This window comes from Chthoniobacterales bacterium (genome assembly GCA_035274845.1).
Taxonomy (GTDB): domain Bacteria; phylum Verrucomicrobiota; class Verrucomicrobiia; order Chthoniobacterales; family UBA10450; genus AV80.
The window spans coordinates 1-56,530 of the sequence record DATENU010000009.1 but is presented as its reverse complement, the minus strand read 5'-3'; the positions used below and the strand labels follow the sequence as shown (position 1 = coordinate 56,530).

General features: G+C 58.7%; 57 protein-coding genes (1 of these 57 cut by a window edge). 22 read left to right on the top strand and 35 right to left on the bottom strand.

Annotated features, from left to right (window positions below; genetic code table 11):
• Positions 1-210: the 3' portion of a DNA polymerase/3'-5' exonuclease PolX gene (polX, locus tag VJU77_03960; protein ID HKP02497.1), read on the top strand. 1,551 nt of this gene lie to the left of the window's left edge; the window shows 210 of its 1,761 coding nt (coding positions 1,552-1,761); its start codon lies beyond the left edge, outside the window; the stop codon is at positions 208-210.
• Positions 211-254: 44 nt separating this feature from the next.
• Here polX and VJU77_03955 read toward each other — a convergent pair whose 3' ends face one another.
• Together VJU77_03955 and VJU77_03950 are read right to left on the bottom strand one after the other, a co-directional pair.
• Entirely contained in the window at positions 255-1,070 is an 816-nt protein-coding gene (locus tag VJU77_03955) for an arginine deiminase-related protein (protein ID HKP02496.1), read from the bottom strand.
• Between the two features lie 13 nt (positions 1,071-1,083).
• Positions 1,084-2,301 (bottom strand): TIGR00300 family protein, encoded by a 1,218-nt coding sequence (locus VJU77_03950; GenBank protein HKP02495.1) that lies wholly within the window; start codon positions 2,299-2,301, stop codon positions 1,084-1,086.
• A 249-nt stretch (positions 2,302-2,550) separates the two neighbouring features.
• Between VJU77_03950 and VJU77_03945 the strand changes: the two genes are divergently transcribed.
• On the top strand, positions 2,551-2,781 hold the full coding sequence (locus VJU77_03945) for a hypothetical protein (GenBank protein ID HKP02494.1): 231 nt from the start codon (positions 2,551-2,553) through the stop codon (positions 2,779-2,781).
• Between the two features lie 89 nt (positions 2,782-2,870).
• Here VJU77_03945 and VJU77_03940 read toward each other — a convergent pair whose 3' ends face one another.
• The 3 genes from VJU77_03940 to VJU77_03930 form a co-directional block, all read right to left on the bottom strand.
• Positions 2,871-3,680 (bottom strand): thiazole synthase, encoded by an 810-nt coding sequence (locus VJU77_03940; GenBank protein ID HKP02493.1) that lies wholly within the window; start codon positions 3,678-3,680, stop codon positions 2,871-2,873.
• Positions 3,681-3,792: 112 nt separating this feature from the next.
• Complete coding sequence (locus VJU77_03935; protein ID HKP02492.1) at positions 3,793-4,239, bottom strand: hypothetical protein; 447 nt, start codon at positions 4,237-4,239, stop codon at positions 3,793-3,795.
• Positions 4,240-4,376: 137 nt separating this feature from the next.
• Entirely contained in the window at positions 4,377-4,637 is a 261-nt protein-coding gene (locus VJU77_03930; protein HKP02491.1) for a hypothetical protein, read from the bottom strand.
• Between the two features lie 194 nt (positions 4,638-4,831).
• On the opposite strand from VJU77_03930, the gene VJU77_03925 reads away from it, so the two are divergent.
• Both VJU77_03925 and VJU77_03920 read left to right on the top strand, forming a co-directional pair.
• Positions 4,832-5,089: a hypothetical protein gene (locus VJU77_03925; GenBank protein HKP02490.1), complete on the top strand. Its 258-nt coding sequence runs from the start codon at positions 4,832-4,834 to the stop codon at positions 5,087-5,089.
• Between the two features lie 128 nt (positions 5,090-5,217).
• Entirely contained in the window at positions 5,218-5,967 is a 750-nt protein-coding gene (locus tag VJU77_03920) for a site-specific DNA-methyltransferase (GenBank protein ID HKP02489.1), read from the top strand.
• A gap of 77 nt (positions 5,968-6,044) precedes the next feature.
• On the opposite strand, the gene VJU77_03915 is transcribed toward VJU77_03920, so the two are convergent.
• From VJU77_03915 to VJU77_03880, 8 genes are all read right to left on the bottom strand, one after another.
• The gene (locus VJU77_03915; protein HKP02488.1) at positions 6,045-7,148 is read right to left on the bottom strand and encodes an HD domain-containing protein; all 1,104 of its coding nucleotides are present in this window, start codon (positions 7,146-7,148) and stop codon (positions 6,045-6,047) included.
• 46 nt (positions 7,149-7,194) lie between these two features.
• Positions 7,195-7,728: a superoxide dismutase family protein gene (locus VJU77_03910; protein HKP02487.1), complete on the bottom strand. Its 534-nt coding sequence runs from the start codon at positions 7,726-7,728 to the stop codon at positions 7,195-7,197.
• Between the two features lie 153 nt (positions 7,729-7,881).
• Positions 7,882-8,766: a carbon-nitrogen hydrolase gene (locus tag VJU77_03905; GenBank protein HKP02486.1), complete on the bottom strand. Its 885-nt coding sequence runs from the start codon at positions 8,764-8,766 to the stop codon at positions 7,882-7,884.
• 100 nt (positions 8,767-8,866) lie between these two features.
• Positions 8,867-9,379, bottom strand: a complete 513-nt coding sequence (locus VJU77_03900) for a peptidylprolyl isomerase (protein HKP02485.1) — start codon at positions 9,377-9,379, stop codon at positions 8,867-8,869.
• A gap of 21 nt (positions 9,380-9,400) precedes the next feature.
• On the bottom strand, positions 9,401-10,024 hold the full coding sequence (locus VJU77_03895; GenBank protein ID HKP02484.1) for a peptidylprolyl isomerase: 624 nt from the start codon (positions 10,022-10,024) through the stop codon (positions 9,401-9,403).
• A 70-nt stretch (positions 10,025-10,094) separates the two neighbouring features.
• Positions 10,095-14,015 (bottom strand): carbamoyl-phosphate synthase large subunit, encoded by a 3,921-nt coding sequence (gene carB, locus VJU77_03890; protein HKP02483.1) that lies wholly within the window; start codon positions 14,013-14,015, stop codon positions 10,095-10,097.
• Between the two features lie 248 nt (positions 14,016-14,263).
• Entirely contained in the window at positions 14,264-15,136 is an 873-nt protein-coding gene (locus VJU77_03885; GenBank protein ID HKP02482.1) for a hypothetical protein, read from the bottom strand.
• Entirely contained in the window at positions 15,133-16,476 is a 1,344-nt protein-coding gene (locus VJU77_03880) for a hypothetical protein (protein ID HKP02481.1), read from the bottom strand. The genes VJU77_03885 and VJU77_03880 overlap by 4 nt, the downstream gene beginning before the upstream one ends.
• A gap of 109 nt (positions 16,477-16,585) precedes the next feature.
• Between VJU77_03880 and VJU77_03875 the strand changes: the two genes are divergently transcribed.
• Both VJU77_03875 and VJU77_03870 read left to right on the top strand, forming a co-directional pair.
• Complete coding sequence (locus tag VJU77_03875) at positions 16,586-17,257, top strand: heavy metal response regulator transcription factor (GenBank protein HKP02480.1); 672 nt, start codon at positions 16,586-16,588, stop codon at positions 17,255-17,257.
• Positions 17,238-18,638 (top strand): heavy metal sensor histidine kinase, encoded by a 1,401-nt coding sequence (locus tag VJU77_03870; protein HKP02479.1) that lies wholly within the window; start codon positions 17,238-17,240, stop codon positions 18,636-18,638. Before VJU77_03875 ends, VJU77_03870 begins: the two co-directional genes overlap by 20 nt.
• On the opposite strand, the gene VJU77_03865 is transcribed toward VJU77_03870, so the two are convergent.
• Complete coding sequence (locus VJU77_03865; GenBank protein HKP02478.1) at positions 18,635-19,663, bottom strand: hypothetical protein; 1,029 nt, start codon at positions 19,661-19,663, stop codon at positions 18,635-18,637. The two genes, VJU77_03870 and VJU77_03865, sit on opposite strands and share 4 nt — an antisense overlap.
• A 235-nt stretch (positions 19,664-19,898) precedes the next feature.
• Between VJU77_03865 and VJU77_03860 the strand changes: the two genes are divergently transcribed.
• Complete coding sequence (locus VJU77_03860; protein ID HKP02477.1) at positions 19,899-22,220, top strand: TonB-dependent receptor plug domain-containing protein; 2,322 nt, start codon at positions 19,899-19,901, stop codon at positions 22,218-22,220.
• 97 nt (positions 22,221-22,317) lie between these two features.
• Here VJU77_03860 and VJU77_03855 read toward each other — a convergent pair whose 3' ends face one another.
• The 5 genes from VJU77_03855 to VJU77_03835 all read right to left on the bottom strand — a co-directional run bounded on the left by VJU77_03855 (position 22,318) and on the right by VJU77_03835 (position 25,099).
• Complete coding sequence (locus tag VJU77_03855) at positions 22,318-22,518, bottom strand: hypothetical protein (GenBank protein ID HKP02476.1); 201 nt, start codon at positions 22,516-22,518, stop codon at positions 22,318-22,320.
• Positions 22,519-22,532: 14 nt separating this feature from the next.
• Complete coding sequence (locus VJU77_03850) at positions 22,533-22,751, bottom strand: CDGSH iron-sulfur domain-containing protein (protein HKP02475.1); 219 nt, start codon at positions 22,749-22,751, stop codon at positions 22,533-22,535.
• Between the two features lie 61 nt (positions 22,752-22,812).
• Positions 22,813-23,730, bottom strand: coding sequence for an NADP-dependent oxidoreductase (locus tag VJU77_03845; protein HKP02474.1), 918 nt, complete (start codon positions 23,728-23,730; stop codon positions 22,813-22,815).
• A gap of 68 nt (positions 23,731-23,798) precedes the next feature.
• Positions 23,799-24,773 carry a hypothetical protein gene (locus tag VJU77_03840; protein ID HKP02473.1) on the bottom strand — a complete coding sequence of 325 codons (975 nt, stop codon included), beginning with the start codon at positions 24,771-24,773 and terminating at the stop codon, positions 23,799-23,801.
• 5 nt (positions 24,774-24,778) lie between these two features.
• The gene (locus VJU77_03835) at positions 24,779-25,099 is read right to left on the bottom strand and encodes a hypothetical protein (protein HKP02472.1); all 321 of its coding nucleotides are present in this window, start codon (positions 25,097-25,099) and stop codon (positions 24,779-24,781) included.
• A gap of 199 nt (positions 25,100-25,298) precedes the next feature.
• Between VJU77_03835 and VJU77_03830 the strand changes: the two genes are divergently transcribed.
• The 3 genes from VJU77_03830 to VJU77_03820 all read left to right on the top strand — a co-directional run bounded on the left by VJU77_03830 (position 25,299) and on the right by VJU77_03820 (position 28,369).
• The gene (locus VJU77_03830; protein ID HKP02471.1) at positions 25,299-25,727 is read left to right on the top strand and encodes a GFA family protein; all 429 of its coding nucleotides are present in this window, start codon (positions 25,299-25,301) and stop codon (positions 25,725-25,727) included.
• Positions 25,728-25,804: 77 nt separating this feature from the next.
• Positions 25,805-26,194, top strand: a complete 390-nt coding sequence (locus tag VJU77_03825; protein ID HKP02470.1) for a DUF4870 domain-containing protein — start codon at positions 25,805-25,807, stop codon at positions 26,192-26,194.
• 177 nt (positions 26,195-26,371) lie between these two features.
• Positions 26,372-28,369 (top strand): tetratricopeptide repeat protein, encoded by a 1,998-nt coding sequence (locus VJU77_03820; protein ID HKP02469.1) that lies wholly within the window; start codon positions 26,372-26,374, stop codon positions 28,367-28,369.
• A 47-nt stretch (positions 28,370-28,416) separates the two neighbouring features.
• Here VJU77_03820 and VJU77_03815 read toward each other — a convergent pair whose 3' ends face one another.
• The 8 genes from VJU77_03815 to VJU77_03780 form a co-directional block, all read right to left on the bottom strand.
• Positions 28,417-28,653, bottom strand: a complete 237-nt coding sequence (locus VJU77_03815) for a hypothetical protein (protein HKP02468.1) — start codon at positions 28,651-28,653, stop codon at positions 28,417-28,419.
• A gap of 55 nt (positions 28,654-28,708) precedes the next feature.
• Complete coding sequence (locus VJU77_03810; GenBank protein ID HKP02467.1) at positions 28,709-28,966, bottom strand: type II toxin-antitoxin system prevent-host-death family antitoxin; 258 nt, start codon at positions 28,964-28,966, stop codon at positions 28,709-28,711.
• Between the two features lie 371 nt (positions 28,967-29,337).
• Positions 29,338-29,640: a type II toxin-antitoxin system RelE/ParE family toxin gene (locus tag VJU77_03805; protein HKP02466.1), complete on the bottom strand. Its 303-nt coding sequence runs from the start codon at positions 29,638-29,640 to the stop codon at positions 29,338-29,340.
• Positions 29,625-29,810 carry a hypothetical protein gene (locus VJU77_03800; protein HKP02465.1) on the bottom strand — a complete coding sequence of 62 codons (186 nt, stop codon included), beginning with the start codon at positions 29,808-29,810 and terminating at the stop codon, positions 29,625-29,627. Before VJU77_03800 ends, VJU77_03805 begins: the two co-directional genes overlap by 16 nt.
• Positions 29,811-29,870: 60 nt before the next feature.
• Entirely contained in the window at positions 29,871-32,978 is a 3,108-nt protein-coding gene (locus VJU77_03795; GenBank protein ID HKP02464.1) for an SNF2-related protein, read from the bottom strand.
• Between the two features lie 11 nt (positions 32,979-32,989).
• Positions 32,990-33,445: a GNAT family N-acetyltransferase gene (locus VJU77_03790; protein ID HKP02463.1), complete on the bottom strand. Its 456-nt coding sequence runs from the start codon at positions 33,443-33,445 to the stop codon at positions 32,990-32,992.
• Between the two features lie 70 nt (positions 33,446-33,515).
• Positions 33,516-34,499: a tRNA-dihydrouridine synthase family protein gene (locus VJU77_03785; protein HKP02462.1), complete on the bottom strand. Its 984-nt coding sequence runs from the start codon at positions 34,497-34,499 to the stop codon at positions 33,516-33,518.
• 85 nt (positions 34,500-34,584) lie between these two features.
• Positions 34,585-35,982, bottom strand: coding sequence for a peptide MFS transporter (locus VJU77_03780; protein HKP02461.1), 1,398 nt, complete (start codon positions 35,980-35,982; stop codon positions 34,585-34,587).
• 131 nt (positions 35,983-36,113) lie between these two features.
• On the opposite strand from VJU77_03780, the gene VJU77_03775 reads away from it, so the two are divergent.
• The gene (locus tag VJU77_03775; GenBank protein HKP02460.1) at positions 36,114-36,722 is read left to right on the top strand and encodes a hypothetical protein; all 609 of its coding nucleotides are present in this window, start codon (positions 36,114-36,116) and stop codon (positions 36,720-36,722) included.
• Positions 36,723-36,737: 15 nt separating this feature from the next.
• Here VJU77_03775 and VJU77_03770 read toward each other — a convergent pair whose 3' ends face one another.
• Positions 36,738-37,436 (bottom strand): SDR family oxidoreductase, encoded by a 699-nt coding sequence (locus VJU77_03770; GenBank protein ID HKP02459.1) that lies wholly within the window; start codon positions 37,434-37,436, stop codon positions 36,738-36,740.
• 217 nt (positions 37,437-37,653) lie between these two features.
• Here VJU77_03770 and VJU77_03765 point away from each other — a divergent pair, with 217 nt between their 5' ends.
• Positions 37,654-37,938 (top strand): hypothetical protein, encoded by a 285-nt coding sequence (locus tag VJU77_03765; GenBank protein HKP02458.1) that lies wholly within the window; start codon positions 37,654-37,656, stop codon positions 37,936-37,938.
• A gap of 205 nt (positions 37,939-38,143) precedes the next feature.
• Positions 38,144-38,536, top strand: a complete 393-nt coding sequence (locus VJU77_03760) for a hypothetical protein (GenBank protein ID HKP02457.1) — start codon at positions 38,144-38,146, stop codon at positions 38,534-38,536.
• 497 nt (positions 38,537-39,033) lie between these two features.
• Here VJU77_03760 and VJU77_03755 read toward each other — a convergent pair whose 3' ends face one another.
• From VJU77_03755 to VJU77_03745, 3 genes are all read right to left on the bottom strand, one after another.
• Positions 39,034-40,140, bottom strand: a complete 1,107-nt coding sequence (locus VJU77_03755; protein HKP02456.1) for an ROK family protein — start codon at positions 40,138-40,140, stop codon at positions 39,034-39,036.
• A 203-nt stretch (positions 40,141-40,343) separates the two neighbouring features.
• The gene (locus tag VJU77_03750; GenBank protein HKP02455.1) at positions 40,344-41,726 is read right to left on the bottom strand and encodes a sugar MFS transporter; all 1,383 of its coding nucleotides are present in this window, start codon (positions 41,724-41,726) and stop codon (positions 40,344-40,346) included.
• 158 nt (positions 41,727-41,884) lie between these two features.
• A complete protein-coding gene (locus tag VJU77_03745; GenBank protein ID HKP02454.1) occupies positions 41,885-43,147 on the bottom strand; it encodes a glycoside hydrolase family 47 protein in 1,263 nt (420 codons plus the stop codon).
• A gap of 351 nt (positions 43,148-43,498) precedes the next feature.
• On the opposite strand from VJU77_03745, the gene VJU77_03740 reads away from it, so the two are divergent.
• The 6 genes from VJU77_03740 (at position 43,499) to VJU77_03715 (ending at position 48,127) form a co-directional block, all read left to right on the top strand.
• Positions 43,499-43,831 carry a hypothetical protein gene (locus VJU77_03740; protein ID HKP02453.1) on the top strand — a complete coding sequence of 111 codons (333 nt, stop codon included), beginning with the start codon at positions 43,499-43,501 and terminating at the stop codon, positions 43,829-43,831.
• Positions 43,832-44,006: 175 nt separating this feature from the next.
• A complete protein-coding gene (locus tag VJU77_03735) occupies positions 44,007-44,225 on the top strand; it encodes a hypothetical protein (GenBank protein ID HKP02452.1) in 219 nt (72 codons plus the stop codon).
• Positions 44,226-44,242: 17 nt separating this feature from the next.
• A complete protein-coding gene (locus VJU77_03730; protein HKP02451.1) occupies positions 44,243-44,710 on the top strand; it encodes a hypothetical protein in 468 nt (155 codons plus the stop codon).
• Positions 44,711-44,810: 100 nt separating this feature from the next.
• Positions 44,811-45,710 carry an NAD-dependent epimerase/dehydratase family protein gene (locus VJU77_03725; GenBank protein ID HKP02450.1) on the top strand — a complete coding sequence of 300 codons (900 nt, stop codon included), beginning with the start codon at positions 44,811-44,813 and terminating at the stop codon, positions 45,708-45,710.
• 315 nt (positions 45,711-46,025) lie between these two features.
• Positions 46,026-46,670 carry a hypothetical protein gene (locus tag VJU77_03720; GenBank protein HKP02449.1) on the top strand — a complete coding sequence of 215 codons (645 nt, stop codon included), beginning with the start codon at positions 46,026-46,028 and terminating at the stop codon, positions 46,668-46,670.
• A 242-nt stretch (positions 46,671-46,912) separates the two neighbouring features.
• The gene (locus VJU77_03715) at positions 46,913-48,127 is read left to right on the top strand and encodes a hypothetical protein (protein HKP02448.1); all 1,215 of its coding nucleotides are present in this window, start codon (positions 46,913-46,915) and stop codon (positions 48,125-48,127) included.
• On the opposite strand, the gene VJU77_03710 is transcribed toward VJU77_03715, so the two are convergent.
• Positions 48,106-49,242, bottom strand: a complete 1,137-nt coding sequence (locus VJU77_03710; protein ID HKP02447.1) for a hypothetical protein — start codon at positions 49,240-49,242, stop codon at positions 48,106-48,108. The genes VJU77_03715 and VJU77_03710 overlap by 22 nt on opposite strands.
• A 1,752-nt stretch (positions 49,243-50,994) precedes the next feature.
• Between VJU77_03710 and VJU77_03705 the strand changes: the two genes are divergently transcribed.
• The 3 genes from VJU77_03705 to VJU77_03695 all read left to right on the top strand — a co-directional run bounded on the left by VJU77_03705 (position 50,995) and on the right by VJU77_03695 (position 53,469).
• Positions 50,995-51,243: a hypothetical protein gene (locus VJU77_03705; GenBank protein HKP02446.1), complete on the top strand. Its 249-nt coding sequence runs from the start codon at positions 50,995-50,997 to the stop codon at positions 51,241-51,243.
• 770 nt (positions 51,244-52,013) lie between these two features.
• Entirely contained in the window at positions 52,014-52,283 is a 270-nt protein-coding gene (locus tag VJU77_03700; protein HKP02445.1) for a hypothetical protein, read from the top strand.
• Between the two features lie 169 nt (positions 52,284-52,452).
• Entirely contained in the window at positions 52,453-53,469 is a 1,017-nt protein-coding gene (locus tag VJU77_03695; protein ID HKP02444.1) for a tyrosine-type recombinase/integrase, read from the top strand.
• On the opposite strand, the gene VJU77_03690 is transcribed toward VJU77_03695, so the two are convergent.
• The 3 genes from VJU77_03690 to mobF all read right to left on the bottom strand — a co-directional run.
• Positions 53,459-53,683, bottom strand: a complete 225-nt coding sequence (locus VJU77_03690) for a hypothetical protein (protein ID HKP02443.1) — start codon at positions 53,681-53,683, stop codon at positions 53,459-53,461. The genes VJU77_03695 and VJU77_03690 overlap by 11 nt on opposite strands.
• Positions 53,684-53,810: 127 nt before the next feature.
• Positions 53,811-54,083 carry a hypothetical protein gene (locus tag VJU77_03685; GenBank protein ID HKP02442.1) on the bottom strand — a complete coding sequence of 91 codons (273 nt, stop codon included), beginning with the start codon at positions 54,081-54,083 and terminating at the stop codon, positions 53,811-53,813.
• A gap of 16 nt (positions 54,084-54,099) precedes the next feature.
• Positions 54,100-56,530: MobF family relaxase (mobF, locus tag VJU77_03680; GenBank protein ID HKP02441.1), on the bottom strand; the 2,431-nt coding region annotated here is incomplete at its 5' end.

The window sequence follows — 56,530 nt, the reverse complement described above, 5'->3', positions numbered from 1 at the left end:
GATCTCGACTGGCGTTGGTGGCCGCTCGCAAAAGAAAAAGGAGCAAAATGCGTGATCAACCCCGATGCCCACGAGATCGAGCGGCTCCAGGATCTTTGGTTCGGCGTCAGCGTCGCCCGCAAAGGATGGCTGACGAAGCAGGACGTGATGAACTGTTTGCCGCTGGGGAAGATTGAATCGGCACTGGGGAGAAAAAGGAAAGGTGAATAGTGATTAGTGAATGGTGAATGGAATTACCAATCACCGATCACCCTTCACTTATCACCAATCTTCTCCCTTTGCGGCATGAACATGGTCAGACATTTGCAGGCGCCGCCGGCTTTGAGGAATTCAGTCATCGGAAGCGGATGACAGGTGTAGCCGCGATCTTTCAACGTCGCGACCAGCTTCGGGGCGCCCTCCGGCAGAACGATGTCGCGGCCGAGCACCACGGCATTACAAGAAAAGTGGACTGCTTCCTCCGGCTCCACGTCGATCAAATCGTGCAGGTGATCACGGATCGTCCGCTGCCCGTAGTCATCGAACGCGGCCGGGAACCAAAAGGCGCCTCCATCCGGGAGCGGACAAAAGCAGGTGTCGATGTGATAAAAACGCGGGTCGACCAGCTCGACGGAAATGACCAGGCAGCCAAGGATATCGGCGACCGCCCGATGCGAGTTGATATCGGAACGGAATTTGTAGCCGCAAAAGAGCACGTCACCGCCGAAGAGAGCGTCGCCTTCCCCTTCGAAATAGTAATTCTTCGGGAGCCAGACGATTTCGTAGCCGTGTTCTTCCATCCAGCGTGCGAAATGCGGCGCTTCGCCGGCCCGTTCCTCATGCCGGAAATTACTCGGGATGAAACGGCGTCCGACGGTCAGCCCGGCGTTGGCGGTGAAAACCATGTCGGGTAGTTTCGGGCGGGGCGGGACCAGTTCGATCTGGCAATCGAGCTTGGAAAGGGTCTCGAACAAACCTTTCCACTGCGCCTGCACCAGCGGCGTGTCAGCGCCGCGGGCGCGACTCATCCAGGGATTGATCTCGTATTCGATGCCGTAGTAATCCGGCGGGCAGAGGAGAAGGTTGCGCATATCGAGAACGGGTTTAACGCCCCAGGATGACAATTAGCTCGCGGAGGAACGGCTCGAGATCGGAAACCAACCCGAGAGACTGGAAGGAGCCTCGCTCGGTCAGCCGGCTTACGGCCGCCGGATTCACATCCACGCAAAGCGTTTTTACCTTGGCAGGAAGCAAATTCGCCACCGCCATGGAATGCAGCATCGTCCCCATCATCAGGGCGGTGCTGACCCCGGTTATTTTCTCACGCATCGCGTCCTGCGCTTGGAGCGTATCGGAAATAACTTCCGGTAGCGGGCCGTCATCTCGGATTGATCCGGCCAGGACAAATTCCACGCCGTGGCGCACGCACGCCGCCATGATTCCGCTCTTGAGCGCGCCCGTTTCGACCGCGCGCGAAATGCTGCCCGCCTCCCGAATGGCGTTGATCGCTCGCATTTGATTCTCATGGCCGCGCTCCGCCAGCGAGCCGCGTTCCAGATTAATTCCCAGCGAGGTGCCAAAGAGAGCGTTCTCGATGTCGTGGAGCGCCAGCGCGTTCCCTCCGAGAAGCAGATCGACAAATCCCATTTCGATCAACTTTTCCAGGTGCGGCGCCGCGCCCGAATGGATGACCGCCGGACCTGCCACGACCAGGATCTTGCCGCCGTCCGTCCGGGCCCGCTGAAGCTCGGTCGCCATTTCCCGGATGATGCCGCTCTTCGGTTTCTCCAGGGAAATGTTCGTCGACATGAACTCAAACACATCGGTGTGCGAAGTGGATCGCTGCACCGGAACCACCTTGATCCCCTGGTGGCCCACCACGATTTCCATCCCGCGATTGACCTCGTGGAATTTCTTCGCGGTAGCCCGGCGAGCGGCGCGATCGACCACCACCGCGCAATCCATCAGCGCCGGTTGGACTTCGATCTCGGCGCCATCCAGCGTGACGAAAGTCTGTTGATTCGTCGTGACGTAAAAATCCTTGGGGAAAACTCCATCCGCCGGGGCCGGAGCGAGTTGCACGTCCGCCTTTTCCATGACTTCCGCGCCATGCTGGCGCAGCCGCAGGACGATATCGTCGAGCGTTTCATGCGAGGGCGCGGAGACTTCAATCCGGGCATAACTTTGGTCGACCCGATTCTGGCCGATCTTGATTTCGCCTATCTTAAAATCGCCTCCCTGGGTCAGGATTTGGTCGAGGACCTTGGGCAGAATCAGGGAATCGATAATATGGCCTCGCAGGACAACGGTTTCGGAAAACATCGGGCCGAACCTAGACCAGCGTCCCCATTTCGCCAAGTTTGCCGGGACTAACAAGGCCGGCACGTGGCCGGGAATCGTTTTTAGAGAGAAGATGCGACGTAACGAAAAGCCAACAGCCCGTGGACCTTCGCCCTCGCGTAAGGCCCATCTGGCGCTGGGATCGAAGCTCAATCGGCCCGCGAAACAACCCCCGGCAGTGCCCGGGAAATTGCCGAAGAATCCGCCGGCCAAGCGGCGCATGACAGGCCAATGACGGCGAAGGAACAGCTGCCGGCCGTTATCGCGAAGATCGCGCGCATGCTCGCGATCAAGCCAGAATATTTTGTGACCCATCCGGCGGAACTTAAGGTCGTCCAGGCGCTGTCCGACTCCGAATTGCGCGACATTACCCGACGGCAGGGCTGGCGGGTTGTGCGCCGCGTTGGCGGGAGGCAGATCGAATTCTACAACGACGCCGGCGTTAATTTTCGGCCGCTGTAGGGCGGCGTTCTTCTGTAGCCGCTTCGCTGTGCGAAGCGAATGCGGGGCGCACAGGCCCTCCAATCCCGGCGTCGCCCACAGGGCGACGGCTACAGAAGAGGTGAATCCCCGCTCGAAAAGAACCCGGTGAGCGGACTGGTGGCGGACGCGCTCGACCTGGCTTCGGCCAATCCGATCTCGCGCGCTTCCCGTCCGGCCTCGACGGCTTTCCGGAAGGCATGCGCCATCCGGCTCGGATCCGACGCGATAGCGATCGCGGTATTCACCAAAACGGCGTCTGCTCCCATTTCCATCGCCTCGGCGGCCTGGCTCGGAGCGCCCAGGCCGGCGTCCACCACCACCGGCACCGTGGCCTGTTCGATGATGATCTCGATCTGCGCGCGGGTTTCGATGCCGCGATTGCTCCCAATCGGCGAGCCGAGCGGCATGACCGTGGCCGTCCCGACATCCTGCAATCGCTTAGCGAGAACCGGGTCGGCGTTGATGTAGGGAAGGACGACAAATTCCTCTTTCACTAAAATTTCCGCGGCCGCCAGGGTTTCGACCGGATCGGGCAGAAGATGACGAGCATCGGGATGAATCTCGAGTTTGACCCACTTAGGGAGTCCGGCAGCGGCGGCCAGGCGGGCGAGACGCACTGCTTCAGCCGCATTCCGGGCGCCGCTTGTATTGGGCAGAAGGAGAAAACGTTCCGGATCGATGAAGTCGAGAATGTTCGCGAAGGCATCGTGTTTCCCCGAAAGATCGGCGCGCCGCAGCGCCACCGTCACGATTTCCGTTCCGCTGGCGATGAGGGCGTCCCGCATCAATTCGTTCGAGCCGAACTTTCCCGTGCCGACCAGGAGTCGCGAAGTGAATTCGCGATCGGCGATCTTCAGCTTGGCAGGTTTGTCGGACATGGCCTCAATCTATCACACACTTCGCGGGATCGAAAAAGTCGCGCAATACCGATGTCAGCTCGGCGAACAATGTGTTGACCCCACCCCACGCACCCACCTTTAAGGTGACGCGTTATGCTGCGGCGGCGCAAATATCGTCGGAATAATATCCGACGGTGTTTGCAAGAGCTAGATTGAACCGGGCGAACGTTCGCTGTCTCTTCGGTAATAGTGGTTGGTCGGCAATCGCGCGGAAAAATCCGCCGTGTTTACGAAGCCAAAACGGCAGTTTGTCTAACATCACGACGAGAGAGTCCTGCTCCATGATAAGCTGGATCGAATCAATGTAGCGTTTCACCATCTGCTTTGTTTCTACATCACTTTTCTTCAGTTCACGCATCAAACGGAGCACCCAAGTGGGAGTCGGTCTATTTCGATTGTCGGCAAGATTCTTCGCGAGGTGCGCGAATCCAATCGGATGTTGCCTGTGTTCGTGAATGATCTCGGATAGCTGCTTATAGAAGTACCGAAATGTTTGGGATCGTTCGTCAATCTCTCCACGGACCGTTTTGACAGCCACTGTGTCCCGAGCATCGCATAGCGCGTACAGAATGAGATCATGTTCGCGTTCGCGGCGCAGTCGTCGAATCCGAACTGTCGCGGTCGCGAAGAGAACGACCGGAACAAAGAGCCAAAGAGCGATTAGTTGGAGGGCTATCATTTTCTACGGACCGTTTTTAGACTGGCGTTTTCCAGTTCCTTTATGCGCTGCGCCAAGCGCTCGATCTCCTTATCCTTGTCAGACAAACGATCCTTGTAAAGCTGCTTCACCTCACGACGATTTCGCCACTCCTTCCAGAATGCTGGGACAAAGGGCAGATACAAGACCGCAAGAAACGAAAGTAATTCGAGATAACGTCCGTCGTGGAGATATTGAGGGATGACGCGGCTGAGTTCCGCCTGTTGAGTTGGATCCATTTCAGGAGGGACGCCGCAAAATTATCGGAACCGCCCACGGCGCAAAGGTATTCCCGCAACGACGCTAGTCTAGCAAAAAAGGGAATAACGTGTTAATAACTTCTCGCCCCCAAGCGCCGATAACATAGGCGGATCACGCGCATTATCACGCCCCATCCGCGTTGAAATTTGGAAACGCTTTGCGATGTTTTAAGATGCAAACTGTGACCCTGACTGCCGCCGAAATAGAAATTCTGGACCGACAGGATCCAATGACGGAACGTGATGGCGGCTTTCAGAAACTCCTTGTTGATCTCCAGAATGCCGTTAACCGAGAAACGGGCGCGCTTGCACTTACCGAGGAGCACGAAGAGAGAATCCCGCGGTATGGCTTTGACTACAAAAATGGAGGATGGGAGGACCGTTTGAAGGCTATTTTTGAGCGCACATTAGGGCCAGAACTCGGCAGGTAGTTCCACTTGTACTTTCTCGTTTTTGTCGGAGTTTGGGTTCGACGATGGTTCGAATCCGACATCCGGTTGGCCAAGAATTGTTCAGGTTCTTTGAGCCTAATCTTCGGCTGGAGGATTGCGTCTCCGGAATGGCGCAGCTACCTGATGACTGCATCGACATAGCGGTCACCTCGCCGCCATACAATCTCGGGATTGTGTATGGACGCTACTCCGATCGACAGAACCGCCGGCAATACCTTGAGTGGTGCCATGAATGGGCCACACAAGTTCGGCGTGTCCTGAGACCTCAAGGTTCTTTCTTTCTTAATCTCGGCGCAGCACCCTCAAATCCACTTTTTCCCCATGAGTTGATTCTCCGCCTGCGCGATCTGTTCATACTTCAGAATACGATCCACTGGATCAAGGCTATCTCGATCGAGGACGACGCTGGACAGACGACTTCGCGCGGCCATTTCAAACCGATCAGCTCGCCGCGTTACCTAAACGATTGCCACGAATACATCTTTCATCTCACGCCGGAGGGCCGGACCCCGATCGACCGCCTCGCGCTCGGGGTACCGTACGCCGACAAGAGCAACATCGCGCGCTGGGGCCATACAAAAGGCAAGGACCGACGCTGCCGCGGGAACACCTGGTTTATTCCGTATCAAACAATCCAACGCCGCGCCAAGGAGCGCCCGCATCCGGCCACCTTCCCGGTGCAGCTCGCGGAATGGTGCATCAAGCTGCATGGCATCGATCGCGTGGAAACGATGCTCGACCCATTCCTGGGAATCGGGAACTCCGCCGTCGCCGCAAAGCGCTGCGGCGTGAAGAACTTCATCGGGTTCGAGATCGACGAGGAATATCTGGCGGAGGCGCGGAGGCGTCTTCTGTAGCCGCTTCGCTGTGCGAAGCGTTGGCGGCTGCAGGAAATCAACGAACGCTTCGCTGCGCGAAGCGGCTACAGAAGACGCTACAGCAGCGTCCCCGTCTCGTTCGTTTTCGGCAAAGGCGGCGGGCCGTTGGAACCGGGCGCCTGATATTTCTCCAGCGGTTTCACCAGGTTCCCCGGCAACGGCCGAACTCGATCGAAGATCCGCTCGGCGATCGGTTTCGCCACCAAATATCCGGCCGCGAACATTTCCATCCGGGCATCGAGATTATCGATGTAATTAAGCGCCATTGCTTCAGGCGTCTTGGGGGAGACGGGCGAGCCAAATTGCGGTTCGCCGTGATGCGCGCCCACCAAATGGAGCAGATGCATCCGCACATCTTCGGACGCTGGCCTGAGCGGGCTCCAGGTTCGCGCATTTTCCTCCGTGAGCACTTTGCGCCAGAGAGAATTTACCAACTCGAGACCAATCGAAATATGGCCCATCAATTCGCCGCGTTCGTCGTATCCCATCGTGAACCCGGTGTCGGGCAGATGATTTTCCCAAAGCTTGCCGGCATCGTGAAACAAAACTCCGGCGATGAGCAGGTCGAGATTCAATTGCGGATAAAGCGGCACCAGTTCCGTCGCGACTCGCATCATTTGGGCAACGTGCTCAACCAGTCCGCCCCGCCGGGCGTGATGGTAGGAACGCGCCCCGGCCGTCCGCCGGAACCGGTCGCCGTGCTCGGCAATGAAAGCTTCGCCGAGGGCGCGGAGGCGCGGATCTTCGAGAGAACGCGTCCGCTCCACGATGTATTCCCAGTCGGCCGCCTGTCTCGCGCGCAAAGCCGGCGGTCCCTGCAACAGCTCAGAGCGCTCTGGCGCGGTGAGATGCCGCACCTTCCATTTCCTGGCATCGAGCCCAAATTGCTGGTGCTGCAGGAATTCGCCACTGAGCTCGATGAAGTCCGAAGTTTTGAGGGTGTCGCACGCCTTGTATTCCGGGTGATCGCTCCAGACCCGCAGCGTCATCCGATCGGCGGCGTCCGCCAGGCTCAGCTCGCAATAGGGTTTTTGCTCGCGCGTAACTTTGGCTGAGGCGCCCTCCACCTGGACATGAACGCGCGCCTCAACGACCGCGCCGTTCTGGGCGTGGCGGCGAATTTCAGTAAGCGTGAGCAGGTCCATCTCTGTTGGCGCCATCAGCGCCGATCTGTCCGGGGGTCTTTCGATCAGCTGTTGGTTGCCGCTACGGTTTCGCGACGCCGACCACGCCGCACGCTTGCCGGGCCCCGGCGTTGCCTGTCGGCTGCGACCAATCGTCGACCTTCTCGTGCACAATCACGCCCCGGCCCAGGATTGAGTGTTCGCCGCTCAATTTCATCAAGTTGGATTTCAATTCCAAATGCGCTTTGCCGTAGGCATCCGCTTCGAGGTTGCCCATGTCGCCCACATGCCGTTCCGCGGCGTCGGGAGCGCCGTGGGGCTTGTTCATTGGGTTGAAATGTCCGCCTGCCGAGGTCGCGTCCGCCGCTGAGCAATCGCCGAACTCATGAATATGGAATGCGTGTTTGCCGGGCGTGAGGCCGGTGATGTCGGCAACGATCAGGACGGAGTCACCGCTCTTGGTGAACGTGACTCTTCCCGCTACCTGGGTTCCGGAAGCAGGATGCATAACCGCGACCGCCTTGGTAATTTCCTGGGCGCCCGCGTTCCCCAGCGAGAACATCAGCGCGGTTGCGATGAGCGCGACAACAAGCAGCTTGGAGAAGTTCATTTTCATGCCCGACATTACAGCCGTGAACGGCGTCATGTAAACATCGGGACGATCCTCGAGCCGATCTTCTGTAGCAGTCGCCCTGTGGGCGACTCAATGAAGGTTGGTGAACCGTTGCCCGTTCTCTGACGCTTCGCACAGCGAAGCGGCTACAGGAGATTAATCGATCAGGCGCTGCTCGATTCCGGAGTAAGCGTCGATTCTTCGATCGCGCAGGAATGGCCAGTGCGTCCGGTGTTCATCCACCCGCTGCCAGTCGATCTCAGCCATGACGACCTCTTCCCGATCGACGCTCCCTTTGGCCAGGATCTCCCCACTGGGCGCGACGACGAAGCTTTGCCCCCAAAATTCGATTCCGTCGCCGCCGGCCGGAGCTTCGTGGCCGACCCGATTAACCGCCGCCACGTAACAGCCATTCGCGATCGCGTGACTGCGCTGCATCGTTTCCCAGGCGGCATGTTGGGCCACGCCGTACTTTTCCTTCTCGCGCGGATGCCAGCCGATCGCGGTGGGATAAAATAAAAGCTGGGCCCCCCGCAACGCCGTCAGCCGGGCGGATTCCGGATACCATTGGTCCCAGCAAACGCAGACGCCGATTTTTCCGTGCGCGGTAGGCCAGGCCTGAAAACCGAGATCCCCGGGCGCGAAGTAAAACTTCTCGAAATAAGAAGGGTCGTCAGGAATATGCATCTTGCGATACTTCCCGAGATATTTGCCGTCGGCGTCGATGATGGCAGCGGTGTTGTGGTAAACGCCCGCGGCCCGCTTCTCGAAAAGCGAGGCAACGATCACCAAGCCAGTCTCGCGGGCCACGGTTTCCAGCGCCGCGGTGGTCGGCCCCGGGATTTCCTCGGCCAACGCGAAGTTCGCGTGATCTTCCGCCTGGCAAAAATACTGCGAGCGAAACAGCTCCGGCAGGCAAACGATCTGGGCGCCGCCTCTCGCCGCGTCTCGAATCCGCGCGATCGCTTTCTCCAGATTTGCGGCCTGATCGGTCCCGCACTGCATCTGGACCAACGCGATGGTCGTTTTATTGGCGTGCATATATCCGTAGTTGTAGCGACGCCGCTCTGTCGGCGTAACAAGCGCTGCCTGTAATTTACGCGATCTTACGGCGACAGAGCGCCGTCGTTACAACAAGAAACTATTGCACCGAGTCCGCCGGAACGATCTTGATGCTCTCGACGTTCATTCGCTTTTCCGGCCGATCGCCCGGGAGCGTTTTCGTGGTCGCGATCTTCTCAAGAACCTCGTCCCCTTTAATCAGTTTCCCGAAGGTCGTGTATTGCCCGTCAAGAAACTTCGGGTGGCCATGGCAAATGAAAAACTGGCTGCCGGCTGAATTCGGATCCTGCGAGCGGGCCATCGAAAGCACCCCGCGCTCGTGAGACTTCTTATTGAACTCCGCGTCGATCTTATAACCCGGGTCGCCCGTGCCCCAGCGCGCTTGCTTGCTTTCGTCCTTGGTCAGCGGATCACCGCCCTGAATCATAAAGCCTTTGATGATGCGATGGAAAGCCGTCCCATCGTAGAACCCGGATTTCGCCAGCTTCTTGAAATTTTCGACCGTCTTCGGGGCCACGTCCGGCCAGAACTCAGCGACCATTTCGCCTTCGCTGGTTTTGATTACCGCCACTTCGTTTTGTGATGCAGTCATTGGAAAAATGAGTTTCCCAGGCTACTTCACCGAATCGGCCGGAACGATTTTCACGCTTTCCAGCGCGACGCGATTCACCGGTTTGCTTTTCTCACCGCTCGCGCTCTGCGTGACGGGCACATTGGCCAGCTTGTCGAGGACGGCATCGCCTTTGATCACCTTGCCAAAGGCCGTGTATTTGTTGTCGAGGGCCGGTGCCGGACCAAAGCAGAGAAAGAACTGGCTGCCGGCTGAGTCCGGATCGGCGGAGCGCGCCATCGAAAGCACGCCACGCTCGTGCTTCTTCGCGTTGAATTCGGCTTTGATCTTGTATCCCGGATCGCCGGTCCCCCACATGCTTTCCTTCGAAGCATCCTTGGTCAGCGGATCGCCACCCTGGGCCATGAATCCTTTGATGATGCGGTGAAACGCCGTGCCGTCATAAAAGCCGGATTTCGCCAGCTTTTTGAAATTCTCGACCGTCTTCGGGGCCACGTCCGGCCAGAACTCGGCCACCAATTCGCCTTCGCTCGTTTTGAATACCGCAACCTCCTTCACTTCAGTGGTCGTGGCGGTGTCTTTCTTTTCTTCTTTTTTTTCCTCGCTCCGCACCGGCGCGGCGACGAACGCCAGCCCCAGCACGCAACAAACCAATGTCAGTTTCATGCGTTGACCGTAGCGTTCAACGTCGAACGTTCAACCGATTCTCCCTTCGGCATTCGTCATTCGGCATTCGTCATTTCCCATGATATTCCTGGAGGGTCTTCACCTGCACCTTGCTCCGCTGCAATGAACGAATCCCGTTGGCGCTGGCCTGCGCGGCCCGCACCGTCGTCATGATCGGGATTTTTTGGGCGAGCGAAGCGTTCCGAATCCTGACTTCGTCTTCCCGGGGAATCTTCCCGCTCGGGGTGTTGATAATGAAATCAATGTCCCGATTGGTCACGAGATCGAGCACGTTCGGACGGCCCTCGCGAATCTTGTACACCTTCGTCACCGGAACGCCGGCCGCACGCAGGGCCGCTTCCGTCCCGCTCGTCGAAACGATCTGGAAACCGAGCTCGACAAATTCACGCGCCAGCGGAATCACGCTTTGCTTGTCGCTATCCTTCACGCTGACGAAGACGCGGCCGGATTTTGGCAGCGGCGGCGGGGCGGCCATTTGTGACTTCGCGTAGGCCAGGCCGAGATCTGCGTCGATCCCCATCACCTCACCAGTCGATTTCATTTCCGGGCCGAGCGCGATGTCGACGCCCTGATAGCGCAGGAACGGAAAGACCGCTTCCTTCACGGAGAAATGTCTCGGCACGATCTCGCTGGTAAAACCGAGCTCGGTCAGATTCTTTCCAGTCATCACTTTCGCTGCCAGTTTCGCGAGCGGCACTCCGATGGCCTTGCTCACAAAAGGGACCGTCCGCGAGGCCCGCGGGTTCACTTCGAGCACGTAAACGTCGTCCCCTTTCACGGCGAACTGGACATTCATGAGTCCGCGAACCTTCAGTTCCCGCGCCATTGCTGTCGTGGCGGCGCGGATCTGTTGCAGGACGGCGCCCGGCAGCGAGAACGTCGGAATCACGCAGGCGCTGTCGCCGCTGTGAATGCCGGCTTGCTCGATGTGTTCCATGATCGCGCCGATGACGCTCGTTTCGCCATCGGCAATACAATCGACATCGACCTCAATCGCATCTTCGAGGAACCGATCCACCAGCACTGGCCGGTCCGGGCTGACTTCGATGGCGCTCTGCATGTAGCGGCGCAGGTCGTCGCCGTTGTAAACCAATTCCATGGCCCGGCCACCCAGCACGAACGACGGCCGGACGAGCACCGGGTAGCCAATCCGGTCCGCGATCGCGAGAGCTTCGTCGGCGCTGACCGCCGAGCCGCTCGGCGTCTGGCGCAGGAGGAGTTTGTCGAGCATGGCGGCAAAAAGCTTCCGGTCCTCCGCCATCTCGATGCTTTCGGGCTGCGTGCCGATGATCCTGACTCCCGCGGCTTTCAAGCCCGCCGCCAGGTTGAGCGGCGTTTGTCCGCCGAACTGCACGATCACGCCTTCGGGGCGCTCCTGCTCGTAAATGTTGAGCACGTCCTCGAGCGTCAGCGGCTCGAAATAGAGTTTGTCGCTCGTGTCGTAATCGGTCGAAACCGTCTCCGGGTTCGAATTGACCATGATGGTTTCAAACCCGATCTCACGCAGGGCGAAAGCCGCGTGGACACAGCAGTAATCGAATTCGATTCCCTGTCCGATCCGGTTCGGTCCGCCGCCCAGAATCATGATCTTGGGCTTCTCGGTTCGCCGCATTTCGTTCTCGGTGCCGTAGGTTGAGTAGTAATAAGGCGTGAAGGCCTCGAACTCCGCAGCGCAGGTGTCGACCAAGCGATACGTCGGAATGACACCGGCGGCTTTTCGTTCCGCGCGAACCTCGGCTTCTGAAATTCCGCGCGCGATCGCGAGCTGGCGGTCGGAGAAGCCAAGCTTCTTGAGGCGACGCAGCTCCCGGAGGTCAGGCTTCCAGCCTGACTCGGCCGGCAGGCTACCAGCCTGTCGTTCGTTCCCGTCCTCAATCCGCAACATCCCACGCACCTCCAAAATAAAATCTCCGGATTCCAGTCTCGCCTTTACTGGGTTCTGCGCGATGTACTCGCGGCAGGCGACCAGATGTGCCGCGTCCCGGACAATCGTATCGAAGTTTTCCGACATCCAGAGCGGCCCCTGCCGAGCTACCTGGCGGTTTATCGCGTTTGCCGAAAACGATTTCCACGAATGCAGAATTGACGAAAGTGAGTTGCCGGCCCTGGGCTTGAACAGAACATGAACGTGATTCGGCATAATGACGAACGCGTCCAGCAAGTACCGGTCACCGTCGAAATGCTTCAGACCGGCCGCGATGATGGCGGCGACCGCCGCATCGCGCAGCAAACAGGAGCCATGGCCGCGATCGAGCCATTCCTCCCGGCTTTCTTCGCATAAGCGCATGTACTCACGAGCGGTTCGCCAGTCCCAAGGCTTCGGATGCACTTTGAGCCATTGCTGAAGCTCTTCGCGCCATTGCACGAGAACGTTCTGCGGGACTGAGTCGATTAGGCGAAAGGTGACGAAATAAGTGGCGCCGGGTTGCTCCCAATGAGGCAGGTGGCGTTTGGTTTGGTGAATGGAAGTTTGTTCGTCGAAAGGTTGGAACGAGTTGGCAGGACAGGCTTGTAGCCCGTCCGCCGAGTCAGGCTGGCAGCCTAACCTCCGTTGGCCCTCCTCCACAATCTGCCGCACGTTATGGAGGAACCAGCGATCGATCTTGGTCAGCTCGAAAACTTCCTCGATCGACATTCCGTCCTGGAAGGCCTGGGCGATGTGGAAAATGCGTTCGGCATTCGGAGTCGCGAGTTTCAGGCGCAATGTCTCGGCATCCACCCGTTTCTCGTTCCCATCGCCGCATAATCCAAAACGTTTGATCTCGAGCGAACGGAGCGCCTTTTGCAACGCTTCCTTGAAGGTGCGCCCGATGGCCATCGCTTCGCCGACGCTCTTCATCTGGGTGGTGAGCGTTGGATCGGCCTGGGGAAATTTCTCGAAGGTGAACCGTGGCACCTTGACTACGCAGTAATCGATCGTCGGCTCGAAGCTCGCCGGCGTTTCGCGCGTGATGTCGTTTCGGATTTCGTCGAGCGTGTAGCCGACGGCCAGTTTCGCCGCGATTTTGGCGATCGGAAACCCGGTGGCTTTCGAGGCCAGCGCGCTCGAACGCGAGACGCGCGGATTCATCTCTATCACCACCATGCGTCCGTTTTGCGGGTTGACCGCAAACTGGATGTTCGAGCCGCCGGTCTCCACCCCGATCTCCCGAATGACCTCGAACGACGCATCCCGCATCATCTGGAATTCCTTGTCGGAAAGGGTCTGGACGGGCGCGACCGTGATGGAGTCGCCGGTGTGCACACCCATTGGATCGAAGTTCTCGATCGAGCAGATGACGACGCAGTTGTCCGCGCGGTCCCGCATCACCTCCATCTCGAATTCCTTCCAGCCGACGAGCGATTCCTCGATCAGCACCTCCGTAACCGGCGAAAGCGCCAGGCCGCGGTCGACGATTTCCTCCAGCTCATCGCGGTTATAGGCGATACCGCCACCAGATCCGCCCAAAGTGAAAGCGGGGCGAATGATCAGCGGAAACTTCTCGATCGTGCCCGCGATGCGGATGGCGTCCGCGATTGAATGCGCGATGCCCGAGCGCGGAACATCGAGCCCGATCCGAAGCATCGCTTCCTTGAACAGCTGGCGGTCTTCGCCCTTCGCGATGGCCTGTGCGTTCGCCCCAATCAATTTCACGTTGTGCCGGGCGAGCGCCCCGTTGCGATTCAACTCCATGGCCGCATTCAGCGCCGTCTGGCCGCCCATCGTCGGCAGAATCGCGTCCGGTTTTTCCCGTTCCAGGATCGCTTCGATGACTTCGGGCGTGATCGGCTCGACATAGGTCCGATCGGCGAATTCCGGATCGGTCATGATCGTCGCGGGATTCGAATTGATGAGAACGACCTGGTAGCCTTCCTCGCGCAAAGCCTTGCAGGCCTGGACGCCGGAATAATCAAATTCGCAGCCCTGCCCGATGACGATCGGGCCGGAGCCAATCAGGAGGATCTTGTGGAGATCGTTGTTCCGCGGCATTGGAGCGAGCGGACGATAGACGAAATCACGCGAAGATCACGAGCTAAACGCGGGCGCCGCTCCGCGACTTGAAAATATTGATCGATTCTGGAAACGGAGGTTAGGCTGCCAGCCTGACTCGGCCGACGGCCTGCCAGGCTGTCGGAATTGCGAGAATGTCGACAAGCGATTCTCGCAGCGCCATCCGCAACAAATGTCGACAAGCTAGAAGCATGTCGTCCGAGTCAGGCTGGAAGCCTAACTTCCGTTCAGAATCCGCCGAGTTCCCGGAACCAGCGCAGGGCCAGCCGCACTTCGGATCGTTTCAAGCGGTGACCGCCCATGAATCTTTCGATGCGAATTCGCTTGAAGCCGGTGCGTTGCAGAGAGGCCTGGACGGCGCCTTCCGAGGAGGGAGTGGCGATTGTGTCGTCCATGCCGCCACTGATCCAAATCGGGATATTCAGGAAATCCGCCCCCGGCTGGTAGGTCTTGTAGGCGGGGCTCAATCTGTCGTCGTTGATTCCGCTGAAATAAAAGCCGCAGATATTTACCACTCCGGCCTTGGCCAGCATCGCGCCCAGCAGGCCGCTGCGCTTTGCTCCGCCGGACATTCCGGCGAACGCGACCGGCCACCGGGCTGACTGCGGCCAGTCTTTGCGCATGGCTTCCAACGCCGCGCCCAACATTCCGAGCCGCCAGGGAGTCGAATCCTGCCGGGCCTTGACCGTCGCGTCCGAGGCGAGAATCACCCAGCCCTCGGCATCCGCGGGCGGGCGATACCACTCCGCGTCCATCGGACTCGTGCGGTGATAATCCGTCGTGGAAGTCACGATCAGAAGCGGCCAGCGCCGCGCCGGATCAAAACCGGGCGGAAAAGTCAGGACGGCCCTTCCTGTTTCGACCCGCGGATTACCGCCCTGGGCCGCGATGTCCTGAAAATATTTTGAAACCGGGAAACGAATCTCCACCGTTTTCCCACCTGCAACCTGCTGACCGGCGAGAGTGGCGGATTCAATTGCGCCCATTGGCCAGCAAACCGAAATGACCAAGGGCAGAAGGCGGAAAAGGGTGAATCCCTTCACGCTGCCATCAAATCGGGCTCGACCGCGCTTGTCCAACCGGAAGTCGTCAAAGTTCATTCTCCGAAAGCATCCTTCAGCCAATCTCCGAGCTGACGAAAGATAAGGCCGAGGAATGCGCCCGGCGATTCCTTCAGCGCTTCGACAAGGCGAGGGCTGAGATCCTGCTCCGGTTTGTCGATCGTTCCCGACAAATGCACAGTGGTCCAAAGGTAGCCCGCGCTCTCCTTCGGGAAAACTTCCTCGGCGTGCGGGAGCCATTCCAGATATTCACGGGCCAGGCCCAACTGGAGCGCGCCCTCCAGCGATTTGTCCCGGATCGACAACGCCCCTTCGATTCGAAATTTCCCTTTGTCCTCCACGGCAATTTTCTTGATTTCAAGCTGGGGACTTTTCCAAACCAACTCCGCAGAACATTCATTGAGTTCCAGCGAGGCAATCGATTTCCGGCCGGTGATCGAAGCGAGCTTTTCCAGGAACGGCAATTGCCGGACGCGTCCGCCATCGACCTGGAACGATCCCTCCACCTGCGAACTCTCGAGCTTAGGATTCTTGCCGTGCCAATGCACATCGCCGGCAGCCAGGCCGCTCGCCTGGTCGCGCCAGCTGGCGGGCAACCATTCGCGCAACGGTATTTCGCCGAATCGCACTTTGAAATCGATGCTCTTGTCCTCACGCGTTCCCGCGGTGCCTTCCCCATGGATGAATCCGCCGCCCTCCGCGCCGGGCGAAAGATCGAGCGTGTAAAGCGTGAGGAGTGTCCGGGTGATAAGCAGGTGGGTATGGCGCAGAGGAAGGTCGGGAATAAGTGCGCCTTTCATCATGCCGCCCGTCGCCTGGTATTCGAAATCACGGCCGTGGGGAGTGATCAGCAACCGGGTCCCGAAGAAACCGCCTTTCTCGTTTCGAAATTGCCAGGTCACATCCGCGGGCTCGGACCAAACTCGCCGGAGGTAAACGCGATTCGGGAGAAACAGGTGATACCACGGTTTGCTGGGCGACGGCTCCGGCTTGGGCTCGTAAACCTGAATGCCCACTTCACCGCCGTCGATATGCAGGGCGTCGAGTTCCCACCGCCGCAGAAACACCCCAAGCGGATTGAAATGGGCCGTGATCCGCCGCGCATCCAACGCCTTCAGCGCCTTTTGTCCTTCCCGGGCCTGAAATCGTTCGGACGCCGCTGACAAAAAGCCGGTCCGCCGAATCGGAGCAAACTGGCCCGCCGGAAAATGAAGCCCCTTCGCGGTCTGCTTCTCCAGCTCTTCCCGAAACGCATCGCTCTCCACGTAGCGGGTCAGACGCGGATTGAAGAGAATAATGCTCGCCCCGACAAGCGCTGCGAATATTCCAAGAACGGCGAACCCCTTCCACCAACCCTGCCGTCGGAAACGCGCAAACACAGGCGATCATTGGCCCTCCCCGAGCCCTTTTGCGAAGTAAATGTTGCGTGAGCTTGCCTCGACCGTCGCGGAATCTTGAGTGCTGCGGGGTAAGCCCTATACTGCGCAAATGCGAGTGCTGCTAATCGAGGACAAGAAAAAGACCGCGGCTTTTCTTGCCAAGGGCCTTCTGGAAGATGGCTACACGGTCGAGATCGCCCAGGATGGCGAAAACGGCCTGAAACTCGCGCGCGGCTCAAAACACGATCTCCTCATCGTGGACGTGATGTTGCCAAAAATGGACGGCTGGACCGTGGTCGCGGAACTGCGGAAAGGCGGCATGCGCACCCCGATTCTTTTTCTCACGGCGCGCGACAGCGTGCGCGACCGCGTGAAAGGTCTCGAGCTTGGCGCGGACGATTACCTGGTGAAGCCGTTCGCGTTTTCGGAGTTGCTCGCCCGGGTGCGTTCCTTATTGCGGCGCTCGCCGGACCAGCCGCCGGAGCACCTTCGAATCGACGACCTGGAAATCGATACGCGCCGGAACAAGGCCACCCGTTCCGGCACCGCGCTCAACCTTACGGCCAAGGAATTTCTTCTCCTCTCCCACCTGGTCCGTTCCGCGGGAGAAGTCGTTTCGCGCGGGGAAATCGCCCAGCATGTTTGGGACATTAATTTCGCCACCAGCACCAACGTGGTGGACGTGATGGTGCGGCGGTTGCGCGCGAAAGTGGACGACCCGTTCAAGACAAAGCTGATCCATACCGTCCGCGGCGCCGGTTATGTCCTCAAAACCGGCTGAACCGCGGTCGATCGCGTCGCAGCTGGTCGTGCTCTTTACGCTGGCGGCGGCGTTGCTCCTCACCTGCGGCTTGGGCACGCTCTACTGGATCGTCGTGGGGCACGCCTTCGAGGAAGACAATGCGGTGTTGATCGACAAACTCCTCGCTGTGCAGGCGGATCTGAAAGCGACCGGCGGCCTCCGGATCATTAACGAGGAACTAAAGGTCGAGCGCGCCGGGGACCGCGCCACCTATTGGATTCGGATCCTGGATGGAGCAAATCAGATTGTCGCAGAGACCCCGGGAATGACTGCGCTCTTGCCGCCCCAGGTTTTTCCTAAACCCGGGAATTCCAATTCGTCCACGCCTAACCCGACAAATCTTCGGACTAGCGGGCATTTGTTTTCCCTTATCACGAAAGCCCAGGAACCAACCGGCCAATCCTATATCATCCAACTCGCCCAGGACCGTTCTGCGGACGACCAATTCATGAAGCAGTTCGCCGGGCTGCTCGTTGCGGTGCTGGCCCTCGGTGTCCTGGCCTCGGCCCTGATTGCAATTACCGTCACCAAACGGGGACTCCGGCCGCTTGGTGAAATGACGCGCGCGCTAAAGCGGGTCGGTCCAAAGCAACTCCACGAGCGCGTTACCGCCGTTGGCTGGCCCCGGGAACTTCAGCCGCTAGCGGTCGCTTTTGATGACATGCTTGACCGCCTCGAAAACTCCTTCACCCGTCTTTCGCAATTCTCCGCCGATCTCGCCCACGAGCTCCGCACTCCGATCGCGAATATTCGCGGCGAAGCGGAGGTCGCGCTCACCCGCAGCCGAACGGCGGACGAATACCGCGACGTGATCGAATCTTCCGTGGCAGAATGCCAGAGGCTCAGCCACGTCGTCGATAACCTGCTTTTCCTCGCCCGCACCGAGGCGGCTGAAGGCCACGTCCAGCGCGCACCGTTCCCCGGGCGCGCTGCGATCGAAAAGATCGCGGAGTTTTACGAACCCGTCGCCGATGAACAGAAGCTCACCATTACCTGCACCGGTGAAGGGGACATCCTCGCCGACGAGATGCTCTTTGGCCGGGCGGTAAGCAATCTCGTGGAAAACGCTCTGCACCACACGCCCCCCAGCGGCACGATTGCGATTTCGGTCGCCCAGCGGGCCAACCAGTCAGAAGTCTCGGTCAAGGACACTGGCAGCGGCATAGCGAAGGAACACTTGCCGCGCGTATTCGATCGTTTCTATCGCGCTGATGCCTCGCGCGCCTCCGACGGTCTGGGCCTCGGATTGGCGCTCGTAAAGTCGATCATGGATTTACACGGCGGCACGGCCAGGATCGAAAGCGACCTTAGCCGGGGAACCGTGGTCACCCTTTCGTTTCCCAAATCGGCCGAGCGCTAACGATTGCGCGTCGAAACCGGCGCCTCGGCTTCGCCATTCCCGGGATTGCCGAGCAGCCATGAGAAAACGACGAACGCCTGGAGATCCGGCGAGTCTTCCGTGAGCCCGAAGAGGGTCGAAACATCCAGCCGGGTGCTCTTGGAAGGCTTCCACGCAATCGTCGGCCCGATCACGAAACTGTGCGTGGGATCGTCGCGGGTGTCTTTATCGGTAAAATTCTTGTACTGCATCTCGACCCCCGCCTTGAGTCTCTCGTTTCGGGTGAGCGGGATGACCGCGCTTTGGGCGAAGCCCCATTCCCGTCCGCGGTCGCCCATGACCTCCTGCTCGACAAATCCGTTCAATGCCCATTCCACGTGCTCACCAAAATCCTGGGCCAGGAGAAGACGAAATTCGGCGGCGTCAGGTTGGCGTGGCCTGCCCTCTTCCTCATCGTCCTCCTTGTCCTTATCGTCGTCGCCACCACCCCCTTTGCCCGTGATCGATTGGAAGCGCGTCGCGACTTTTTGCTTCCGCACCAGGGCGAGAGCCGAGTCCATCTCCTTTTCGCCCTCGTCGCCGCCTTCCTCCTGGAGAATGCGACCCGTCCCGAATTTGTATTCAAGGAAGATAGTCGGGTTGAGCGGAATCTTGTTCCAATCGGCCAGGGCATAACGCGCTTCGAGCGAAATGCTCCGGGCATCGCCGCCGCCGCCAAATCGTTGGAAGGTCACTTCGCCGGCCAGTCCGAAACGGCCGGGCAACCCCATCTCGACTTCCTGGGTAAACTGATGGAAGGGCGGCTGACCGCTGATGTCACCTTGCCAGATCGATCCGAAATAGAAACACCACGGCGGCAGAACATAGGCCGTTACGGAAGGTGAAAATCGGGTGCGCGAAATGCCGGGCGGCGCGCCGTAGGCGCTGGGAATTTCTTCGCCGGTGACGACGACACTTGGAGTTTGCGGCGTTTGGGCAATAGCGGGGATGACTGTGACGGCAAAAAGCGCGCACAGGACCAGGAGAAGAGGGCGAAAGGCGGACATGACGCTTTTGTAATCGAAAGACGGCTTGCCTAACAAGAAGAAAATTTCGCCCCTAAGGGAAGGCCGGCCGGAACATTACAAGAACGTAAAAAAAGGCTTGCGCTGGAGATTACGACTCTGTAATCCACTCGCCGTGCTTGGCCCGGGGGACCCGCCCCGGGCGCCGCGCGCTGGGCGAACCATCAATCCTTAAACGACTTTTCTTAACCTAAACATCCGTTTCAAAACAAATATTATGCACCACAAAATCCTGTCCCGATCAAAAGGCAGCCTGCTGGCGAGCAGCCTCGTTCTTCTGGCCTGTCTGGCCCTGAGTCCGTCGCTCTTCGCCCAGGACGTGACCTCAGAGCGGATCGTGGTGACGGCAACCGCCACTCCGCATCCGCACGACGACACCCGGCCAAAGCTCGAGCACATCATGCGGGAAGTGGATGGCACGCAAATCACCGTCACGAAGAAAGCGACGGTGATTAAGCTCGATAAGCAGCCACCCATCCAAAACAACAACCTGCAGGAGCAGTTCGTTAAAGCCCCCGGCCTTATCGTCAGCGAGCAGCAAAACCCGGGGCAGTACAACTTTACCTACCGCGGCCTCGGCAACCCGCAGGAATCCGAATACACCCTTTTCCTCCAGGACGGTCTCCCCTTGATGAGCGACTGGATTGGGTTCCCGACGCTTTACTACGTGCCCGTTCCGCAAAGTGTCAGTGAAATCCAGATCATCCGCGGCGGTAGCAGTCTCCTTTACGGACCGGAACCCGCCCCAGCGATCAACTACGTCACCAAGCGTCCGGCTCCCGGCACCCCCTGGCACGCTTACCTGGAACAGACAGGCGGTCCTGATGACACTTATTCCAGCTACGCGTCTGTCGAAGAAGCAAACGGCCCGGTGGAGTTCCGGGCGGACGCCTTTTATCGCACCTCAGACACCCAGCGCGACTCCAATCATTACGATCTGTGGCAGGCGAACGGCTACCTCGGTTGGCGTCCAGACTCGCACCAGCTCCTCGCCCTTGACGTGCACGCCAGCGAATTCGACGGCGAAGATCCGGGCCGGCTGACCTACGCGCAGTGGTTGGCCAACCCGGACCAGGCTGTCACGCCCTACAACCACAACTGGGTAGATCGTTATACCGCCGTGCTCCGATACGAACTGGAATTGGGCGACTGGCTAATCCAGGCCAAAGGTTGGTACACGCACCAGGACATCGACGCGCGCTCGGCCGCGAACATCAACCCGGTAACCGGCGCGTTCCCCACTAACACCACGTTTGGATACGAGGAATTCAATAACGGTGGCTTTGACCTGCGCGCGCGGCTGCGTTGGGGCGAAGGCACCATGCTCCGTGGGAGCGCCCTAACGTTCGGCGGGTTGGTTTACCATGGTGACGCACCGTTCCAGCGTTACACGCTGAACAACACCGCTGGCAGTCTGGGCAATGTTGGTCCCGGCTTCCTCACCGCGCCGCGCGGAACCACTTCCGGCCTGGTCGCGCTCGATCAGGAGCGCAGCGCTGATTACCAGGCGTTCTTTATCGAAAACGTTTTCCGTTTCGGTGCTTTCCACATCGTGCCCTCGTTCCGGCTCGATCATGAAAGCGTCGATGTCGACGCCAGGGTCGCGCCCTACTTTACGCCCGGCACGCCCTCCGGCCGCAGCGCGGACAAGCTGATCCCGCTTTGGGGCATCGGACTCGGGAACGACTTCGGAAAGGGCAACGAAACCTATTTCAGCGCCTCATCCGGATGGCGTCCCGTTCGTTTCTTTGACGTAGCCGGCACCCGGACGGCCATTACTCCGGGAACCACGCCCGATCCGTTCCGTTCCCTGGACATCGAGTTGGGCGTCCACGGCACCCCGATCAAGGGCTTTTGGTACGATGTCGGCCTCTTCTGGATGCAATTCGATAACCGCATCGAGACTCGCCCCGACCCACTCGGCGGTCCGTTCGACACCCTCGCTTTCAACAGCGGCAACACCCGCCACCGTGGCTTCGAAGGCGAAATCGCCTACGACCTCCTCGCCCCGTTCCAGCATGAGCCGCTCGCGGCGGTCACTGAAGCGAAGGATGCGAAAGATTCGAAAGCGACGGTGAAAGCGACTACCCGTCCGTGGCATCCGCTCCAGCTGATCGTTTTCACTAACCTCCAGCTGCTCGACGCCGAGTTCACCGAAAGCACCCAAATCATTCCCGGGACGACACAGACCTTTGTCGGTAACGAACCGGCCTACGCGCCTGACGTCGTCGTCAAAGGCGGGATCACCTTTAAGCGTGATCAGTGTTTCAACATCACGTTTTCAGCCGTCCACGTGTCCGAGCAGTTCTGGCAGGACTCAAACCTGGGCAGCGCGTCCATTCCGCTGACAACCATTCCGTCTTACGAGGTCTTCAACTTTTCCGGCGAATTCTACATCACCCACAACGTCCGTGTTTTCGGCGGCATCTCCAACCTGAGCGATGAGAAATACTACTCTCGCGTGTTCCCGTTCGGCGGGGGCAGCATCGATCCCGCTCCGGGCCGCTCAGGTCACCTCGGCTTGTCGGTCGAATTCTGATGATTTCGGTGGGGTGGATCGTGCGCTCTGTGCGTTGGCAGAATTGGCACTGAAGGCGTGCTGATTTTGTCTCGCGCAACCGATCCGCGATCCACTCTTACCGACGCAAGGCGGCGACCTTGTTCATCCGCTTCCGCACCTCGGCGAGCGGGATCGTGGTCTGATTCAGGCGGCGCGCGTTCGTCGCGAGGTCCTGCATTTCGTCCAGCAAATCCTCGTATTCCTCGAGCAGGAGGATGACCGGTTTCCCCTTGGCCGGTCTGGGGCCGGCGACAGCTTTGGGGTTTGGCTTGGGCATCGAGTTCGTTCTTGTTAACCCTCGGCGGAACCGGGGACTGCTTTCTCCGCCGCCTGAAATCCAATCCTGGAATGGGTGCCGTCGCAGAACGGTTTCGTCGTCGACGCGCCACAGCGGCACAGCGCGATCCGGTCCTTTGCCGGATAGGCGTTCCCATCATCGTCTTTCAGCTCCACGCGGCCGGTCACGATGTAAGGCCCGTTGTTGATAGTCTCGATCGTTACGTCAGGCATGATCCTGAGAGTTTAGTCCAGACTGGGGCGGTGACGAGTCCGATCCACAAAAAAGATCGCGTCAACTCTTCGGTTCCTCCGCGATCTTGAGCACGATTTTGCCGCGCGTGTGATGGGTCGCCGCCTGCTGGCTCGCTTTGACGGCGTCGCTCAACGGCAGGACCTCGCTCACGATCGGCTTGATTTTCTTTTCCTCGATCAGCCTGGTGATCTCAGCCAGTTCGCTTGCATCCGGCTTTCCCCAAATCGACGCGCCACGGATTCCATGCTTATCGAGTTCCGCTTGGCCTGGCCGCGCCACCAGCGTCGCAATGATTCCTCCCTTTTTCACGACCGCGTAGGATCGGGCCAGGGTATCGCGCCCGACCGCATCCAGAACCACATCCACGTCCTTCGCCACCTCTTCGAATTTTGTTTTCGTGTAATCGATGGCGACATCCGCCCCCAGCTGCTTCAGCAGGTCCTGGTTTGCGGTGGACGCCGTCGCGATCACTCGCGCTCCGCGGGCTTTTGCAATCTGGATCGCGAAACTGCCCACTCCGCCCGAGCCGCCGTGAATAAGCACCGTCTGGCCGGCGCTCAGTTTCGCCACGTCGAGCAACGCCTGCCAGGCCGTTAACGCCGCCAGCGGCACCGCCGCCGCATCCACAAAGCCGACCGACTTCGGTTTGAGCGCCGCCTCGTTTTCCGCCAGGACCGCGTACTCCGCCCAACCGCCGCCGAAGAGCGCATAACCATACACGGCGTCGCCCACCTTGAGCTTTGTGACCTTGGCGCCGGTCTTCTCGATCACCCCCGCGACGTCGTAACCGGGAATCAGCGGCAGGTGGGTTCCAAATTCCTGCGCCAATCGCCCGGAGATCACGAGCGGATCCGCTGGATTCACTCCGCACGCGATCACCCGTACCAGCACCTCGTTATCCTTCGGTGCCGGCCGAGGCGCGTCTTCGCCGTACTCGTGCAGGACGACGGCCTTCATGTTGGAAGCGTTGGCTTGTGCGAGCGCGAATGCGCAAACGAGCAGAACTAGTGCAAATCGCATACGATCTACTTCACTTTAGGGAACAAAATCGTTTTCATCTTCTCCAAAATCTCCGGCGACGCGACCTTCTCTCCGCCTAAGACCAGAAGCGCAAAATTGTCCGCCAGGATTTCTTCCGGATGAATGATGTAGTCCGTGTTTCGGCCGATCCGCTCGAAGAAGCCGGTTACGGCCCGTGCCTCGACCAGGCGAGGCGAGCCGGTCCGGGAAACAGCTTTGAGCCGGCCCGGTTGGCTGGTTTTCTCGACCACCAGAAACTGGAACTTCAGGTAAGCGAAAAATTCGCCGCCTCGTTTTTCATCGTACTGTTCCGAAGTCGAGAACAAGACCGGGACGGCCAGAAAACTTTCGTCCCCAATTTTCAACTGGATAAAATGATCGTTCCGGGGCGCGTCGGGGTTGGTGATCTTTCGCGAGGCCAGCTCAGGAGGAAGCTCGATCTCCTCGCACTCGGTGAAGCCGATCACGGAATAGAGCTTCTCGCGCAAGGCCGGGTTCGCCCGGGAGAGAATATGGAACATCTCGTGACACACGAGCTTCTTGAGGTCAGGCGGAGGCTTGGCCAATAGCTCGACCGGAATCATGATGGCGGTGCCGCGGGTGTAAGCGGCGTTCCCCTCTTCGACGCCGGTGGTCTTGATGAGTTGGATCGCGGGTGGAAACGGGAACTCAACCGGGAGCGACGGGATTTCGTCGATAACCGCTCGAAGTTTCTGGATCTCCGGCTCGGTCCAATCCCGAACGTTTTTTCCAACAAAGGCGAGGTACTCGGCTTCGGACACGGGCCGGCCCACTTTCAGTCGAGCAGCGCGATCGAACGGACTGAGTCGCTTAACAAAATCATCCTGGGCCGTGATCAGCGGCTGGCTCTCCTTCGCCGAAAGAAACTGCACGACCGTTTTTTTCCCAATGACCGGGAAGCCGCCCTGCGATTGGGTCAGGGCAACCGCAGCGAGCGCAAGGTTCAAAATAAGTCGCATACGACCTATATGACCCATTTCGCTGCTCCCGGGAAACTCTCCACGTACTGGATGGTGAAGTCGGGGAAGGAATTCACCATCTGAATTTTGTAATCGGGGAACGAATCGACGATCTGCCACATCCCCGGCTTGTCCGGGAAGCTCGTCACGATCTGGACCCGCAGATCGGGGAAACTCGTGACCGCCTGCACCTTGTAATCAGGGAAACTGGTCACGTACTGAATGCGCCCATGGACTTTTGAAGCAGCGCCCTTCTTGTCGCCCGCCCGGACCGCGAGCGCGAGAAACGCGAGCGCCGCGATTGCGATCGCTGTCACATATTTCATTCCGGAGAGCCTGCCAAAATCCGGCGCTGATCGACAAACCAAAACTGGTTCGCCGATGCTCCTTGTTGTAGCGACGCCGCTCTGTCGGCGTACCACGGGTGGCTTGCGAGACGCGTGTTTACGGCGACAGAGCGCCGTCGCTACAGCCAGAAAACCGATCTGGTTGCGAATATTCGGAGTCGATTCTACGATCAGAACCATGGCCGACACATACCCTGGAAAATGTTATTGCGGCGCCGTAACCATCGAGACGACCGGCGCGCCCGAAGGCATGGGCTATTGTCACTGCGAGGCCTGCCGATCCTACCTTGGCGCGCCGATCAATGCCTTCACGCTCTGGAAACCTGAGAACGTGAAGGTGACCAAAGGCGAAGATTCCCTCGGGCACTTCATGTCTTCGCCCATGAGCGACCGCCGTTTTTGCACCGAATGCGGCAGCATTGTGAAGACCGATCACGATTCGCTGGGCTTGGTCGACGTCCCCGCCGCTGTAATTCCCACGATGCCGTTCAAGGCCGGCGTCCACCTTAACTACGAGGAAACCGTTCTGCCGATAAAGGACGGTCTCCCGAAAATGCGCGACTTCCCCTCCGAGATCGGCGGCTCCGGCGAAACAATGCCCGAATAGCCCCCTCGTCCCTCGCCCCTTTCCCCCAAATTCTTGAATCCAAACCCCCGCCTCGGTTCGTCCATTCAATAGAAGCCATGGAAACCTCATACCCACAACCGCCGCCCACCCCCGTCAACGTCTCCGCCGTCGCGAATGTCCGCACCTGGTGCGCCTTCATCCACGCCAGCGCCCTCCTCGGGGTCTTCATCCATTTCCCCGGCCACCTCCTCGGACCGCTCATCCTCTGGCTGATCAAACGCGACGACGCCCCCGAGCTCGACGCGCACGGCAAGGAAGCTGTCAACTTCCAGATCTCGATGCTGATTTACAACGCCATCGCCGCGGTCTTTTGCCTCGTCCTGGTCGGCTTCGTCTTCCTCGCCATCCTCTGGATCCTGAACGCCATCTTCGTCATCATCGCCGCCATCCAGGCCAGCGACGGCAAATTTTACCGCTACCCGATGACGATCCGGTTCATTCAGTAGTCGGAGCGCATAGAGGCCTCTTCTGTATGCGCTTCGCTGTGCGAAGCGTCCTCGGGGCGGCCTCGTTTTGGGTCAGAGCTCCAGCTCCATCGATCAATCGAAATTCTGAACCGCAGTCTTCGATTGCCGCGCGCGTCCGAATTCCGCTAGAAACGACCGGGCGCTCGCGCCTGCCCGATGGCTACCTTTTTCGCCGAGCTGAAGCGACGCAACGTTTACAAGGTTGCGGCCGCATACACCGTCGTCGGCTGGCTGATCGTCCAGGTCGCGACCCAGGTTTTTCCGTTCTTCGAAATTCCGAATTGGGCGGTGCGCTTGATCGTGCTCGCGATCATTGTCGGTTTCCCGCTCGCACTCGTCATCGCGTGGGCCTTCGAGCTCACGCCGGAAGGAATCAAGCGGACGGAGGAAGCGGACGCGGCGCCTCAGACGCAGTCGAGAGGGCATGCCTGGATATTTGTTGTTCTCGCTGCCGGCCTTCTTTCGCTGGCGCTTTTCTTTCTCGGCCGCTACACGGCCTCGCAACAAGCGTCCGGCTCGACGGCGCTCGCAAAATCAATCGCCGTATTGCCATTCGAGAATCGGAGCGAAGACAAGGCGAACTCCTATCTGGCTGACGGCATCCAGGACGAAATCCTGACACGCCTCGCGAAGATCGATGACTTGAAAGTGATCTCGCGCACGTCGACGCAACGCTACAAAAGCTCGCCCGAAAACCTGTCGGAGATCGCGAAGCAACTCAGCGTCGCGTTTGTCCTGGAAGGAAGTGTCCAGAAGGTCGGCGATCAGATCCGCGTCAATGTGCAGTTGATCAACGCGCTGACGGACACTCATGTCTGGGCCGAAGTTTACGATCGAAAACTGGCCGACATCTTCGCCGTGCAAAGCGACATCGCCGGGCAAGTGGCCAAAGCGCTCCGGGTAAAGCTCTCCAGCCGCGAGCAACAAGCCGTCGCCCTGCGTCCCACGGAGAACCCGGAAGCATACGATGCCTTTCTCCGCGGCCTGGCGATCTGGGGCGGGTTCGGTCTCTCACCGGAAGGCCTCCAGAAAATGACCGAGGCATACTCACGGGCCGTCGAGCTGGACCCGAGCTTCGCGGTCGCATGGGCGAACCTGTCTGCCGTGCACACGCTGAACTACGCAACCTACGACCCGACCGCCGTGCGGCTGGCCGAGGCGAAGCGCGCCCTGGATAACGCGACGAAATTGCAGCCCGACTTGGGTGACGCCTGGTTCGCGCTCGGACTCTACCGTTATCGCGCCTTGAGCGACTACGACGGCGCCCTGAAAGCCTTCGAGGAAGCGATTGAACACGGCGTCAATCGCGCGATGTCGCTGGAATTCTCCGGCTACGTGAAACGACGGCAGGGCAAGTGGGACGAAGCACTCGCTCACCACGCGCAATCCTCGAAGCTCGATCCGCGCAACCCCATCATCTTCGCGGAACAGGCGGTAACCTATCGGAGCTTGCGCAGATTCCCGGAAGCGCACGCGTCGCTCGATCGCGCCCTCGCAATTTCGCCCGACAATCAGAATCTTCTTGCTGGAAAGGCCAGGCTCAACCAGGCCGAGGGCAATTTCGACGCGGCCGGCAGATTAATCGAATGGCTCTCGGTCGATCCTGGCGAGCCCGAAGTCCTCCAGCCGCGCTTCACCCAGCTCATGGCTACCGGAAAATTCCCTGAGGCGGTCGCGTTGTTGCAACAGCTCCTCGCCAGCAAGGAACCTCTGCCGCCTAATCTGCGGGCCGTCTATCGCACCCATCTCGGCCTGGCCAAACGCCTGGCCGGCGACACCGAAGGCGGGACGCGCGACCTCACCCAGGGGCGGGACGAATTGGAAGCCTTGCGCCAGCAAAGCGTCGGCGAAGGCTACCTCGAAGATCTGATGATGGCGGAAGCCGCGCTCGGCAACCGGGCCGCCGTCGACCAGTATGCCGCGAAGTTGCAAAACAAGATCGCGAAGGACGCCTTTGGAGGCCCGACCCTCGAATTGGACATCGCGATTGCCCGCGCCCAACTCGGCCAGGCCGCCGAAGCCATCTCAATCCTCCGCGATCTCCTTGGGAAACCCGGCGACGACTGCATCACCCCCGCCCTCCTCCGCACCGACCCTGTCTGGAACCCCATCCGAAACGATCCGCGTTTTCAGAAATTGTCCGAAACGCAGTAACCAGGCGTTCTCCTGTAGCCGCTTCGCTGTGCGAAGCGACCCGCCCGTCATTCCTTCCCTGCTTCCAAGAGGTGCTTTCGCAGAAGCTGCTGGAACGTCTCGTAAACCGCGCTTCGTCGTTCCGCGTAGATGCACTGAATTGTTCGGCGCTTCCCGGAAACCTTGTAAGCAAATATGATCCGGTAACCGCCCACCCGCAGGCGATGGTAATCCTCCAGCGGTCCTTCGAGAGCGCGGATATCACCCCGCTCGCGTTTCAGCGCGCGCAAGGCTTCGCGTAACATCCGGCGTGGCTCCGGAGCTCGTCTTGCCACAAAACGGACGACCTGCTCCGAAAGCTCAACCTTTGTCTCCATTCAACGCCGAGAGCGGCAGAAACTTCATCTTACCCATCTCGTAATCCCGTAGCGCCTTCATCGCCGCCGAATTTCCCAGCAGATCCAACGTCTCCATGATCGCATCCATCCGCCCACGCGAGATCAGGTAGGCAACCGTCTCCTCATGCCGGGTGATGGCGATGGACCCTTCATCCGCCGCCTCTTTGATCAGCCGTGGCAGATTCGTCTGCGCCTGAGTGACTGAATAGGTAGAATCCATCGCTATTCTACCTAGCAATAAACTCGACGGGAGTCAATTCGTCTTTCCTCATACAGAAATCAATCGCCACTCGAAAATCGACATTCGAAAATTGCCCAAGCCCCGCCCTCCTCCGCGCCGACCCTGTCTGGAACCCGATCCGGAACGATCCTCGCTTTCAAAAACTGTGCGAAGCGCAGTAAGCGAAGGTGCCTTCTTCTGTAGTCGCTTCGCTGTGCGAAGCGTTCCCAGAGAGTTCGCGTTCTGTCAGACGTCCAAATGCCAACAGAACAATCGCAATTCGACACTCGAAATTCGAAAGTCCCCGAAGTTCTACCGCTATCCGATGACAATCCGATTCATTCAGTAACCGCGAGTTAGAATCGGCGTTTTTAGAGCGGCGTCTCGAAGTCGGCTTCGCCCATCGCGGCTGGCCACACCCGGCCAATGATGATGTTATCCCCGCGGACGGTGTAGACGATTTTCCATCGCAGAAAGATCAGTTTGCGCCACCCGCCCTCTCTTAATTCGTCGAGAATCGTTCCTGATTCGGGATGCTGGAGAAGAATTTGGGCGCGGTCGTAAATGCCGAACCCAACGCGCGCCGACGCGGCTGGGTCGCGCCGCGCGATATAGCGAACGATCGCTTCGATGTCGTTCGAAGCCCGCTCGGTCCAGACTAGTTTCCGGTCCATTCACCGATCCGAGTTTTCATCTGCTCGTTGGTGATCAGGCGACCGTCCGCAATGTCCTGCTCGGCTTCCTTGATCGCCGCAAGGAAGGCGATCTCTTCGGTGACATCGCGGAAGCTCGCGTCAGACGGAAGGCGATTAATCGCCTGGAGGACCTGTTCTTTGACGCTCATACTCTTAAGCGTAGCGAAATGTTCGCTATAAGACAACGCCGCTGTTCGCGTGCCCGTGCGTCAGCTCAACAGTTCTTCGAGTTCTTCGGTTGTGAGGCCGTTCATCAGGGGTTCTTCGCTGTCGATGGCGGCGTCGATGGCGGCGCGTTTTTTTTCCTGAAGTTTCAGGATTTTTTCTTCGACGGTGTCGCGGGTGATGAGTTTGTAGGCGGTGACGACGCGGGTTTGGCCGATGCGGTGGGCGCGGTCGGTGGCCTGGGCTTCGACGGCGGGGTTCCACCAGGGATCGAAGTGGATGACGGTGTCGGCGGCGGAAAGATTGAGGCCGACGCCGCCGGCTTTCAGGCTGATCAGGAAAATCGGAATGTTGGCGTTTTCCTGGAAACGGTTCACCTCTTCCTGCCGCTGTTTCGTGGAGCCGTCGAGGTAGCAGTAGGAGAGTTTGCGTTCCTCCAAGCGATCGCGGACGAGGTGGAGCATCGATACGAACTGGCTGAAGACGAGAACGCGATGCTCGCCGTCGATCGCCTCCTCTAGCAATTCGTCGAGGAGCTCGATCTTGGCGGAGGGGTCTTCCTTCTCGAGACCGACGAGGCGGAGATCGCAACAGACCTGGCGCAGGCGGAGCAGGCCGGTCAGCATTTTCATTCGTTGCGCGCCGGCGTTTGTCTTTGCGCCCTTAGCGACGCTGCTGAGGCCGCTTTGGATTTCGCGAAGAAGCGCGTCGTAGGCGCTACGTTGGCTGCTGGTCAGGCTGCACGGGACGACCTGTTCGATCTTCTCGGGGAGGTCCTTGGCAACGTCGCGTTTCCGGCGTCGAAGGAGGAAGGGCTGTATACGGCGGGAGAGCCGTCGCTGCACGTCGGGCGCAGTGCCACGTGCGAGGGGCAGCTCGTAACGTTCGCGAAAATCCTTGTGCGGTCCGAGGTACCCGGGGAGAGAAAAATTCATGATCGACCAGAGATCGCGCACGGAATTTTCCATCGGCGTACCGGTCAGGACGAAACGGTGATTCGCCCGGAGGGCAAAAGCGGACTGCGCATTCTGGGTCTCGGGATTTTTGATGTGCTGCGCTTCGTCGAGCACGGCGGTGGAGAATTGGATTTCCCGTAAAGCGTCGATGTCGCGACGCAGGAGCGCGTAGCTGGTGATGACGATGTCGGCGTCGGCGATCGAGCTGAAGAGCGCCGCGCGGTTCGCTCCTTCGAGCACGAGCGTCTTCAGCTCGGGCGTGAACTTCTGCGCTTCGCTCTGCCAGTTTGTGACGAGCGATGTCGGGCAAATGATGAGCGCCGGGCCGTTGCCTTGATGAGCACGGAGAAACGCGAGCGTCTGCACGGTTTTGCCGAGCCCCATCTCGTCCGCGAGGATGCCGCCGAGATTGTTGGCCGCCAGCCGGGTGAGCCAGGCAAACCCGGCGATTTGGTATTCACGTAAGGTCGTCGCGAGCGAGCCGAGTTTCTTGTTGGCGTCGCCAACCGAAGCGGTCTGGGTGGTGATAAATTTCTTCAGCGCTTCCCGCCGATCGGCGATGGACGATCCCAGTTCGCGGGCCGTTTCTTCAACGTAGGGCGCGTGGGCCCGATTGATCCGGTAAAGGCCGGGCTCGGTTTGCGCCGGATCGCAATCGCGGATCACCTGCTCGAAATCCTCGAGCCCGGCGGTGTCGATGACGACAAGGCGCCCATTCTTAAGGCGCGTCTGGTTCCGGCCGGACCGCAGCAATTGCTGGATCTCGGCATTCGAGAATTCCTGGCCGCCGGGAGTGACGAGCGAATAGCGGACCTCGAACCAATCCACGCCCGACCCGACGATCTCGAGCCTGGGGGTGACGCGCTCAATTTCGCCGCTCCATTTCTCCACCTGCGAGGTGAGGGTAACGTTCCAGTCGCGCTGGAACTTCGGGTAATCGACGGCGAAAAAGCGCACGACTTCGGGTTGCCCGTGCAACACGAAACCGGCGGCGTCCGTGCGCGCGAATCCGACCCGTTCGAGGCGCGTGACGGCGGCTCGTTCCGCGGCGATATTCCGCAGGAGGATGCGTTCAGCGTTCTGCGGATCGCGGAACACGAACAGGTCCTGTTCGTTGGTCGAGGCCTTGAATGGGGGACGATCGCCATACGTGCACAGCAACTCGCCGGTGACGCTATTGAGCGTGCCCGCTAATCGCAATGCGAAGGCGGGGGTGGCCGGGACCACTTCGGGCAGCCGGAGGCCTTCGGTTGCGTTGATATCGAACGCTTCGCGCAGGCGGGGCAGATCGAACGCGAGGAATTGCAGAGCGCGATCCCCCGCCAGCTCGAGCGGCGAACCGAGCAAATGCGCTGCGCCCGCCGGCAAGGCTTCGCCGCAACGCACGAATTCGTGGCCACGGAGGAACCAGGCCTCGCTCGCGTTCCAGAGAAGCATCGTGTTCGGCATCGACTTCGCTCTCACCATAATGCCCCCACTTTCTCGCTGCTCGATCTCCAGTTCGGGGCGAATTACGGCCGACGAAATCGTCGCCGGGATCGCTTTTCCGAAGGTGACGCGCGGATGATTTTGAAGCGAGGGCAGGAGACGCAAAAATGCGTCACGCGATGACAACGCCATGCCGCTGGAAAAGAGCGCGGGGAAGGCGCGCAATTCTTCCGCGAGGGCGAGGTCCGCCTCGTCGCAAGCGAACGTCGCGTTCTTCGGCAAGGCAGAGAGCAACGTGCGGTTTGCACCCACTTCGGCTTCGACGACCAGCATCACCTGGCCTTTCGCCCACGCCGACATGAAATTCGGCGGCAGAATCAAATGGAGTTTTGCCGGTTTCGCTTTGGCGGTTCCGGCGGCGGCGAACTCTGGACCGGCCGGAGCTTCCGCGATCTTCGGCTGTGTGGGAACGATCGCCGGTACCGGCCTTAGAATCGAGAGACCCACGGCGACGGAATGCGCGCAGATTTTGCCGCTCGAGCGGGATTCCCAACAGGTGCAAAGATTCTCCACGTCTTCCGCGCTCTTAATTCGCAGGCCGGAACGGAAGTTCTTTATCCCTTCGCGCACGAAGCCGGTGAGCAACGGCGGTTCGTAGCGCGCTTCCGTGACGCGGCCCGCCTTCACGACGTCGCGCGCAGCCTTCATCGCAGGCCAGCCGCCGGCGTTGATCAGGAGTCTTTCGGTAAGCGGGGGCGCGGTTGTCATCGCGGGCGCACTCAAATTTCCTTCGTCATGAAAATACTATTCGGATCATTGGTGTAATCAGCGAATGGTCCGCAGACGGTGAATCCAGCACGCGCGTAGAGCTGGCGAGCCGGCTCAAACCCCGGCTGGGCGCCGGTCTCGAGACTCAGCGTGCGATAACCTCGGCGCTCCGCTTCTTCGATAATGTGCTGAAGCATTGCGCGCGCGACTCCTTTGCGCAGATGGCGTGACGCCGTCCGCATGGACTTGATCTCACCATGCTGCAGGCCCAGCTCCTTGAGCGCGCCACAACCCAGGAGCTCGCCGTTTTCCCACACGCTCCAGAACGTGACCTCCGGACGACGCAAGCCTTCAATGGGCAAAGCATGAACACTCTGCGGTGGCGACAGACGGCGCATGCCGGCGAGATGCTCCGCCAGAAGCGCCACTATCTCGGGCCCGCTAAGATCGTCGATTTTGAATTGCACGCGAGATGGACTCTCCCCTTCTGGCGGGCGAGTTCAATGGCTCAGGTTGCAGGGCGCTATAGCTTCCCCCTCAACGCATCGCGCCGGCCATTACGTCCGTGGGCTTCAAGGGAATCGTGAAGGGCTCGAGCGGCATCGGGTCGTCGTGATCGAGGAACTCGCGACAGAGCGCAAAGAAATCGGCGCGAGTAGTGGCGCGGCGGATTTGGTGGAGGAATTCGCCGGTCGGTTCGACGCCGAGACCGATGAAGTTCATGTACTTCTTCAGGTTGTTGATCTGGGCGGACTCACGGATGCCGGGTTTGCTGACGGCGTCGTAAAGCGCGTGCACGTACTCCAGGACGTCACGGCCGGTAGGACGGAAGATGGCTTGGCCGCGACGCTGCTCGCGAATCTGGCGGAAGAGCCAGGGATTACGGATCACACCGCGGCCGATCATCAGCCCGCGCGCGCCGGTGAGGCCGAGGACTTCGTCCGCTTTGCCAGCGGAGTAAATGTTACCGTTCGCCAGCACTGGACAAGACATCGCGGCGACGGCGCGCGCGATGAATTCGTAACGCGGTGCGCTGCGATACATCTCTTTGACGGTGCGGGCGTGGACCGTGAGCAGGTCGAGCGAGTGGCGAACAAAAATCGGCAGGAGCTCATCGAAAACAGCCACGTCATCGAAACCAATCCGCGTTTTCACCGTGAACGGGATGGCGATGGCTTCTCGCAACGCGCCCAGGATTTGGTCGATGCGATCGGGATCGCGGAGCAACCCGCCGCCGGCGCATTTGCGATACACGATCGGCACCGGGCAGCCGAGGTTCAAATCGATCGCCGCGACCGGATGCTGCTGGAGCTCGCGCGCAGTGCGGACCAGAGCAGTGATATCATTGCCGATCATCTGCGCGATGACGGGACGGCCGGTCGGGTTTTGGGTAATGGAGGCGAGGATTTGCGGATCGAGTCGCGATTCCGGCAGGACCCGGAAGTATTCGGTGAAATAAACGTCCGCGTTGCCGTAGCCGCTTATTAGCCGCATGAACGGCAGGTCCGTGACATCCTGCATCGGCGCGAGGGCGAGGATGGGTTCGTCACTGCGCAGCAGGTTTTGGAATGTGACAAGTGACGAGTGACGTGTTGTAGCGGCGCCGCTAGGCCGGCTCCACTTCTAGACGCCGGCTGACGAGGAGCTTGAACAAGACGAAGCAAATTCCGGCGCCAAGGGCGAAGGCGGCGTGGAGGAGCCAGAAGTTGGTCGTGGGCCATTTCTCGAGGAAGCCGCCGACCCAGCCGACCATGGTGTTCGCGGTGAAGAAAGCCAAATAATAGAGGCCGATGATGGTGGCGTTAATCGATTTCGGCGCGTACTTCGCGAACAAGGCGAGGCCAATCGGCAGCATGTGGGCGAACGCGATGCTGTTCAGGAAATGGAACGCGACCGGCCAGAAGAGGCCGATTTTTTGCCCGGCCCCCTGGGTCGCGGCCGCGGTGAAAAGGCAGAGCGCGCCACCGATCGAGAAAACCGAGCCGATGATCAGCTTTGTGATTTCATCCGGCTCGCGCCAACGCTTGCCGTACCAGCGATAGAAGATCGCGACGATTGCCAGGAAGCTGACGCTGACGATCGCGTCGAGAGTGACGAGCCAGGAGGTGGGCAGCGTTTTGCCCATGAAGACAAGATCGAACTGCCGGTCGCCCCAGACGAGGTAAGCGTTGAAAATCTGGTTGTTCGGAATCAGTGCGACGGCCATGACCGGGATGAGGAGGATCAGCGCGATGACGGAAGTCCATTCCTGCTTGGTAAGCTTCGCCTTTGGCACCTTCTTCACGGAGGCAAGGCGTGGGTTGTTGTCGCTCGCCCGAAGATATTTTTGGCCCGACAAATAAATCCCGATAGCGAGGAGCATTCCGACGCCGGCCGCGGCGAAGCCGTAATGCCAGCCGACTTTTTCGCCCAGCGAACCGACAATGAGAGGCGAAATAATGACGCCGGCGTTGATGCCGATGTAAAAAATCTGGAAGGCGTCGGCGCGACGGAGGTCTTCGGGTTTGTAGAGCGCGCCGACCTGGCTGGCGATGTTGCCTTTGAACATCCCGCAGCCGAGCACCAGGCAAAGAAGCGCGAAAAGGAACGCGGTTTCGAACGCCATTAGGAAATGGCCTGCCGCCATGGTGAGCGCGCCGAGCAATACGGTCCGGCGCCGGCCCAGGACGCGGTCGGCGAGGAAGCCGCCGAAAATCGGGCTGAGATAAACGCTGGCGGTGTAGGTGCCGAAGATCGCCGAAGCGAGTGGTTGCCCATCGAGGCCGCTGTACAAAGGAAGCTGGCGAAACGCGTCGAAGATCATCACGCGCTCGATCCGTCCGGGGAGGAGGAGATACTTCACCATGTAAAGGACGAGGAGCGTTTGCATCCCGTAATAGGAAAAGCGTTCCCACGCTTCGGTGAAGGCGAGGAACCAGAGGCCGCGCGGGTGGCCGAGCAAGCCGGGCGTATGTTCTTCCCCGGTCAACGGTGCGGAGTCATCGGGCTCGGCGGTAGCGGTCATGGGAGGATGGTGAAGTGACGGGTGACAGGTGACAAGTGACGAGTTGCAAAGGGAGGCCTCACCAAGGTCACCAAGGAACCGGACTGTGACATTTTCTCGACATCGCGTTTTCTCCTCGTCAGACTCGGCGCATGAAGACGCTGTTTCTCCTTTTGGGCGTAGTGGTCCTTGCTGGATTCCCTCACTCCAACCTCGCTGCGCTGCCGCCAAGCAAAGCCCGCACGATCACGGACCTGAATGTTATCTCTACCCGGGCGCTGCAAAGATCGATCAGCCCGAAATTCTATCGGAGCCTCCTGATTTCGCCCGTCCAGGGATGGGTGGCGGTCCGCGGGAATCTATCCGGAACGCGCCTCTCCGGCGTGAGAGTGGCGCACTCGGAATTGGACGGCCGTTTCGACGCGCTCGCTCTCCAATTGGCAAAAGAGATCGAGATCGCCGGATACTTCTCGCTCGATAAGCCTCATTTTGGAGGTCCGGTTCTGCTGCATCTTCTCATCTATCAAATCGCCGACGGGACTATGGTGCTTTCTTTCCCCCAATTCACAGAGCCCGGCGGTGACCAGTTGGAATACTTTGGCTGTGCCCGGCTCGCGGTCTTAAAGAAGGATGGCAAATGGACCGAGATCGAAGGTCCTGAAACTCTCCAGGGCAAAGGTTGGGCGGTTCGCCAGGGATTTTCGAACCGGGCCGAAGCTATCCTGAAGCTGGAGATGAAGCGGCTGCCTTGGGACGGGTAGGATTGGGCGAGGAACTCACCAAGGAATCACTTTCCGGTCCTTGACGAATTTACCGGTCAGGTTGTGGGGCGCGTCGGTGGCGAGCCAGACGATGGTGGCGGCGCCTTCAGCGACGGAACGGGTGGCGCTCTCCCCGCCCATTTCGGTGCGGACCCAGCCGGGACAGACGCTGTTCACCGCGCACTTTGGCAAAGCGGCGGCGAGCTGCACCGTCACGCCGTTCAACGCCGTCTTCGAAACGCAATAAGCCGGCGCCCAGCCATCGGCGCCGTCCTCGAGCTGACCGCCGCCGCTCGAAACGTTCACGATCCGCGGTTCGCTGCTTTTTTTGAGCAACGGCACGAAAGCCTGCGCCACTAACCAGGGCCCAAGGGTGTTCGTGCGCAAGGTCGTCTCGAAAATCTCCGGCGTGACGGTGACCGCACTCTTGTCCTCATCGAGGAGGATGCCGGCGTTGTTGACGAGAACGTCGAGTCGATCGGCCTGGCGAGCGAACTCTTCCGCTGCGCGAGCGATGCTGCCGGCGTCCGAGACATCGATCTCGAGAAAAACGATGTCGCCGTCGCGACTGAGCTTCTTGGCCGCCGCCTGTCCAGCTTTCGCGTCTCGCGCGCCGAGAAAAACCCGCCGGCCCAGCCGCGCAAGTTCCCGCGCCACTTCAAAGCCGATTCCCTTGTTGGCGCCGGTGACCAGCGCTGTCTTTGCGTCTCTCATTCTAAAGAAACCTCACACAACGATCGCAAAGGGACACCAAGGATTTTAAATGACAGACGATTGTCCTCCGGGCGCTGGTAGTGTCCGCTGTCGTCAGCGGAGGCTGGTGAACGCGATTTGTGCGCTGATGACATCGCACGCTACAACCCGTTTAACGCCGTAGTCCTGCCCCGGGCGACGAAGGCTGGTTGGCACGCACCATGCGTTAAATGCCGGTATGTTTTCGCCTCAGGCTGAAGCTCAACTGGCCCAGATCCGCGCTGAAATTCAGCGCTACGGGCAGAGCATTGTCGGTTGCGACAAATTGCTCGTCTTGGTTTCGAAAGACGATTCCATCCAGGCGCAGTTCGGCCACATCTTTGTGACCGCCGAACGAGAGCGATGGAGTTTCGAGTTTCGCACCGACGGCACCGTGCGCTTTACCGATCTCGATTCCACCAGAGAGCCATTGGAGGAATGGAAAGAGCCGAACTCGGATTTCAGTCAGGCCGCCGAAGCCTGATTGCGCCGGTCGCTCCAGCCACGATGTCAATGTAGCGCGGTCTCAGACCGTCGGCCTGCCCTGCATGGCTGATTTCGCCTTGTCCAGCAAGCAGGGGGCGGATAACCTCCGTGGCATGCCCCCGGTTCGAGCGTCCGCCTCACGCGCCGTGATAGACGTAAAACTTTACGCCTATAAAGACAAACTTACGTCTAATTCTCGTTAGATGCTAAGCGCCACGCGACACAAGAAGCTTTTGCTTGCGCTTGTCTTGTTGGCTGGTAGCTCGGTCGTAGCGTTTGCCGCACTCCGCATTCGGGACGCAGTGCTTTTCTCGCATCTTTCCGCGACAGAAAAGCGAATCATCGGCGTCTGGGAGTGGACAACCGTTGATGCGGTTGGGCGCATGAGAATCCGGCCGAATCATCGGTTCGACGAGTGGTTCCTCGAATCGGAGCGCGACGAGGATCATCCGGACTCGCGGTCCGTCACGCATGGGCGCTGGAGCATTGAGGGCGCTGAGTTCGTCTACGTCCATGATCCCCATTACCCATTCGCTCTCGAGCACCCTCACATACCGCTTTCTGATTTCGGGGATGGCATGAAGAAAGTCCACTAGACTATCAACGCATCTAACCAGACGATCGAGCGAACGGCGGACCGCTGAGTATTCACATTTCAGATGACTTCCACACCTTCACCCCGAGCGACGCGCGCCCTCGTCCGCCGTCGCTCATCTTGTTCTCGTTAGACCGATGGCTGACTCGCACGACAGAGTTCCGCAGAATGTTCCTGGTCGTTTCTTCGTGGACTCCAGCTGCATTTACTGTGAGCTGTGTGTCCTTGCCGCGCCCGCCGTATTTCGCGAGGACCGAGCGAGCGGCTGGGCATACGTTTTCCATCAGCCCGCCACAGCCGAAGAACTCGCCCTCGCAGCAGAAGCACTTGAGAGCTGCCCCACCGAATCTATTGGAGCCGCGCACTACGATCCTGCATGGCGAGCGCAACTGATTCCGAAATGACGCGCAAACGGGCGCGGTCCTGATCACGGCTCTCGCCGCCGCGGTGATTGGCGCGATTATTTTCTGGCCGTATGTCGTTGAGCTGCTGCCGTGATCACACGAGTCTTTGCAACGCAAACGCGTAGGCGCCGATCGCCACGGCTTCGCTCGTCCCGAGACGGGAGAGCCCGACACCGAGACGCGGACGGGGATCGTAGGTCGCGCGGCGCGGACTGCCGGGGACCGGGATCTGGCGCACGGTTGTTTGGAGAAAGTTCCGCCGTTGTTCCGGGTCTTCGAGATTGAATGCTTCGGGAATCAGGCGAGGCAAGGCCTCGCCATCCGACTTCGCGTAACTGCCGTTCAATTCCGCCATGAGCGCAGGCGAAAACAAAGGCCACGCCCCGGACAAACCACCGCCGACCACAGCGAGGCCATCCACGATGGTCAACGCCTGGGCCAGTGCGTCGCCGACAACTTCGCCCAGTTGACGAAAGGCTTCGCGGGCCGCGGCCTTGTCCCCTGGATGTTGGCCCTGCCCAATCGCGAAGATGACTTTCGGCTCGGGAGATTCGCCGAGCGGAATGGCCGCCTTCTCCGCGTAAACCCGGCGGACCGCGCGGATCCCGGTGGCTTCCTCGACCCAGCTTTGCGGATTGAGCTTGTTCCGCAGCAGCCAGATCTCGGCGCCTAACGAGTTATCACCCAGAAAAAGCTCGCCCCGACGGACGAGGCCGCCGCCGAAACCGGTGCCAAGCGTCACTCCGAAAAGGTTCTGGTAGCGTTTCGGGTTCCCGGCCTGTTCCAGCAAACCATTCACCCAGGGGAGAAAGCCGGCAATGGCTTCGCCATAAACAAAGAGATCGCCATCGTTGTTGATAAAAACCGGAACCCCGAACCGCTCTTCCAGGATCGGTCCCAGCGGCACTCCGCCGCGAAAGGCCGGAAGATGTTGCAGGTCGCCGATGACGCCGTTTGGATAATCGGCCGGGCCCGGGAAAGCGAAGCTGATCGCGACCGGCGGTTGCGGGCATTTCGCTTTCGCTCGATCAAACCCTTCGACAATGTTCGCGAGACAACGGTCCAGATTATCGCCGGAAGAAGGCAGGATAATGGTTTCAACGATCGAACGGTTTCCCTGGGTGGCGCTGAAGCGAAAGCTGGTCCCGCCACCGTCGAGGGTCAGGACAATGCGGGAATCGTTGGAATAATCTGTTCTCATGAGGCGCTCGAGGGCGAAATCCGAAGCTCGAAATCCGAAGCTCGAAACAATTTCCGAAATTCAAAGGTCGAAGGCTCGAAACGGGAAGCGGCAAACCGTTTCGGTATTGATCTTGGTTTGGTCATTCGAAAATTGTTTCGGATTGGAAAGCCCGGCCTCGCTCGCTCCGCGAGCTGCGTTACGGCGTGCTTCGAGATTCGAGTTTATCCGATCCCCCGTCCCACCCTGTGCCCTTTCCATCCATAAAACGCGACGTAAGCGTAGGCCAGCAGGGGAACGACATAGGAAATCTGGAGGTTCCAGCGATCGGCGATATGACCTTGCAAGGGTGGAAGAAGCGCGCCGCCCAGGATGGCCATGACCAGAAGTGAGGAGGCCTGGCTCTTGTAGATTCCCGTTCCTTCGATCGCGAGCGAGAACGTGTTCGACCAGCCGATCGAGGTAAAAAGGCCCGCGCCTACCACGCACCACATGGCGAGTTTCCCTCCGGCCAGGATGGCGATCAGAAGCAATCCCACCACAGTCAGCGAAAAAATCATCAGGCTCCGTGCCGCCAGTGATTTGCCCGCCACGAACAGCAGCCAGCAGAGCGCGACAAACGGCAGATACATCAGAACAATCGACCAACTCCGGATCGCCCCGATTAGCAGGCAGGCCGCGATCGGGATCGCGCCCAGCAGGAGCCGTTTCGTCGCGGGCGTCAGATCGCTCAACTCCACCGCACCCATGAAACGTCCAATCAACATTCCTCCCCAGAAGAGGGAAACATATCCGCTCGCCTGCAGGGGCGTCAGGCCGGCGACCCCGGGCTGCCCGAGAAAGCTAATGATGGAACTGCCCACCGCCACTTCCCCGCCGACGTAGAGAAAAATCGCGAGCGCTCCCAAGGGTACGTGAGGAAATTTCAGCGCGGCAAAACCGGGCTCGATCCTCCCTTCCCCAACGTGCGGGAGATTCACGAAGAAAAAAATCCCGGCGAGAATCAAAAAGACGATGCAAAACGCGAGGTAAGGCGCCTTGACCGATTCGGTGCCATGCGCGCCGGTGCGGGCGAAGTATTGAAAGATCAGATAGCCGCCCACCAGCGGCCCCAGGGTTGTGCCGAGCGAATTGAAAGCCTGGGCCAGGTTGAGTCTGCTGGAAGCGGTCCGTTCCGGCCCGAGGATCGTGACGTACGGATTAGCGGCGATCTGCAACATGGCAAAACCGAGGCCCACCACGAACAACGCGGCCAGAAAGAGCGGGTAGGAAAGTGACGTCGCTGCGGGCCAGAAGAGAGAGCTGCCCGCGGCCGAGATCAGCAATCCGGTGACCACGCCGTTCTTGTAGCCGAGGCGCGCAATCGGATCGCCGATGGCGACGGAAATCCCGAAGTAAAGGAGCGAGCCGATGAAGTAGGCGCCGAAGAACGCGAACTGCACCAGCATGGCGTGGAAGTAATCCAGGGTGAAGGCATCCTTGAAGCGCGGGATCAGGATGTCGTTGAAGACCGTCATGAATCCCCAGAGGAAGAAAAGCAGAGTCATGATCGCGAATGGACCGCGATAGGTGCGGCGGGGAGCAGAGAGAGCGGGCGCGGCGGACATCTAAAGGGCTAAGTTCGAAATTCGAAGTCCGAAGCTCGAAACAATTCCCGAAATACAAAGACCGAAGGTTCGAAATGGGAAGCTGTCTCCGTTTCACTCATTACCGATTGTTGCGATCATTGGAATTTGTTTCGGATTTCGGACTTCGAATTTCCAGTTTACCACGTCCGCCGGAGCGGATGCGCTTCGGTATTCAAGACGACCTTGTCGAAATCGAGCGTGCCGGGCGGCGCGAAGAGCAGATAAAAATATTTGAAGGTCTCCGCGAAGACGAAGCTCTCCATTTCATCGCGCTTTTCTTTGGTGACCACGTTTTGGAGCGCGGCGTAGCCGGCCTCGACGCGGCAGTGTTTCACGAAGCCGTTGAAGATGGTCTCGCCCATCTGGCGATATTGCGCCTCGCCGGTGTAATGATGGAGGTAATAGGTGGATTCCACAATTTCAGGTCGCAGGTGATAGGTGAACGCGGTCGCCGTCATCGTTTTGTAGTCGAGCACCTCGGGCTCGATTTCGTGCAGCTGCCACATCTTGAAACTGGAATCCTGCAAACGCCGGGCCCGGACGCGATCGCCGGAGAGAGCGAGAAGCGCGGGAAAGAAGGCGTCCAGGGCGCCGTAATTGGTGTGCGTCCGCTGGCCGCTATTCATGTCGGCGTAGCCGTACCAAAGTTCGCCGCGGATTTCATCGGCGAGATATTTGTGGACCGCGGGAATGCTCGCGTTCCACATTTCCAGGCAATCTTTGTCGCCGAAAAGGAGCCAGCATTTCCAAAGGTATTCGTAATAGGAATCGATTCCGCCGCTGATGTGACTCTCGGTGTCGGTCCACGCGCCCGTCTCCACGTTGATGGCGGAGCCGACAAGACCGATCGGCGAACGTCGCCGGTAAGTTTCAACCAGGGCTCGTTTCGCTTTGTCGTAGAAGGCCGGTTTGCCGGTCAGTTTGCTCAGGGTGCCAAACTCGAGAAGAAGCGTGCCGGTTTCCGCCGGGTTCGAAACCGGTTCACGCACCTGACCGGTGCGGAGATTGACATAGACGTAGGGCAACCCCGTGAGCGAATTGAACGCCGGCAGCAATCTGTTGCCGAGGTCCTCCGCCAGAATCAGCAAACGCTTGTCGCCCGTTAATTGGTAACCGGAAAGCAATCCGCCCAGGAGCCGGATCGTTATCTCGAAATTCTTCACGTAAACGTCGCGGTCGAAGGAGAGCTCGCGGGTGATCAGGTCGCGCGCTTTGTCAGCTTCGGGGTTGAGTTTCATCAGGACGAGGGTGTCGAGCGCATCGACCGGCGTCATCTGGAGCGACTGCCCGTACCAATCGTGTGGGGTTCTGCTCAGCGGCTTCAGCGCGTCGTGACCCCAGGCGTAACGTTCGTAATTGTTCCAGGCGTGGAGACACTCGGTCTTCACGCGCCCCGCCATTTCGCGCGCGTGCGCGTCATCGGAGGAACGGGAACAACCGCCTGTCACAAGCGCGAGGAGGCCAAGGAGACAAACAAAACCGGGACGGCCGTTCACGGATCAAGAGTCGAATGCAAAAGCGATCCCAGTCGAGAAGAATTGCGGTGGAAATTCGAAATCCGAATTCCGAAACCCGAAACAAGTTCGAATTAGGAAAAGGAGGAAGGCTCGAAACAAGGGCGCTTCGTTTCCGTCATTCAGACTTTTGACGATTCGTATTTGTTTCGGATTGGAAAGCCCGGCCTCGCTCGCTCCGCGAGCTGCGTTACGGCGTGCTTGATATTCGGGCTTTGAGTTTCAGGATGCAGTCTAATGCGCTGGCCCGGCTATCTCTTGTTTACGGTCCTCAGTGTCGTGCTCGCCGTGCTCAGCATGTTCTTTTGGATGGTCAATCCGGTGACAGGGTTGTTGCTCTTCCTGGCGGCGCCGCCGTTGCGGCTGCTCGGTTATCATCCGCCGGTGGAAGGCTGGTCGGCCCTGGGCAGCGTGATGTACGTCGGCGCGCTCTGGCCGCTCACGCTCGCGCCGTTGCACTGGCTCAATTTCCGAATCGTGCGTTGGGGAAAATGGGGCTACGCCGGGTTGCTTCTCCTCGTTAACGTGATTCTGGCCGCGCTCGTTTTGCTGGCGCGCGAAGGCTTCTGATTACGGGCCGCCTCAAGAGGTAACGCCGGCGCAAGCACTTGTCGAAACCGGCGACCAGGTGATGATCGGAGGCTTCACCATCGGCGGAAGCGCGGCCGACCGGACCGGCATCGTGGTCCGTGCGATGGGCCCGTCCCTCAATAGTTTTGGCGTAACGAACGCGCTCTAGGATCCGATGCTTTCGCTCTACGACAGCAATGGGAACATGCTGCAAAGCAACGACAACTGGCGAGAGATTAGCCAACCGGAGATCATGGCGGCAGGCCTGGCGCCTGCGGACGATCGCGAGGCGGCCCTGTTTCAATCGCTCGCGCCGGGCGCTTACACCGTGATTGTCGCCGGCAAAGGCAGCACTACCGGTGTCGGGCTCGTCGAGGCATACCATCTCCCGTGAGGCCGGACATGGTGCGAGTGAAAAACGCCGTCGAAGAGAGCTGCGCGCAGTTGCGGAAGTTCAATTGCCGAAACATCTCCATTGTTCAGCAATACGGCCACTTCAAAGAGAGTCGTATCCGCTCGACCGTGTTCGGCAACAGTCGTCCGTTCTTCCTAATGCGCCAAAACGATCGCGCCGATCTCGACGATATGGCGCGCGACATCGGCCTGACCGAATTAACGAAACACGCAATCCTGTCATATCCGCTCCCAGATCAGCAGAGCGGCGAAAAATTCGCTTCGTTCACATATCTGCATAACGACGTGCAGAATCCAATCTGCGGCACGGCGCACAATGTCGCCTCACCAGAGATGCTTCACATCAATGGCAGCAGCGGCGCGCAGTTCGATGAACGATCACAGGCCGTGCGCGGAACTGACGACATTGTGGCATCGATTATCGGCCACCACAGCACATCCCACGACGGCCAAAATCGGGGCTGACAAGACCTCCGGAACGCGAGAGGATATTGTTTTGCGCGAAGACATCCGCTGAGCGATTAGGACGGTCGCTTGGAATCGTGCCTCGTGCGCCGGAACTGCGATGAAGATGTTAATTATCGGTGCTGGTTTTATAGGGCGCCACCTCGTCGAGGCCGCTGTTGAGGCCGGTCACTCAGTGACGATTTTGGATTACCGCGCCTCGCGCAACAGCTCAGGTGCCGCCACCGCCCGCATCCTTGGAGACGTGCGGGACAGGAACTTACTTACGTCTCTCGTCCCGGAATTCGAATGTGTCGTGAATTTAGCAGGTTTGCTCGGTACGGCAGAAACTGTCGAAAACCCTATCCCTTCCGTTGAAACCAATCTTCTCGGTGCACTCTACCTCTATGAGGCCATCCGGTCAGCGTCGATAGCGCAACCAATTCGGTGCGTCCAGATAACTGTAGGAAATCACTTCATGAATAACTCCTACGCAATCACAAAGAGCGCCGCCGAACGCTTCGCGCTGATGTACAACAAAGAACATGGGACTAAAATTGCGGTCGTTCGTGCCTTAAACACGTATGGTCCGCACCAAAAAGCGGCGCCCGTTCGCAAAGTAATTCCGAATTTCATTGCAGCTGCATTGGCGCGGCAACCGATTAAGATTTTCGGGTCGGGAGAACAAATTATGGATATGATTTATGTCGAAGACGTGGCGCGTGTTCTCCTTCTGGCCGCAACGAACCCGAATGTTCCGTACGATATGATCCTCGAGGCGGGCACAGGACGACGAACTTCGATCAAGCAGGTTGCCGAACTCATTAACGAAATCGCTGCGAGTTTAGCCGGGACTGAGCACTTGCCTATGCGGCCTGGCGAGCCCGTCGACAGCGAAGTCGTGGGCGATCCACACAGCTTACGCTGCCTCGGCTTGGATGCCGCTAATTTCGTGTCACTGGAAGATGGACTTACGAGAACAATCCACTGGTATCGGCAACAGCTGGTCAACGGATCGTAGGTAATGACTTCGCCGCGCGCCGTCGTATGGATGTTCGACTCTGGCGCCGAGGGGTTTTTCCCAACCAGCATTTACTCCCTTAAGAAGTTCTGCCGTGCCTTCTATAACAGATCGTTGAAGTTAGTCGTTGATTGCGGCGTTTCGGCGGAATTCAAAAACTGGTTATCTGCGGCGGCGCCAGAGGTTCAATTACTCAGCGTCGCTCTTCCTGCGCCGACTTCAGTGGTCGGCAAAGGCGAGTCACGCCCCGCTCGGGTTATGCGCTTGCGGATTGAGCTCTCGACGATCTTGCACCGCGCAGTCTGTGAAGCCGCCATGCCTCGAATCGAGGCGTTTCTTCACGTCGATCCCGATACTTTGTTCTTAAGTGACCCCTCGGCTGCATTCGACAAACCCTGGCAGGGCGAAGATATTCGTTGCGTAACAGAGTGGGATTGGAATGGTGAACCGAAGGCGAACGAACAGCGGTTCATGCGCTTCCTCCGAGAATCGTCATTTCAGAACGGCTGTATCCCAGAGCATCACAAAATCCTCGCGCAATTCCTAAATCTAGAGGTTGGCGAACTCCAATGCATGGTGACGGTAAATAGCGGAGTCTGGCTTGCGCGAGCAGGCAGCTCATTGCCGGAAAAGTGGCGCAGGTCGTATGACGCCCTCGCCCACGCTGATGCATCTGTTCCGGCCGGCATGCTCAACCCGTACAGCGCCGAGCAGAATGCGCTGTCCCTCGGAATCCACCGCGGCGAAGTTGTCGCCCGCTTTCTACCGCGACGTTTCAACTATTTGCCCCCGCGCCCGCCCTACACCTGGCCCAAGAACGTAAGCATTGCCCACTTTGTTACTTTCGCGTCGAATTGGAATCGACCTTGTTTTCGTTTGTGGTCACACGTGCGCGCGGAGGCGATTCAATCAGCGTTTGTGCCGTTCGGCCTTGCGATGCCGCAGTTTGTGGACCCGTGACCGTGAACGCTGCCCTTGACTGCCGCGTCGTCATTTTCCATACGACATGCTGCTATTTCCACGACACCATTAGGCTCAACGCGCGGCTGGAAAGGCAGATGGCCGGCAGGTCAGTTAGCTTTCTGCATCTTCTAACATCCGGAGCGTCCTGCACATACTTTCACCAGTTGCAGCCGCCTACTATAGCCGAGTGTGCGCGCGTTCGTGGATGCGCCGCGGATTGGCTTCAGCAAAACACATCATTGTTCTATCGCCTCGAAGACTACTATTCGGCTCCCGGAGACTCACCTCCTTTCACACCTGCCTCTCCAAACGAATTATTATCGGCAGAGTTCAACGGGCTGAACATGTGGGCCGTGATAAGGCCGTCGCTCGGCGCGCTGTTCCAATGGGACGACGTCGAGACCGGTGTTCAACACGCTACCCCTACCGAATGGTCCTCAATCGTCGAGCTATTTAAAGCTGCGTGCGCAAGTCTTATCGCTCTCGAAAAGTTCTTGGCTGAGCAGCGGCCGACCCACTGCATTCTGTTCAACGGCTTCTTTTATCTGGAACGACTGATGGTCGAATCCTGTCGAAAAGCTACAGTCCAAGTAATAGGAACCGAAAGCAGCACATTTGCCGATCGAAAACACTATTCTACAACCGGTGTTGCAGGAAATCGAAACGAGCTTCGTGGCTTGGGAGCAGAGTTAGCGTATGCAAGAGCGTTGCTCTATCACGAACAGACCCGCCTAGAACAGTTTTTCGCAGAGAAGCTTCAAGGGGGGAACGGGACAATTCCACAGCCGCCATCAAGTATCCGATTCAAGGCCGACTTAGGGATAGACGCAAGTACGCGGTTAGCGCTTTTTCTCGGTCAGGTTCCGCATGATTCAGTCATGCTCTCGGACGCCATGGCATTTCGGACTCAAACTGAGGCCATCAGCGCTCTATTCGACCTATTCTCGAAGCCGCCACTGTCTTCGATGCACTTGGCAGTGCGACTGCACCCGGGAGGGGAGATCACAAGCATGCGTCAAGACGTTATGGCAGAGCGGTTATCAGAGACACATCCCATGAAGAACGTGACTGTCTTTCGTGGAGTTGAATGTAACACGTATGACCTTATGCAATTGGCGGACGCAGCAATTACGTTTACGTCACAGGCGGGATTGGAGTTTCTTTGGCTAAAGAAGCCGCTAATCACGCTGGGACCGGCTTACTATGCAGGCCATGGATTTACCATTGACGTACAGAGGCGAGAAACGCTTCTTTCCGCGTTAAAGCATGCGCTTAGTGGAAATTATGTGACACCGGACGTTAAGCGACGAATCGATGTGTTTCTTTATGCCCTTGTCTTCGAATACCTGGTCCCAATCAACCGGGCGCAGGGTTCAGTTCAGGATGACGGCGTCGTGATGATCGCTAATTTGCTTAGCGGCAGACACCGTCTTTATGGCGTCTCACGGGCATAAAGCCACCAAAGAGCAGCGTTGACCAGCAGAAGCGCTTCTGTGAAGGCAGGGACGCCCCGCAACGGATCGCGCCTAGCGGCGTTGGTGATGACGAGTAACTGGTCCACATCAAAAAAGTCGTCGAGCTGCTCCCGCGTGCTCGCAATCATGTCTTGGATGGCCGGCCGAAGCCTCCTGTAACTCTGGAAAAGGAATTCACGAGGTCCGCTGGTAAAGGTTTCCGGCCGGTACATGCGGGAAGTTGTCGAGGCCACAGGAACACCGGTGGTGTCCAAGATTTTCAGGACGCGCCTGTATAGCGCCTGCTGTCGGAGGTCTCGCGATGTAAGCCCGTCGAAAAGTGCGCGGAGACGTAGGTCCGCAAACGGTGTACGGACATTGCAATAGAGCGAATACAGATTCCCGGTGTTGAGGTACACAAAACCGCGCTGACGATAATTGAACTCCAGAGCACGTATTGATCCTTCGGCAAGGTGCACGAGTGCTGATGCGTGCTTTCCGACCATCCGGCGGATTGGAGTGACGGGCACTCGGCATACGCGACGGAGGAGTGACCAGCGAATCGAGCATTTGTTAACTTCGCGAAGCCATCGGCTGACCGCGGACGGCGAGGTTGTCGATGGATCGCACGACGGTGAGGAGAGACCGCCGGTTAGCGGCCCGCCGAAGAAGCCATTCAACACTGGCAATGATGTTTGTATCAGCGCGGTTCGAAACTCGCTCAGCCAAATTGGGGATAAGTAGTCCGAAAGGTGTTCTACCTCATCTAGAATATAGCGGACCTGCGCCACCGTGGATGACGGTTTAGGAGCTGTAATAACATGTGGAATGCCGAGCGCAGACGTGAGCGCCTTCGCTAAATCAACGTCTAACCAGCCCGGGTGACCGAGCGTTATTGCGAATGCCTGCTTGCGAGCGAGAAGTGACGTGAATAACAAAAACCGTGAGTCAAAACCGCCCGAAAGTGCGACGCAGAGATCCTTTTCAGGCACAGTGTCGCGGACGACCTTCTGGGCGATTCCGAGAAGCCGCTCTTCATTCGCTTCGGAGGTGGGCACGTCGTAATCCCCATCGGATGCGGAAAAGCAGTGCTCCGAGTAGTCGCTGTCCGTCATCTGGAGAACAGTCTCGGCGGGGATACGCGATACACGCTGTAGGAGTGTCCGCGTTCCTGTACACGCGGAGGCTCCAAGCTGCTGCATCATTCCCACCGGATCTGGTGAAAGCGGACCAGCAAGAAGACGCTGGAAGATCAGATGTGACGAGATCAGCGTGATGCCATCCCGAGTCCGGTGATAGTAAAGTGGGCGAAAACCTACACGAGCGCATCGCACAAAAACCGTTCGCCGTTTTACGGAGGACCAGACGATGTGGTGATTTGGATTTGCATGCGCAATTCTGTCGATCGATGCAGCATTTGGGAATATCTCGGTTCGAGCACACGACCTGATGCGATACGGTCCATGCATGAGCAGTGACTCGCCTCGTTCACCTCGCGACAATGACAATTCCTCTGGCGCCGTCACGGTGATGACGTTCTGGTCAACGACGCGGACGCAAGGTCTGCGTGGAAGTCGTCTCTGAAGATACCGCAGTGCGAGCTGCATGTTTCGCGCGGTGGCTGTCGAGTTCGGCGAGACGATAATACAGAACATCGCTGCCCGTCCCGCCTAGTGATTCAATGCCCTAAGCGCCCATTCCATCACGCGCGGGTGAAACTCCTCACGCCCGTGGAGCGCAGCAATGCTGCTTTTTGGAAACCGCTCGCCAAAAATGCCAACGACTCCTGACTGTTCGGGTAAAGCCAACCAAATATAGTGTGCCCGAGACACTTTCCAAATCCTGCCAACCATTCGCCTGGAAGTCGAGCTTGGCCGCACGCAGGATTTCACAGAACCGGCGTTGAGACGCGCGCGAAGAATCGCGCATGCATTTGGGTCCCCGTGCGTAAAGAAAAGAAACGAGTAACCATCAACCGCCCGTGCAGATCCAAGCCTCTCTGAAACGATGGCTCGAGTACACCAAAGACTTAGACGAAGCGGAATCCCTTCGAAGAGAGAACGGCAACGGCGTGAATAGTTCCCGATGGCGCGGGGATGCTGTCCCGAGGGATAAAGTGAACTGTCAATGGTGCCAATCAGCAAACACCCACCTGGCGCCAGACGTTCGGCGAGGCACCTGACGAGCGACTGGAACGCGTCAACCGGGTGAATCATCAAGAGGTTGGGAAGCAGATTGTTGCAAACTATTAGGCTGAAGCGCTGTCTCACGGTGCTAAAAGGACGCTCTTTTTTGATGTCGCAGCGTTCCACGAATAGCCGACGACGCTCGGACGATCTAAGCAGAAGCACTTCATTCTCTGATGGGAACGGAGTCATTGCCGACCGCCCTTTCAGGGCATCAACAGCATTCGTGCTTCGAGACGCCTGATGCGGAACCGAGCTCAGACCACTCCGCAGTGAGCGAAGGTGGGAAACGACTTGTTCGTCGGCATCGACAGCATAGACCTTTGCGGTCGACGGGAGGTGTTGAGACCGCAAACAATACAGCGGTTCGAATACGCCACTGCCAATCAAGAGAGTCGAAAAGTGCGCTGCGTACTCGTCAGCGGACGTAGCTGATCTGGCAATTTGCGCGGCAAGCGCAATCGGGACATCGTTGCGGCCAAGATATGCGAATGTCGAACGCGGAAGCGCCGGATTGGCAGTAAGATGGACGACACGCATTCAGTCAATTCTCTGGTTTTGCACAATATCGGTGCTTTTGTGCGATACCCGCATTACATTTTACGAGGCTTAAACGTGCTGCGCGGTTGCTCGCGTATTAGAGCATCCAGCTCGCGCTGAACCGCTACAACTGGTCGCGTAATGAAAAACGCGACACTTCTTTTTTTACTCTTCGTCAGCGCACTGCTGACGAACTGCGCGGGCGTTAGTCCAACACGGATTGTTGGCGACACCGTCGCCGCATCCGGCGGCGCATTCATCGGAAATAAGCGGAGCAACGGAAACCCGCTGATCACCACGGCAGCCGCGGGTGGCGGTGTGCTTCTCCAGCGAAACGCTCCAGGCGCAGAGCAACGGCTCGGCGCGCAAGGCCTACGATGCCGGATATGACAAAGCACGCAGCGACTCCGCAAAGCAAACAGTTTCAGACGCTCAATGATCGCCAGCGGTTTGGCCCGCAGGGCGATGACCGCAAACGTGTGCGCTCAGTCGACGTGCCGCTTCCGGAACGCGAGGAGACGGAGTCATTCGCGCCGGGGACCGCAACGATCCGCATTCGCCTCGCGTACGTTTTCGTTGCTCAACGTAAATCGATGTCGCGAGGGATTGCAGATGGTGCGCGATACAGGGTTCGAACCTGTGACCCCTACCGTGTCAACATGCCCAGAGCCTCCGTGAGCACTCTCTTCCCTCGTGGGCAACTCGATATGGAGCCATGCGAACCCATGCAAACACGCAAAATGTTACAGTAAAGTGTTACAAAAAAATCTGTCTGGAAAGTCGCTTTTTCGTCGCTTCGTAATGTCGAATCAACTGTCAAGAAGCGAGACGAATCCGCAGTGGCAAGAACGCGTGGTTTTTGACAGACCGAATCGAGCGAGTTTCGGGGTCGAACTCTGAAAACTTCAGGCTCGCGTCAACGTCGGACGCGAGGTCGGTGGCTTCGATCTTGGATAATGCTGCTCAGTAGCTCCTTGGATTGCTCCTTGTAGTTCATTCTCGCATTACGAGTTTTCCCTTCCGGCGCGCTAGCAGAGTGGGATGGCCAACTTCTGCGGTCAGTCTTCCAGAATTTTCGCCAGAGCTTCTCTCCCGTTCGTGTTGATCTAGTCGCTTCATCGATAAGGCCGACAATGCTGCCCTGGCGATTGAAGTAGGCGTTGCCGATCACGTTTGGAGCTTGGCGCACAAATGACTTACGTGCTAGACGTGGCGAAGTGATTCGTTTCGAAGTCGATTTCGTTCCGCATTCATTCGAAAAGGCCGGGGTCGAGCAGACGAAGGATGATATTAAAGCTCGCCTCACCGGACACGAGTTCGCCCGGCTAAAAATCATCCTCAAAAAACGCCTCGGCAATCAAATCGAACTGCAATTCGTCGGTGACCCCCAAGACGTTGAAAGGGCACGGCGACTGCTTGGAATCTATTAGCTTCAGAAGGAACGCGCGTTCCAGCAAAATTTCGTTCTGAGGCACGAGTCCCGGCAAAGGTTTACTCATCCCTTTGCCGGGACATCAAACTGACTCAGTGCCCGACAGATCGCCGATGATGCTCCCCACATGGAGCGGGTAAAAGGTACGGGCACGCAAGCATCCGCCCATGCTCAAAGGCAGGATCAAAGGCCTTTATTTGCGCGGTGAAATTTACTGGTTTGCAAAACAAGTAAACGGACGGCGCAGCATGCTCTCGCTTGAAACGCGGGATTACGTTGAGGCCGTTCAGCGCGCGCGGGAAATCATGGACGCTCCCGAGTTGCAGCCGGCGCAATCATTTCGCGCCGAGGTCGAGCGCTTCTTGAAACACAAGTACGAAACCAACCGCTACAGCAAAATGAGCGCAGACAGCAAACGCTCGTCCCTCAATCTGTTTGCGGATAGCGTCAGAAATATCCCGCCAACCAACGTGACGGGCTATCAATGCAAGGCTTTCTACAATGCGGCAAAGGCGCGCATCGCCGCGAGCACGGCGGAAAGCTACATGTTTACGTTGCGCTCATTTTTCAATTGGTGCGTGAGGGAGAATCTGTGCCGGCGAAATCCGGTTCTCGATGTCCAGCTCGATCGGATTGATCGAAAAGGCAGGACCCGCTTCGCTGAGTTCGATCTCGCACAACGCTTGATCGAAAATGCGCCCAACGACGATCTACGATTCATTTTGTTCTCCGGTTTTCATGCTGGAATGCGAAAATTGGAAATCGTGGAAGCCGTGCCCGAATGGTTCAATCTGTCAGGGCGGACTGTGGAGATTCGCCAGACAGCGACATTTCGGCCGAAGGATCGCGATGCGCGAACCGTCCCGCTGACCGATCAATTCGCTGAATTTCTGAAACGGTATGGCTTGCGCTCGCCTTACGTTCTCGAACCAACTGTGACGCACGGATCGCATCGGTACCGATTCGATTTTCGACGTGCGTTTTCCGAATACATGAAGGCGCAGGGAGTGCCGTGGGTCACGCCACACGTGATGCGGCATTCCTTTGCCTCCATCTGTGCGAGCAAGGGAATCGACATTTACCGGATCGCGACCTGGCTTGGCGATGACGTGCGCGTGGTGCAGCGACACTATGCCAAATTGCGACCGGATGATCGTGAGATCATGAAGGCGTTCACGGTGTAGTCGCAGCGTGAGCGCCGTTCGGCAGCAGTTCACCGGCTTTTAGTCGGTCGATGCATGTGTCGAGATCGCGAATGTCAAAACGCGTGAGACGGTTGCCGCGAATGAAAGGCTTCACCCATTTCGCGCGCTCAAACTGCCGAAGCAGTTCCTTGCTGCCGACGTAAGCCGCGGCATCCTCAGGCGAGAGACCGCGTCTCAGCTGCGAGTATTTCATGCCCGCATTGTGAACCTTCGGTCGTCGCCCATTGCGCAAGAATTGGAGCGACTAGGGCGGGAATGCCCGTGCGGCTTTATTGATGCCGATACCGCAGCCAACAACGATACGAGCGAATTCTTTCTGCCTATTCTGCTTCCTCGATTCGAATGCTCGTGATTAGACCGTTCTTGTCGCCGGCCAGGCCATGATAGCGCTCTGGAATGGCGCGCAGCCATTTCACTCCGAAATCTTGCAGTGCGAGCAGAAGTGGCCGCAGGTTTCGACCGCGGATTTCCACATCATGCGACGAGAACGCGACATTTAGAGTTTCTAAATCATCCGTCTCATTCAGCGAAGCCGTGACGAGATGATGGTAGGGAAAGACACGTGCTTCGCGAGCAGATGTCTCGATGCGCACGCACGCGACGGGAGCTTCACGCTGCCAGCACGTTGGGGCGGGCGGAACGGCTTCTCTGTTGCTGTCGGATTTCATTTGCGAGTGTTGTTCGCGAGTCGATGAATCGTGTCGTCCACTCGCTCATTGCGATGCGACATACGCGGCGGGCGAAATCGCGCCCCCGACGTACAGCGCGGAGCATTCGATCGCGGACGCGATGGCGACGAACTCCGGGGGGAAGAAGATCGAGCGCGAGCTCTCGCTGTCCGCTGCGCATAATCGCATGACGGAGTTGCTCCTTGTCGGGTGTGAAGATTCTGATGCTCTTCCGACCGCGCGAAATCGTGACGTACCATTGCTGCGCGTTCGTCGCTGCCCGAACTGCGGAGTCGGAGAACAGAACGTGATCGATAGTTTTCCCCTGTGATCCGTACGACGTTACCGCATACCCCAGCACGAATTGACGATAGTGTGGCGGCAAGATGCGACCGTCCTGCAAGCGGATAGCTCCATTTGGTTTGATCGCGGCGATGTTGACTATCTCGCCGTTCGCGAGCTTCCGGCCGTCAGCGGTCGCGCCGTTCGCTTTCAGCTGAAGTTTGTCTCCCGCAGCGATGGCGAGTTCGCTCGCTCTGCAAACGTTCAAGTGATCGATCTTCGCTACCGGGATCTGGCGTACTTTACCGGCAAGTTCGATTGCCAGTCGATTCGCGGTAATCCCAATCAGCTTCGCTTGCGCGCCGCGCTTGAAACCAGCGACATCGCGGTTGAACACGAGAACGCAATTGGGCGGATAGTGACGCGCATCCAGCTTCTGAGCGGCGGTAAGGTCGAGCTGATCAAGAGCGGTGACTTCTGATTCTGCGCCGAGCACTCCGCGTTGGCGCAGTTGCTCGCGAATCGCATTGTTTATGTCGCGCACTTCAGCGCGTGTCTGCGAAATTACGAGGGCTGATTCGCCGCGTTTAGCGATATCGAGATACGCGTCGCGAATGTGTTCGTTCTGCTCAGCGGGACCGCACTCGACGAACGCGTTTATTCCTTCGAGCTTCCGAACTGATTGCGCCAGATCGCCAGCCGCTGCTGCTTCCACAGCGGCGCGGTACTGTTCGATGCGTTTGCGTTCTTCGATCGATTGAGCGCGCTTCGGCTCCTGCCGCCGAACCTGCTCCAACTGCGCGGCAGGAAGCCCGGCGTAACGCTCGATTGCTCGTAAGGCATCGGACGCTTCAACTGGGCCATGCTGTCGGGTATCGCCGGAGAGAATCAGTCGCCCGTCCACTCCACGAACCAGGCGAATGAGATCGAGCAACTGCCGACCGCCGATTTGGCCCGCTTCATCGACTATGACGACGCCGCCATCCGGTAACGTTCCGCGCTGGAGGCATTCGCTAACCGTTTGCGCGTCCACCAGACCATCGCGCATGAGGTCGATCACTTGCTGACGTTGCGGGGCGACGACAACGGATCTCCGACCGTTTTTGTTGACTGCGCCTTGAACTCGCTGAAGGACGAAACTTTTCCCCGTGCCGGCGCCGCCACGAAATAGTGTGATGAAGTTTCTAGACGAGAGGATGGAGCCGAGGGCGAGCTGCTGGTCTGGCGCGAGTTGGCTGTGAATTTCTGCTCTCGCTCGGGCCAACGGAGGATGTATGCCGATGCCGTCAGTTGCCGCCCGAACAATCTCCCACTCGCGCGCGAGCATCTCGCGGTGCGCGACCCTGTCGTTGTCGCCCCGGAGGTAATCGCGAGAGGCACTCAGTCGCTTGATCTCGGCGAGACCAACGGAGCTGCCTCGAATCGCCTCCAACGCATGACGCCAAAGCTCGTGTTCTCGTACGACAGAGCGGCGTTCGAAGAGATGCGCTTCCGCCCAGGACAACGCGCTCTCGGCGCTGCCGCCCTGCTCAATTGCAGGTCGAGCAACGTGGCGCTCGCGTATCGCGGCCAATTCTTCAGGAGTGACTTGCTCTTCCCAAAGCTTCCGCAACAAACCGGCGGCAGCCATCTCACCTTTTCGCGCGCGTTCTTTGTGCGCGATGTGTTCGCGAATCGCGTTCTGATTTCCGGGCAGCTTGTCTGGATGCGACGCGAGAAACTCACGCGTCTTGTCGTCGATCTCGCGATGTCGCTTCGAGAAACGTTCGCAAAGAGCACGCGGGATCTCGGCGAGTTCAAAGTCACCGCGCGCAGAGTTCGCGATCGTGTAGCCGAAGCTCCCCAATGCTCGCGCGAGTTCGTGATAGTACACGTTCTCAACGAACTTCTGCGCGCCGAGCATCTCATAATTTTGCAGCGCCTTCCAACGCCGCTCTTCAGGATCGTGTGTGGCATTGAAGACGATGCAATGCGTGTGCAGGTGGGGATCGAGCGCCCGAGAAGTCTCGTGTTCGAACAGCGCCGCCACGATGTTGTCCGTCCGTCGATCGGCGTTGCGTTTCGCACCTCTAATCCGAGTCGCAGCGAAG

What these genes read in the sequence shown, in the direction of transcription:
- VJU77_03955 (HKP02496.1), bottom strand. Translation starts at nt 1,070, where the DNA reads ATGCGCAACCTTCTCCTCTGCCCGCCGGATTACTACGGCATCGAATAC.
- VJU77_03950 (HKP02495.1), bottom strand. Translation starts at nt 2,301, where the DNA reads ATGTTTTCCGAAACCGTTGTCCTGCGAGGCCATATTATCGATTCCCTG.
- VJU77_03945 (HKP02494.1), top strand. Translation starts at nt 2,551, where the DNA reads ATGACGGCGAAGGAACAGCTGCCGGCCGTTATCGCGAAGATCGCGCGC.
- VJU77_03940 (HKP02493.1), bottom strand. Translation starts at nt 3,680, where the DNA reads ATGTCCGACAAACCTGCCAAGCTGAAGATCGCCGATCGCGAATTCACT.
- VJU77_03930 (HKP02491.1), bottom strand. Translation starts at nt 4,637, where the DNA reads ATGGATCCAACTCAACAGGCGGAACTCAGCCGCGTCATCCCTCAATAT.
- VJU77_03925 (HKP02490.1), top strand. Translation starts at nt 4,832, where the DNA reads ATGCAAACTGTGACCCTGACTGCCGCCGAAATAGAAATTCTGGACCGA.
- VJU77_03920 (HKP02489.1), top strand. Translation starts at nt 5,218, where the DNA reads ATGGCGCAGCTACCTGATGACTGCATCGACATAGCGGTCACCTCGCCG.
- VJU77_03915 (HKP02488.1), bottom strand. Translation starts at nt 7,148, where the DNA reads ATGGCGCCAACAGAGATGGACCTGCTCACGCTTACTGAAATTCGCCGC.
- VJU77_03910 (HKP02487.1), bottom strand. Translation starts at nt 7,728, where the DNA reads ATGAAAATGAACTTCTCCAAGCTGCTTGTTGTCGCGCTCATCGCAACC.
- VJU77_03905 (HKP02486.1), bottom strand. Translation starts at nt 8,766, where the DNA reads ATGCACGCCAATAAAACGACCATCGCGTTGGTCCAGATGCAGTGCGGG.
- VJU77_03900 (HKP02485.1), bottom strand. Translation starts at nt 9,379, where the DNA reads ATGACTGCATCACAAAACGAAGTGGCGGTAATCAAAACCAGCGAAGGC.
- VJU77_03895 (HKP02484.1), bottom strand. Translation starts at nt 10,024, where the DNA reads ATGAAACTGACATTGGTTTGTTGCGTGCTGGGGCTGGCGTTCGTCGCC.
- carB (HKP02483.1), bottom strand. Translation starts at nt 14,015, where the DNA reads ATGCCGCGGAACAACGATCTCCACAAGATCCTCCTGATTGGCTCCGGC.
- VJU77_03885 (HKP02482.1), bottom strand. Translation starts at nt 15,136, where the DNA reads ATGAACTTTGACGACTTCCGGTTGGACAAGCGCGGTCGAGCCCGATTT.
- VJU77_03875 (HKP02480.1), top strand. Translation starts at nt 16,586, where the DNA reads ATGCGAGTGCTGCTAATCGAGGACAAGAAAAAGACCGCGGCTTTTCTT.
- VJU77_03870 (HKP02479.1), top strand. Translation starts at nt 17,238, where the DNA reads ATGTCCTCAAAACCGGCTGAACCGCGGTCGATCGCGTCGCAGCTGGTC.
- VJU77_03865 (HKP02478.1), bottom strand. Translation starts at nt 19,663, where the DNA reads ATGTCCGCCTTTCGCCCTCTTCTCCTGGTCCTGTGCGCGCTTTTTGCC.
- VJU77_03860 (HKP02477.1), top strand. Translation starts at nt 19,899, where the DNA reads ATGCACCACAAAATCCTGTCCCGATCAAAAGGCAGCCTGCTGGCGAGC.
- VJU77_03855 (HKP02476.1), bottom strand. Translation starts at nt 22,518, where the DNA reads ATGCCCAAGCCAAACCCCAAAGCTGTCGCCGGCCCCAGACCGGCCAAG.
- VJU77_03850 (HKP02475.1), bottom strand. Translation starts at nt 22,751, where the DNA reads ATGCCTGACGTAACGATCGAGACTATCAACAACGGGCCTTACATCGTG.
- VJU77_03845 (HKP02474.1), bottom strand. Translation starts at nt 23,730, where the DNA reads ATGAAGGCCGTCGTCCTGCACGAGTACGGCGAAGACGCGCCTCGGCCG.
- VJU77_03840 (HKP02473.1), bottom strand. Translation starts at nt 24,773, where the DNA reads ATGCGACTTATTTTGAACCTTGCGCTCGCTGCGGTTGCCCTGACCCAA.
- VJU77_03835 (HKP02472.1), bottom strand. Translation starts at nt 25,099, where the DNA reads ATGAAATATGTGACAGCGATCGCAATCGCGGCGCTCGCGTTTCTCGCG.
- VJU77_03830 (HKP02471.1), top strand. Translation starts at nt 25,299, where the DNA reads ATGGCCGACACATACCCTGGAAAATGTTATTGCGGCGCCGTAACCATC.
- VJU77_03825 (HKP02470.1), top strand. Translation starts at nt 25,805, where the DNA reads ATGGAAACCTCATACCCACAACCGCCGCCCACCCCCGTCAACGTCTCC.
- VJU77_03820 (HKP02469.1), top strand. Translation starts at nt 26,372, where the DNA reads ATGGCTACCTTTTTCGCCGAGCTGAAGCGACGCAACGTTTACAAGGTT.
- VJU77_03815 (HKP02468.1), bottom strand. Translation starts at nt 28,653, where the DNA reads ATGTTACGCGAAGCCTTGCGCGCGCTGAAACGCGAGCGGGGTGATATC.
- VJU77_03810 (HKP02467.1), bottom strand. Translation starts at nt 28,966, where the DNA reads ATGGATTCTACCTATTCAGTCACTCAGGCGCAGACGAATCTGCCACGG.
- VJU77_03805 (HKP02466.1), bottom strand. Translation starts at nt 29,640, where the DNA reads ATGGACCGGAAACTAGTCTGGACCGAGCGGGCTTCGAACGACATCGAA.
- VJU77_03800 (HKP02465.1), bottom strand. Translation starts at nt 29,810, where the DNA reads ATGAGCGTCAAAGAACAGGTCCTCCAGGCGATTAATCGCCTTCCGTCT.
- VJU77_03795 (HKP02464.1), bottom strand. Translation starts at nt 32,978, where the DNA reads ATGACAACCGCGCCCCCGCTTACCGAAAGACTCCTGATCAACGCCGGC.
- VJU77_03785 (HKP02462.1), bottom strand. Translation starts at nt 34,499, where the DNA reads ATGCAGGATGTCACGGACCTGCCGTTCATGCGGCTAATAAGCGGCTAC.
- VJU77_03780 (HKP02461.1), bottom strand. Translation starts at nt 35,982, where the DNA reads ATGACCGCTACCGCCGAGCCCGATGACTCCGCACCGTTGACCGGGGAA.
- VJU77_03775 (HKP02460.1), top strand. Translation starts at nt 36,114, where the DNA reads ATGAAGACGCTGTTTCTCCTTTTGGGCGTAGTGGTCCTTGCTGGATTC.
- VJU77_03770 (HKP02459.1), bottom strand. Translation starts at nt 37,436, where the DNA reads ATGAGAGACGCAAAGACAGCGCTGGTCACCGGCGCCAACAAGGGAATC.
- VJU77_03765 (HKP02458.1), top strand. Translation starts at nt 37,654, where the DNA reads ATGTTTTCGCCTCAGGCTGAAGCTCAACTGGCCCAGATCCGCGCTGAA.
- VJU77_03760 (HKP02457.1), top strand. Translation starts at nt 38,144, where the DNA reads ATGCTAAGCGCCACGCGACACAAGAAGCTTTTGCTTGCGCTTGTCTTG.
- VJU77_03755 (HKP02456.1), bottom strand. Translation starts at nt 40,140, where the DNA reads ATGAGAACAGATTATTCCAACGATTCCCGCATTGTCCTGACCCTCGAC.
- VJU77_03750 (HKP02455.1), bottom strand. Translation starts at nt 41,726, where the DNA reads ATGTCCGCCGCGCCCGCTCTCTCTGCTCCCCGCCGCACCTATCGCGGT.
- VJU77_03745 (HKP02454.1), bottom strand. Translation starts at nt 43,147, where the DNA reads ATGGCGGGGCGCGTGAAGACCGAGTGTCTCCACGCCTGGAACAATTAC.
- VJU77_03740 (HKP02453.1), top strand. Translation starts at nt 43,499, where the DNA reads ATGCGCTGGCCCGGCTATCTCTTGTTTACGGTCCTCAGTGTCGTGCTC.
- VJU77_03735 (HKP02452.1), top strand. Translation starts at nt 44,007, where the DNA reads ATGCTTTCGCTCTACGACAGCAATGGGAACATGCTGCAAAGCAACGAC.
- VJU77_03725 (HKP02450.1), top strand. Translation starts at nt 44,811, where the DNA reads ATGAAGATGTTAATTATCGGTGCTGGTTTTATAGGGCGCCACCTCGTC.
- VJU77_03720 (HKP02449.1), top strand. Translation starts at nt 46,026, where the DNA reads ATGCCTCGAATCGAGGCGTTTCTTCACGTCGATCCCGATACTTTGTTC.
- VJU77_03710 (HKP02447.1), bottom strand. Translation starts at nt 49,242, where the DNA reads ATGACGGACAGCGACTACTCGGAGCACTGCTTTTCCGCATCCGATGGG.
- VJU77_03705 (HKP02446.1), top strand. Translation starts at nt 50,995, where the DNA reads ATGAAAAACGCGACACTTCTTTTTTTACTCTTCGTCAGCGCACTGCTG.
- VJU77_03695 (HKP02444.1), top strand. Translation starts at nt 52,453, where the DNA reads ATGCTCAAAGGCAGGATCAAAGGCCTTTATTTGCGCGGTGAAATTTAC.
- VJU77_03690 (HKP02443.1), bottom strand. Translation starts at nt 53,683, where the DNA reads ATGAAATACTCGCAGCTGAGACGCGGTCTCTCGCCTGAGGATGCCGCG.